The organism is Rhodovulum viride (assembly GCF_003265965.1).
Taxonomy (GTDB): Bacteria; Pseudomonadota; Alphaproteobacteria; order Rhodobacterales; family Rhodobacteraceae; genus Rhodovulum; species Rhodovulum kholense.
This window is the reverse complement of sequence record NZ_MUAV01000007.1, coordinates 111,441-166,504: the sequence shown is the minus strand read 5'-3', so window position 1 is coordinate 166,504 and position 55,064 is coordinate 111,441. Positions and strand designations below refer to the sequence as shown.

At 68.5% G+C, this 55,064-nt stretch carries 54 protein-coding genes, 1 tRNA gene and 1 other RNA gene (2 of these 56 cut by a window edge); 17 read left to right on the top strand and 39 right to left on the bottom strand.

The features are described from left to right. The 5 genes from BYZ73_RS08190 to BYZ73_RS08170 all read right to left on the bottom strand — a co-directional run. Positions 1 to 245 carry the 5' portion of a YbhB/YbcL family Raf kinase inhibitor-like protein gene (locus BYZ73_RS08190; protein WP_112315587.1) on the bottom strand. Its footprint begins 301 nt before the window's first position, so the window shows 245 of its 546 coding nt (coding positions 1-245); it begins with the start codon at positions 243 to 245; its stop codon lies off the left edge, out of view. A 281-nt stretch (positions 246 to 526) separates the two neighbouring features. After that, positions 527 to 1,951, bottom strand: a complete 1,425-nt coding sequence (locus BYZ73_RS08185) for an alpha/beta fold hydrolase (RefSeq protein WP_181497998.1) — start codon at positions 1,949 to 1,951, stop codon at positions 527 to 529. A 99-nt stretch (positions 1,952 to 2,050) separates the two neighbouring features. After that, positions 2,051 to 2,269 carry a hypothetical protein gene (locus BYZ73_RS08180; protein ID WP_146746271.1) on the bottom strand — a complete coding sequence of 73 codons (219 nt, stop codon included), beginning with the start codon at positions 2,267 to 2,269 and terminating at the stop codon, positions 2,051 to 2,053. A 264-nt stretch (positions 2,270 to 2,533) separates the two neighbouring features. Then, positions 2,534 to 3,673 carry a DegT/DnrJ/EryC1/StrS family aminotransferase gene (locus BYZ73_RS08175; protein ID WP_112315584.1) on the bottom strand — a complete coding sequence of 380 codons (1,140 nt, stop codon included), beginning with the start codon at positions 3,671 to 3,673 and terminating at the stop codon, positions 2,534 to 2,536. A gap of 189 nt (positions 3,674 to 3,862) precedes the next feature. Further along, positions 3,863 to 4,675 carry a Stf0 family sulfotransferase gene (locus BYZ73_RS08170; protein WP_181497997.1) on the bottom strand — a complete coding sequence of 271 codons (813 nt, stop codon included), beginning with the start codon at positions 4,673 to 4,675 and terminating at the stop codon, positions 3,863 to 3,865. A 124-nt stretch (positions 4,676 to 4,799) separates the two neighbouring features. Here BYZ73_RS08170 and rfbF point away from each other — a divergent pair, with 124 nt between their 5' ends. From rfbF to BYZ73_RS08145, 5 genes are all read left to right on the top strand, one after another. After that, positions 4,800 to 5,570, top strand: coding sequence for a glucose-1-phosphate cytidylyltransferase (rfbF, locus tag BYZ73_RS08165; protein WP_112315582.1), 771 nt, complete (start codon positions 4,800 to 4,802; stop codon positions 5,568 to 5,570). Further along, positions 5,567 to 6,619, top strand: coding sequence for a CDP-glucose 4,6-dehydratase (gene rfbG, locus BYZ73_RS08160; protein WP_220086807.1), 1,053 nt, complete (start codon positions 5,567 to 5,569; stop codon positions 6,617 to 6,619). The genes rfbF and rfbG overlap by 4 nt, the downstream gene beginning before the upstream one ends. Further along, positions 6,616 to 7,845, top strand: coding sequence for a class I SAM-dependent methyltransferase (locus tag BYZ73_RS08155; RefSeq protein ID WP_112315580.1), 1,230 nt, complete (start codon positions 6,616 to 6,618; stop codon positions 7,843 to 7,845). Before rfbG ends, BYZ73_RS08155 begins: the two co-directional genes overlap by 4 nt. Continuing rightward, positions 7,842 to 8,375, top strand: a complete 534-nt coding sequence (locus BYZ73_RS08150; RefSeq protein WP_112315579.1) for a dTDP-4-dehydrorhamnose 3,5-epimerase family protein — start codon at positions 7,842 to 7,844, stop codon at positions 8,373 to 8,375. Before BYZ73_RS08155 ends, BYZ73_RS08150 begins: the two co-directional genes overlap by 4 nt. 77 nt (positions 8,376 to 8,452) lie before the next feature. Next, positions 8,453 to 9,163, top strand: a complete 711-nt coding sequence (locus tag BYZ73_RS08145) for a glycosyltransferase family 25 protein (protein WP_181497996.1) — start codon at positions 8,453 to 8,455, stop codon at positions 9,161 to 9,163. Between the two features lie 10 nt (positions 9,164 to 9,173). On the opposite strand, the gene ccoS is transcribed toward BYZ73_RS08145, so the two are convergent. The 8 genes from ccoS to ccoN form a co-directional block, all read right to left on the bottom strand. Further along, the gene (gene ccoS / locus BYZ73_RS08140; RefSeq protein WP_112315577.1) at positions 9,174 to 9,332 is read right to left on the bottom strand and encodes a cbb3-type cytochrome oxidase assembly protein CcoS; all 159 of its coding nucleotides are present in this window, start codon (positions 9,330 to 9,332) and stop codon (positions 9,174 to 9,176) included. 5 nt (positions 9,333 to 9,337) lie between these two features. Then, complete coding sequence (locus BYZ73_RS08135; protein WP_112315576.1) at positions 9,338 to 11,527, bottom strand: heavy metal translocating P-type ATPase; 2,190 nt, start codon at positions 11,525 to 11,527, stop codon at positions 9,338 to 9,340. 3 nt (positions 11,528 to 11,530) lie between these two features. Further along, on the bottom strand, positions 11,531 to 11,992 hold the full coding sequence (locus BYZ73_RS08130) for a FixH family protein (RefSeq protein WP_112315575.1): 462 nt from the start codon (positions 11,990 to 11,992) through the stop codon (positions 11,531 to 11,533). Continuing rightward, the gene (gene ccoG, locus BYZ73_RS08125) at positions 11,992 to 13,425 is read right to left on the bottom strand and encodes a cytochrome c oxidase accessory protein CcoG (RefSeq protein ID WP_112315574.1); all 1,434 of its coding nucleotides are present in this window, start codon (positions 13,423 to 13,425) and stop codon (positions 11,992 to 11,994) included. The genes BYZ73_RS08130 and ccoG overlap by 1 nt, the downstream gene beginning before the upstream one ends. Positions 13,426 to 13,776: 351 nt before the next feature. Beyond that, entirely contained in the window at positions 13,777 to 14,664 is an 888-nt protein-coding gene (gene ccoP / locus BYZ73_RS08120) for a cytochrome-c oxidase, cbb3-type subunit III (RefSeq protein WP_108027360.1), read from the bottom strand. Then, the gene (locus tag BYZ73_RS08115) at positions 14,661 to 14,867 is read right to left on the bottom strand and encodes a cbb3-type cytochrome c oxidase subunit 3 (protein ID WP_108027361.1); all 207 of its coding nucleotides are present in this window, start codon (positions 14,865 to 14,867) and stop codon (positions 14,661 to 14,663) included. Before BYZ73_RS08115 ends, ccoP begins: the two co-directional genes overlap by 4 nt. A 10-nt stretch (positions 14,868 to 14,877) precedes the next feature. Continuing rightward, positions 14,878 to 15,606 (bottom strand): cytochrome-c oxidase, cbb3-type subunit II, encoded by a 729-nt coding sequence (ccoO, locus tag BYZ73_RS08110; RefSeq protein WP_108027362.1) that lies wholly within the window; start codon positions 15,604 to 15,606, stop codon positions 14,878 to 14,880. Between the two features lie 11 nt (positions 15,607 to 15,617). Beyond that, on the bottom strand, positions 15,618 to 17,219 hold the full coding sequence (gene ccoN / locus BYZ73_RS08105; RefSeq protein WP_112315573.1) for a cytochrome-c oxidase, cbb3-type subunit I: 1,602 nt from the start codon (positions 17,217 to 17,219) through the stop codon (positions 15,618 to 15,620). A gap of 212 nt (positions 17,220 to 17,431) precedes the next feature. Between ccoN and BYZ73_RS08100 the strand changes: the two genes are divergently transcribed. Beyond that, complete coding sequence (locus tag BYZ73_RS08100) at positions 17,432 to 18,271, top strand: universal stress protein (protein WP_108027364.1); 840 nt, start codon at positions 17,432 to 17,434, stop codon at positions 18,269 to 18,271. Between the two features lie 33 nt (positions 18,272 to 18,304). Here the strand turns inward: BYZ73_RS08100 and fnrL are convergent, their stop codons facing one another. Beyond that, on the bottom strand, positions 18,305 to 19,051 hold the full coding sequence (gene fnrL, locus BYZ73_RS08095; RefSeq protein WP_112315572.1) for a transcriptional regulator FnrL: 747 nt from the start codon (positions 19,049 to 19,051) through the stop codon (positions 18,305 to 18,307). A 62-nt stretch (positions 19,052 to 19,113) separates the two neighbouring features. Here fnrL and hemN point away from each other — a divergent pair, with 62 nt between their 5' ends. After that, positions 19,114 to 20,469, top strand: a complete 1,356-nt coding sequence (hemN, locus tag BYZ73_RS08090) for an oxygen-independent coproporphyrinogen III oxidase (RefSeq protein ID WP_112315571.1) — start codon at positions 19,114 to 19,116, stop codon at positions 20,467 to 20,469. A 5-nt stretch (positions 20,470 to 20,474) separates the two neighbouring features. Here hemN and BYZ73_RS08085 read toward each other — a convergent pair whose 3' ends face one another. The 9 genes from BYZ73_RS08085 to BYZ73_RS08045 form a co-directional block, all read right to left on the bottom strand. Further along, on the bottom strand, positions 20,475 to 22,085 hold the full coding sequence (locus BYZ73_RS08085; protein ID WP_112315570.1) for an ABC transporter ATP-binding protein: 1,611 nt from the start codon (positions 22,083 to 22,085) through the stop codon (positions 20,475 to 20,477). Then, on the bottom strand, positions 22,082 to 23,191 hold the full coding sequence (locus tag BYZ73_RS08080; protein WP_112315569.1) for an ABC transporter permease: 1,110 nt from the start codon (positions 23,189 to 23,191) through the stop codon (positions 22,082 to 22,084). The genes BYZ73_RS08085 and BYZ73_RS08080 overlap by 4 nt, the downstream gene beginning before the upstream one ends. Position 23,192: 1 nt before the next feature. Further along, a complete protein-coding gene (locus BYZ73_RS08075; protein ID WP_112315568.1) occupies positions 23,193 to 24,293 on the bottom strand; it encodes a microcin C ABC transporter permease YejB in 1,101 nt (366 codons plus the stop codon). 19 nt (positions 24,294 to 24,312) lie between these two features. Next, entirely contained in the window at positions 24,313 to 26,262 is a 1,950-nt protein-coding gene (locus BYZ73_RS08070; RefSeq protein WP_245943085.1) for an extracellular solute-binding protein, read from the bottom strand. 123 nt (positions 26,263 to 26,385) lie between these two features. Beyond that, the gene (gene recR, locus BYZ73_RS08065) at positions 26,386 to 26,985 is read right to left on the bottom strand and encodes a recombination mediator RecR (protein WP_112315566.1); all 600 of its coding nucleotides are present in this window, start codon (positions 26,983 to 26,985) and stop codon (positions 26,386 to 26,388) included. 16 nt (positions 26,986 to 27,001) lie between these two features. Further along, complete coding sequence (locus BYZ73_RS08060; RefSeq protein WP_112315565.1) at positions 27,002 to 27,346, bottom strand: YbaB/EbfC family nucleoid-associated protein; 345 nt, start codon at positions 27,344 to 27,346, stop codon at positions 27,002 to 27,004. 26 nt (positions 27,347 to 27,372) lie between these two features. After that, entirely contained in the window at positions 27,373 to 29,133 is a 1,761-nt protein-coding gene (locus tag BYZ73_RS08055; protein ID WP_112315564.1) for a DNA polymerase III subunit gamma/tau, read from the bottom strand. Positions 29,134 to 29,281: 148 nt separating this feature from the next. Then, positions 29,282 to 29,378, bottom strand: an RNA gene (gene ffs / locus BYZ73_RS08050) — signal recognition particle sRNA small type. Positions 29,379 to 29,454: 76 nt separating this feature from the next. Further along, complete coding sequence (locus BYZ73_RS08045) at positions 29,455 to 30,288, bottom strand: prephenate dehydratase (protein WP_112315563.1); 834 nt, start codon at positions 30,286 to 30,288, stop codon at positions 29,455 to 29,457. Positions 30,289 to 30,409: 121 nt separating this feature from the next. Between BYZ73_RS08045 and BYZ73_RS08040 the strand changes: the two genes are divergently transcribed. Further along, entirely contained in the window at positions 30,410 to 30,916 is a 507-nt protein-coding gene (locus BYZ73_RS08040; protein WP_158272344.1) for a c-type cytochrome, read from the top strand. A 110-nt stretch (positions 30,917 to 31,026) separates the two neighbouring features. Here the strand turns inward: BYZ73_RS08040 and BYZ73_RS08035 are convergent, their stop codons facing one another. Continuing rightward, on the bottom strand, positions 31,027 to 31,791 hold the full coding sequence (locus tag BYZ73_RS08035; protein WP_112315561.1) for a DUF1013 domain-containing protein: 765 nt from the start codon (positions 31,789 to 31,791) through the stop codon (positions 31,027 to 31,029). A 130-nt stretch (positions 31,792 to 31,921) separates the two neighbouring features. Here BYZ73_RS08035 and BYZ73_RS08030 point away from each other — a divergent pair, with 130 nt between their 5' ends. Then, positions 31,922 to 32,551 (top strand): ribonuclease T2 family protein, encoded by a 630-nt coding sequence (locus BYZ73_RS08030; RefSeq protein ID WP_112315560.1) that lies wholly within the window; start codon positions 31,922 to 31,924, stop codon positions 32,549 to 32,551. A 43-nt stretch (positions 32,552 to 32,594) separates the two neighbouring features. Here the strand turns inward: BYZ73_RS08030 and BYZ73_RS08025 are convergent, their stop codons facing one another. The 3 genes from BYZ73_RS08025 to BYZ73_RS08015 form a co-directional block, all read right to left on the bottom strand. Then, positions 32,595 to 33,260, bottom strand: coding sequence for a hypothetical protein (locus BYZ73_RS08025; RefSeq protein WP_112315559.1), 666 nt, complete (start codon positions 33,258 to 33,260; stop codon positions 32,595 to 32,597). A gap of 123 nt (positions 33,261 to 33,383) precedes the next feature. After that, a complete protein-coding gene (locus BYZ73_RS08020) occupies positions 33,384 to 34,373 on the bottom strand; it encodes an NAD(P)H-quinone oxidoreductase (protein WP_112315558.1) in 990 nt (329 codons plus the stop codon). Continuing rightward, complete coding sequence (locus BYZ73_RS08015; protein ID WP_112315557.1) at positions 34,370 to 35,086, bottom strand: COQ9 family protein; 717 nt, start codon at positions 35,084 to 35,086, stop codon at positions 34,370 to 34,372. Before BYZ73_RS08015 ends, BYZ73_RS08020 begins: the two co-directional genes overlap by 4 nt. A 110-nt stretch (positions 35,087 to 35,196) precedes the next feature. Between BYZ73_RS08015 and rpsU the strand changes: the two genes are divergently transcribed. Continuing rightward, positions 35,197 to 35,403, top strand: coding sequence for a 30S ribosomal protein S21 (rpsU, locus tag BYZ73_RS08010; RefSeq protein ID WP_042458983.1), 207 nt, complete (start codon positions 35,197 to 35,199; stop codon positions 35,401 to 35,403). Between the two features lie 113 nt (positions 35,404 to 35,516). On the opposite strand, the gene BYZ73_RS08005 is transcribed toward rpsU, so the two are convergent. Both BYZ73_RS08005 and nudC read right to left on the bottom strand, forming a co-directional pair. Then, entirely contained in the window at positions 35,517 to 35,984 is a 468-nt protein-coding gene (locus BYZ73_RS08005; RefSeq protein ID WP_112315556.1) for an SRPBCC family protein, read from the bottom strand. 34 nt (positions 35,985 to 36,018) lie between these two features. Then, positions 36,019 to 36,969 (bottom strand): NAD(+) diphosphatase, encoded by a 951-nt coding sequence (gene nudC, locus BYZ73_RS08000; protein WP_112315555.1) that lies wholly within the window; start codon positions 36,967 to 36,969, stop codon positions 36,019 to 36,021. A 249-nt stretch (positions 36,970 to 37,218) separates the two neighbouring features. Between nudC and BYZ73_RS07995 the strand changes: the two genes are divergently transcribed. The 3 genes from BYZ73_RS07995 (at position 37,219) to BYZ73_RS07985 (ending at position 43,565) form a co-directional block, all read left to right on the top strand. Continuing rightward, entirely contained in the window at positions 37,219 to 39,123 is a 1,905-nt protein-coding gene (locus BYZ73_RS07995) for a bifunctional 2',3'-cyclic-nucleotide 2'-phosphodiesterase/3'-nucleotidase (RefSeq protein WP_281269464.1), read from the top strand. 185 nt (positions 39,124 to 39,308) lie between these two features. Further along, positions 39,309 to 40,400: an efflux RND transporter periplasmic adaptor subunit gene (locus BYZ73_RS07990; protein WP_112315554.1), complete on the top strand. Its 1,092-nt coding sequence runs from the start codon at positions 39,309 to 39,311 to the stop codon at positions 40,398 to 40,400. A 3-nt stretch (positions 40,401 to 40,403) separates the two neighbouring features. Continuing rightward, positions 40,404 to 43,565, top strand: a complete 3,162-nt coding sequence (locus tag BYZ73_RS07985; protein ID WP_112315553.1) for an efflux RND transporter permease subunit — start codon at positions 40,404 to 40,406, stop codon at positions 43,563 to 43,565. Between the two features lie 73 nt (positions 43,566 to 43,638). Here the strand turns inward: BYZ73_RS07985 and BYZ73_RS07980 are convergent. Further along, positions 43,639 to 43,715 (bottom strand) — tRNA-His (locus BYZ73_RS07980). Positions 43,716 to 43,894: 179 nt separating this feature from the next. Between BYZ73_RS07980 and BYZ73_RS07975 the strand changes: the two genes are divergently transcribed. Continuing rightward, positions 43,895 to 44,113 (top strand): DUF6324 family protein, encoded by a 219-nt coding sequence (locus tag BYZ73_RS07975; protein WP_108027384.1) that lies wholly within the window; start codon positions 43,895 to 43,897, stop codon positions 44,111 to 44,113. Here BYZ73_RS07975 and BYZ73_RS07970 read toward each other — a convergent pair. The 8 genes from BYZ73_RS07970 to BYZ73_RS07935 form a co-directional block, all read right to left on the bottom strand. Further along, positions 44,088 to 44,552: an MmcB family DNA repair protein gene (locus BYZ73_RS07970; protein WP_108027385.1), complete on the bottom strand. Its 465-nt coding sequence runs from the start codon at positions 44,550 to 44,552 to the stop codon at positions 44,088 to 44,090. The genes BYZ73_RS07975 and BYZ73_RS07970 overlap by 26 nt on opposite strands. 443 nt (positions 44,553 to 44,995) lie before the next feature. Continuing rightward, a complete protein-coding gene (locus tag BYZ73_RS07965) occupies positions 44,996 to 45,325 on the bottom strand; it encodes a hypothetical protein (RefSeq protein ID WP_108027386.1) in 330 nt (109 codons plus the stop codon). 317 nt (positions 45,326 to 45,642) lie between these two features. Further along, positions 45,643 to 46,116 carry a transcription antitermination factor NusB gene (nusB, locus tag BYZ73_RS07960; protein ID WP_108027387.1) on the bottom strand — a complete coding sequence of 158 codons (474 nt, stop codon included), beginning with the start codon at positions 46,114 to 46,116 and terminating at the stop codon, positions 45,643 to 45,645. Next, on the bottom strand, positions 46,113 to 46,652 hold the full coding sequence (locus BYZ73_RS07955) for a 6,7-dimethyl-8-ribityllumazine synthase (RefSeq protein WP_112315552.1): 540 nt from the start codon (positions 46,650 to 46,652) through the stop codon (positions 46,113 to 46,115). The genes nusB and BYZ73_RS07955 overlap by 4 nt, the downstream gene beginning before the upstream one ends. A 3-nt stretch (positions 46,653 to 46,655) precedes the next feature. After that, positions 46,656 to 47,768, bottom strand: coding sequence for a 3,4-dihydroxy-2-butanone-4-phosphate synthase (gene ribB / locus BYZ73_RS07950; protein ID WP_108027389.1), 1,113 nt, complete (start codon positions 47,766 to 47,768; stop codon positions 46,656 to 46,658). A gap of 28 nt (positions 47,769 to 47,796) precedes the next feature. Next, positions 47,797 to 48,480 (bottom strand): hypothetical protein, encoded by a 684-nt coding sequence (locus BYZ73_RS07945; protein WP_112315551.1) that lies wholly within the window; start codon positions 48,478 to 48,480, stop codon positions 47,797 to 47,799. Next, positions 48,477 to 48,890 carry a hypothetical protein gene (locus tag BYZ73_RS07940; RefSeq protein ID WP_112315550.1) on the bottom strand — a complete coding sequence of 138 codons (414 nt, stop codon included), beginning with the start codon at positions 48,888 to 48,890 and terminating at the stop codon, positions 48,477 to 48,479. Before BYZ73_RS07940 ends, BYZ73_RS07945 begins: the two co-directional genes overlap by 4 nt. Before the next feature lie 370 nt (positions 48,891 to 49,260). Further along, complete coding sequence (locus BYZ73_RS07935; protein ID WP_112315549.1) at positions 49,261 to 49,866, bottom strand: riboflavin synthase; 606 nt, start codon at positions 49,864 to 49,866, stop codon at positions 49,261 to 49,263. Between the two features lie 108 nt (positions 49,867 to 49,974). Here BYZ73_RS07935 and BYZ73_RS07930 point away from each other — a divergent pair, with 108 nt between their 5' ends. Genes BYZ73_RS07930 through BYZ73_RS07920 form a run of 3 tightly spaced genes read left to right on the top strand, consistent with a single transcriptional unit; the run spans position 49,975 to position 54,660 of the window. Then, the gene (locus tag BYZ73_RS07930) at positions 49,975 to 51,450 is read left to right on the top strand and encodes a capsule biosynthesis protein (RefSeq protein ID WP_112315548.1); all 1,476 of its coding nucleotides are present in this window, start codon (positions 49,975 to 49,977) and stop codon (positions 51,448 to 51,450) included. A gap of 14 nt (positions 51,451 to 51,464) precedes the next feature. Further along, positions 51,465 to 52,598 (top strand): polysaccharide biosynthesis/export family protein, encoded by a 1,134-nt coding sequence (locus BYZ73_RS07925; protein ID WP_425451071.1) that lies wholly within the window; start codon positions 51,465 to 51,467, stop codon positions 52,596 to 52,598. Between the two features lie 7 nt (positions 52,599 to 52,605). Next, positions 52,606 to 54,660 carry a capsular polysaccharide biosynthesis protein gene (locus tag BYZ73_RS07920; RefSeq protein ID WP_112315547.1) on the top strand — a complete coding sequence of 685 codons (2,055 nt, stop codon included), beginning with the start codon at positions 52,606 to 52,608 and terminating at the stop codon, positions 54,658 to 54,660. 53 nt (positions 54,661 to 54,713) lie between these two features. Here the strand turns inward: BYZ73_RS07920 and ribD are convergent, their stop codons facing one another. Continuing rightward, a protein-coding gene (gene ribD / locus BYZ73_RS07915; RefSeq protein ID WP_281269463.1) for a bifunctional diaminohydroxyphosphoribosylaminopyrimidine deaminase/5-amino-6-(5-phosphoribosylamino)uracil reductase RibD crosses the window boundary here: on the bottom strand, positions 54,714 to 55,064 show its 3' portion. It continues 750 nt past the right edge of the window; 351 of the gene's 1,101 nt are visible here — the last part of the coding sequence; its start codon lies beyond the right edge, outside the window — the gene reads right to left on this strand; the stop codon is at positions 54,714 to 54,716.

The window sequence follows — 55,064 nt, the reverse complement described above, 5'->3', positions numbered from 1 at the left end:
CCCGATCCCGTCGGCGCATCCGGGTCGTAGACGGTCAGGATGAAGCTTCCGGTGCCCTCGGGCGCACCGGACCAGTTTAGCGCGGGCGACAGGTTCGGCCCGGAACAGCCGAAGCCGTCGAAGACGAACTCGGGCCCGATGGCCTCGCCCGGGGTCAGGTCGGGCGAACCAAGCGTCATCTCGGCGGCAAGCGGCGGCGCGGCAAGCAGCAGGGCCGCCAGCGGAAGCGGAAAACAGGTGGTCATCGTCTCTCTCTGTCTTTGGACTTGAAACGGGCCCCGGGGCGGGCCGGACGCGCCCCGAAGCGGCTTTGACGGAAGCGAGCCGGGACCGGCCGGGCTTCCCGGGCAAGGCGGTCGGCCGCGGGGCGGGGACGACGGCCTTGCGGCTTGCCCCCGACCGGACACCGACCGGATCCCGCCGCACATCCGGCGGTTGCCTTGCACGTTATGGGCCGCGCGCGGCCCGCGCAATTCCCCCGTTGGGGAATGGACGGTGCAGGACAGGACCGGCGATGATACCCGGATCAAGCCCCTGGGCCAGCGCGGCCGGGAAGGCTTTCGAGGGCGTGGAAAAGTCGCGGCCAATGGCTGAAGAAGATGAACTGCCCCGCATCGTCATGCAGTTCGAAGTCGATCCAGGGGTAGTCCTCGCGGAACTCCTGCACGGTTTCCGGCGGCGCAATGGGGTCGGTGGTGCCGTTGACGAAGCGCACCGGCAAGCGGCGGTTGCGGACGGCCTCGACCGCCTCGGTCCAGTCGCCCCGGGCGAATTCGCGCATCTCCTGGGCATAGGCCCGGTGGGCCAGATGGCGCGGCGACAGGGCGACCCGGGTGCCGGCCAGAATGACCTCGCGCGTGGCCGCGTCGGCCATCACCCGCAGGTCGGGCGGCGAGTCGCCATAGACCTGCCGCACGAAGTCCTCGCGCCCGATCCGGGCGGCGTAGTGAAACCCGGCCCGGGCGACCAGCGGGATCAGCGCGGGCGTGTAATGCGCCGTGCCGACCACGAAGCGATGCCACTTGTCCATGCGGCGGTACTGAACCTCGCGGGTCATCGGCAGCACCCCCGCGAAGGCGATCAGCGCGCGGACCCGGTCGGGGCAGCGGTTGGCGAAGGCAAAGCCCAGAAAGCTGTCGTTTTCCAGCGTCACCACCGAGGCGGCCCGCACGCCTTCGCGGTCGAGGATCTGGCGGATGTCGTCGAAGATCCGGGTCAGGACGCCGTCGCCCGGCGCGGTGCCAGTGGTGTTGCCATAGCCCGGCCGGATCGGGACGATCACCCGGTAGCCGCGCCGCGCCGCCTCGCGTTCGGCCTGCTCGGGCCAGAGGCAGAAGCCGTAGGTGCCGTGAAGGAAGAGAACCGGCTGACCCTCGGCATCGCCGAAGACGCGATAGGTCACGGTGCGGCGGCCGTCGCACAGCACCCGTTCGTCCGGAAAATAGGGCAAGGCGCAGGCGCGCAGGTCGGGGCGGCCGGGCCGGACCGGCGCCGCCGGGTCGCGATACATGGAGGCGCTGATCAGGGTCAGTTCCAGCTGCGACCGGGCGCCGGTCTTGGCGAAGATCCGTTCGGACTGTTTCTTGACCGTTTCGGGCGAGACCCCGCGCCGGGCGGCGATCTCCTTGCGGCTGAGGCATTGCAGCGACAGGCCGAGGACCTCGGTTTCAGCCTCGCTGAGATCGAAGGCAGCGGCGATGTCACGCGCCACCCGGGTATTCACGGCGCGGTCGAAGAGAATGACGAAATCGCAGGGCTGGGTGCCTTCGAGCGTGACCGGGATGCGGCGCACCAGCGACCCCGGAAGCCGCCCCTGCAGCAGCCGCTGCGCCTGCGCCTGGCGCCCGGGTCCGGCGGTCGCGCAGGCCGGACCCGAGGCACCGTCGCGGCCGGGACAGGCCGCATCGGCCCCCAGAAGGGCGTCGGCCTCGCCATTGGCGCGCAGCACCACGCCTTCGGCCGAGACCAGCAGGGCGGGCAGATGCGCATAAAGCGCGAAGAGCCGGTCGATGTCGGGAAAGGCCGTGCCGGTATCGAGGATCTGCAGGGCCTAGTCCACATGGCGCCGCGCCGCCTCGGGATCGAGAAGCGGCGCCGCCAGCGTCCCCGGCCGCGCCATGGCGCGATCCCAGGCATCGACCAGCCGTTCATAGGCCTCGGGCCGCAGCGCGGTTCCGTAGATTTCGCAGACCAGCGCACCGAGCGGATCGGCGGCGGCCTCGGGACGCGGCGCCTCGGGCATCGCGCGAACAGTCTTCGAGTCGGCCATCGTCCCCCCCCCCGGAAACCGGCGCCCCGGCCGGGCAGGGACCCGCGGCCCGCGCACCGCCCGTCCGAACGCCAACGACGGGCGCGACGATAGCCGCGGGGCCCCGGGCATCAAGCCGGAAAACCCTAGGACTGTCGTCGCCTTTGCCCGCACCGGCGGCACGGGCCGGGCTGCCGGGGACATGCCGCCGAATTGGACGGATTGAGGGATTATCGGGCACCGGCCGATCGCGGCGCCCGCGTCCTCCCGGCGTCTGCCGGGCCGCTAGAGGTCGAGACTGCGGATCAGCGCACCCGACACCCGGTCCACCAGGGCTTCGGTCATGTTGTAGCCCGAGGGCAGGTTGACGCCGTTGCGGGCCATCAACTCACCGCAGGGATGCTCTGGCAGGAACCGCGCGCAGTCGGCCCGGTCGCGATAGGCCTTCAGCGTCGTCAGCCTGGAAAAGAACGGCCGGCTGTCGATCGCCTGATCGGACAGCGCCGCCTGCAGCGCGAACTTGTTGGGACCCTCCGGGTCCTGCGGCACGACCGTCACCATCCAGTAGGAATTGCACACCGATTGCGGCTGGGCGTTCAACGCGATCCCGTCGAAACCGGCCAGCCGTTCGGCATACCACTGGAAGATCTGACGTTTCTGCGCGATCAGGTCGTCCAGCCGCTCCATCTGCGCGATGCCAAGCGCGGCCTGCACCCCGCTCATCTTGTACTTGAACGCGACCTCGTCGTTCTGGAAGAACCGGTCCCCCGGCGGACGGCCATGGTCGCGCAGTTTCTGGATGCGGGCGAACAGCGCGGCGTCATCGGTCACGATCATGCCGCCCTCGCCGGTGGTGATCGTCTTCGAGCCGTGGAACGAAAACACCGCCATGTCGCCGAAGGCCCCCGCCGCCCGGCCCTGAAAGGTCGAGCCCAGCGCCTCGGCCGCGTCCTCGATCAGCACCAGCCCATGACGGTCGGCGATGTCGCGCAGGCGCGTCCAGTCGCACATCGACCCGTACAGATCGACCCCGATGATCGCCCGGGTGCGCGGCGTGATCGCAGCCTCGACGGCGGCGGGGTCGAGACACCAGGTATCGGGCAGGATGTCGACGAAAACGGGCGTCGCGCCGACATAGCTGACCGGCGCCATCGAGGCGATCCAGGTCACGTCGGGACCGATCACCTCGTCGCCCGGCCCGATCCCGGCCGCGGCCAGCGCCAGATGCAGCCCCGAGGTCGCGTGCGGCAGGCTGGCGGCATGGGCCACGCCGACATGGCCGGCCATCATCGCCTCGAACCGCGCATTGTAGGCGTAATGCCCGGGGCCCCAGGCATTCATCGCCGCCTCTCGCGCCAGATCGCCTTCGCGCTCGGTGATCGAGGGGGCAGCGACAGGGATGCGGGGCAGGTCTTCGGTCGTCATGGGACTGTCCTCGTGGCGGCACAGCGTATGAAAGCCGCGCGCCCCACCTATCCGAAAGCGCGACCTGTCACAACGGGAGGTTCGCGCCGGGATCGACGCGCGCGCGACGCCGGGTGGGCGGAGGGCGTCCCCGCGCACGAGGGCGTCCGGCCGGGGTCCGGCGCGACCGGGACCAGCCCGGACAGGGGATCAGAACCGATAGAGATCGCGCCCGTAAGCGGGATCGCCCCGCAGCGCGCGGATCACCGCCTGGACCCGGCCCCGGCCCGGGCCGCAGACCCTGAGCGCCGGAGACCCGGCGCCGTCGGCATCGCGGTGAAACCGTGCGACCCAGTCCTCGGTCTCGGCATTGCGCTGGATCGCGTAGCGCGCATCGGGTGCTGCGTCGTAGCTGACCCCCAGGGCCACTGCCGCCCAGTCGAGATAGGGGGTCGGGTCCTCAAGCAGCGTCTCATAGACGAACGCCCTCGGCGCCAGCCCGGCGATCGTCTCATAGGCATTCCAGAAAGCATCGCTGCGTTCGACAAAGTGGATGGCCCGGGCAATCTCGGCCCGGTCGAAGACGGTGTGGCGGTCGTTGCCGCGCAGTTCGCTCGACCAGCGGCCGGTCTGGCGCGCCTTGACCAGCGAGATCGCCTGGCGCAGCCGGTCCTGCCGGGTGAGACGCGCCAGATGAATGTCATGCGTCCGGGCGCAGAGCGTCAGGAAATCGGCCCCGTAGGTTTCGCCGAACCACAGAAGGTGCCGCGGAAACACCTTGAGCGCGAAGCGCCCGTTGGCGCCGCTGGCCGCCGCGACGACCGCCGCGACATATCCTTCTGCATCTGTGCGGCGGGGATCGACGCCCAGAAGCTTCGGCTCGACCCATTCCGAGGACTGCCCCATCACACCGGTCGCATCGGTCAGCTGCCCGAGCCAGCTCGACCCGCTGCGGCCCTCGGCCAGAAGCACGATGCCGGTCTGGCGGCCGGAAACGGCACAATCGTCGGAGGGTGCGAACATCGAGTGGTCACTTTTCGACAAGCCGCCTGACGCGGCGCGGGGGGCTTCGGAATTGCACGCTACGCCTTGATAGGATACGGCGAAGGCCGAGGCAATGAACTGGCGACGGGGGCGCGGCAGCGGCATGCAGGCAGTCATTCTGGCCGGCGGCTTCGGGACACGGATCTCGGAGGAAAGCCATCTGCGGCCGAAACCCATGATCGAGATCGGCGGCCGCCCGATCCTGTGGCACATTCTCAAGATCTATGCCGCCCATGGCATCACCGATTTCGTGATCTGCTGCGGCTATCGCGGCTACATGATCAAGGAATATTTCGCCAATCTGGTGCTGCATTCCTCGGACATGACGGTCGACACCCGCACCGGCGAAATCACCTATCACAATTCGGTCGCGGAACCCTGGCGGGTGACCCTTGTCGATACCGGCGCCGACTCGATGACCGGCGGGCGGCTCAAGCGGGTCCGCCCCTATCTGGGTGAGCGGTTCTGCATGACCTATGGCGACGGGCTGGCCGATATCGACATCCGCGCCGAGATCGAGTTTCACATCCGCCACGGGCGCGAGGCGACGGTCGCTGCGGCGATCCCCCCGGGACGATATGGCGCGCTCGAGATGACCGCCGAGGCCGAGGTCCAGCGCTTTACCGAGAAACCGCCGGGCGACGAGGGCCGGATCAACGGGGGCTTCTTCGTGCTCGATCACAGTGTGCTCGACCGGATCGAGGGCGACCCGACCCCGTTCGAGGGAGCGCCGCTGGAAGGGCTCGCCCGCGACGGCCAGTTGATGGCCTGGCGCCATCCCGGCTTCTGGCACGCGATGGACACGCTGCGCGACCGCAACTACCTGGAAAGCCTCTGGGCCTCGGGCACGGCGCCCTGGAAGATCTGGGCGTGAGCTTCTGGGCCGGCAAACGGGTGCTGCTGACCGGGCATACCGGGTTCAAGGGCGCCTGGGCGGGCCGCTGGATGGCACGCCGCGGGGCCGAGGTCACCGGGATCGCGCTGCCGCCCGAGCCGGGACCTGCGCTTTACGACAGTCTCGGGCAGGACCACCTTGCGGCCTCGCACATGGCGGACCTGCGCGACGCCGGGTGGACCGCAGAGCTGGTGCGCGCGGCGCGGCCCGAGATCGTTCTGCATCTGGCTGCACAGCCGCTGGTGCGGTTGTCCTATGCCGACCCGGTGCTGACCTTCGGCAGCAACGTGATGGGCACCGTCCACCTGCTGGACGCGCTGCGCCGCGAGGCCCGGCCGGAGGCCGTGCTGGTAGTCACCTCGGACAAGGTCTACGAGAACGACAATTCCGGCCGCGCCTTCGCCGAGACCGACCGGCTGGGCGGCCATGATCCCTATTCCGCCTCGAAGGCCGCGACCGAGATCGCGGTCGCCTCGTTCCGCCGCGCCTTCTTCGCCGAAGCCGGCGTTCCGCTGGCGACCGCGCGGGGCGGCAACGTGATCGGCGGCGGCGATTTCTCGGCCGACCGGCTGGTGCCCGACATCGTGCGCGCGCTGATGGCCGGGACCCCGCCCGAGATCCGCAATCCCGGCGCCACCCGCCCCTGGCAGCATGTGCTGGACTGTCTCGACGGGTATCTGACCTTCGTGCAGGCGCTGGCCGAGGGCCGCGCCCTGCCCGAGGCGCTGAATTTCGGCCCCGCCCCCGATACGCCTGCCGTGACCGTCGCGGAGCTTGCCGAGGGGCTTTATGCGGCACTCGGGCGCAAGCCCATGCTGAGCACCCCGGCCGAACGCGGCCCGCACGAGATGGCCCATCTTGCCATCGACGCGGGGCTGGCCGCACGGACGCTGGGCTGGCGGCCCCGGCTATCGGGCGCCGAGACGCTCGATCTTACCGCCCGCTGGTATGCGGGCTTTCTGGCGGGCGAAGACGCGGCCCGCCTGACCGATCAGCAGATCGACCAGTATCAGGACAGGACGCCGTGACCCGCCATTGCCGCTTTTGCCAGGCCCCGCTGGAGCAGACCCTCGTCGATCTGGGCGAGACGCCGCTGGCCAACAGCTTCCTGCCCGACAGCCCCGAGTCCATCGCCGCGGAACGCCGCTTTCCGCTGCATGTGATGGTCTGCACGACCTGCTGGCTGGCCCAGACGACCGAGACGGTGCCGGCCGATGCGATCTTCGCCCATGACTATGCTTATCTCTCGTCCTATTCGGCCGGCTGGGTCGCCCATGCCCGCCGCTATGCCGAGGCCATGGCCGACCGCTTCGGTCTGGGGGCCGGGTCGCGGGTGGTCGAGATCGCCTCGAATGACGGCTACCTGCTGCAGCACTTCGTCGCCATGGGCGTGCCGGTTCTGGGGGTCGAGCCCGCGGGCCATGCCGCCGAGGTGGCCGAAAGCATCGGCGTGCCGACCCGGGTCATGTTCTTCGACGAAACGTCGGCGGCCGCGCTGCGCGACGAGGGCTTTGCCGCCGATCTGATGGCCGCCAACAACGTGCTGGCCCATGTGCCCGACATCCGCAGCTTTGCCGCCGGGTTCCGGGTCCTGCTGAAGCCCGAGGGCGTCGCGACCTTCGAGTTTCCGCATCTGGCCCGGCTGATCGAGCAGGTGCAGTTCGACACGATCTATCACGAGCATTATTCCTATCTGTCGCTGACCTTCGTCGAACGGCTGATGCGCGAGGTCGGGCTTTCGGTCTTCGATATCGAGCGGCTGCCGACCCATGGCGGCTCGCTTCGGGTCTTCGTGGGCCATCCGGGCGCCCATGCCGAAACCGAGGCGGTCGCGGCCCTGAGGGCCGAAGAGGCGGCGCTGCAGCTTGACCGGCCCGAGGGCTATGCGGGTCTTGCCGCCAGGGTCGCGCGGGTCGTGGCCGATTTCCGCGCCTTCGTCGCCCGCGCCCGGGCCGAGGGCAAGACGATCGCGGGCTATGGCGCGGCGGCCAAGGGCAACACCTTCCTGAACGTGGCGGGCATCGGGCGGGACGACATCGCCTTCGTCGTCGACCGCAACCCGCAGAAACAGAACCGCCTGCTGCCGGGCAGCCACATCCCGGTCCTGGCGCCCGAGGAAATCGCGCGGCAGAGGCCCGATTACCTCGTCATCCTGCCCTGGAACATCGCCGAGGAAGTGATGGACCAGCAGGCCGCGATCCGCGACTGGGGCGGGCGCTTCGTGACCGCCGTGCCGGAACTGATCGTCCGGTGAGGCTGACCGAGGGCGATCTTCCCGGCCTGTATCTGGTCGAAAGCCCGGTTCATGCCGATGCGCGCGGCAGCTTCGCGCGCGCCTGGTGCCGCGACACATTCCGCGCGGCGGGGCTCGACTTCGATCCGGTGCAGGCGAACCTGTCGACCAACACCGCGCGGCACACCCTGCGCGGGCTGCATTATCAGGACCCGCCTTATGCCGAGGCCAAGCTGGTGCGCTGCGTGGCCGGGCGGATCTGGGATGTCGCGGTCGATTTGCGCCCCGGCCCCGGCTACGGCCGCTGGCAGGCGGTCGAGCTGTCGGCCGGGCGCGCCAACGCGCTGTTCCTGCCCGAAGGTCTGGCGCACGGCTTTCTGACGCTGACACCGGGCGCGGTCGTTCTGTACCACATGGGCGCGCCCCATGTTCCGGGGCAGGCCCGGGGCATCCGCTGGGACGACCCGGATCTGGCCGTCGCCTGGCCCGCGCCCCCCGAGGTGATGTCCGAGGCCGACCGGACCTGGCCCGGACTGGCAGAGCGGACCTGACGCGAGGCCGCTCGCCTGTCCTTGTCGCCCGTGCTATGGCGTCCCGAACCGCACAGAAACACCCGTCCGGGGGGCACATGATCCTCGTCATCTCGCTTGACCGCTCGCACGAGCGGAGGCAGGCCGTCACCGCCGCCATGGATGCCCTCGGGCTGGCTTTCCGCTTCGTCGACGCGGTCGATGCGCGCCGCGATGCCCTGACGCCGGTCGCCCCGGCCGCCCGGATCCGCGCCGCGATGGAGCGCGACATGAGCGACGGGGAAAAGGCCTGCGCGCTCAGCCACCGCAAGGCCTACGAAACCTTTCTGGCCAGCGGGGACAGCCATGCGGTGATCCTGGAGGACGATGCGATCCCCTCGCCCGCCTTCGCCGCGTTCCTGGGCGCGGGCGGGCACCTCAAGCATCCGATGATCCTGTATTATCATTCGGGTGCCCGCGTCCTGCGGAAGCCGGGCGTGCCCGCGCTTGGCGACCATCGGCTGTTCCGGCTGGCGCTGCCCGCGAACGGGGCGGTGGCCTACAGTCTGGACCGCGCCGCGGCAAAGGCGCTTCTGGCGGCGCAGACGCCGGTGGTGCGCAAGGCCGACTGGCCGATGGACATCGCGACGCTGGGCGCCCTGGTCGTCGTGCCGCAACTGGTTGGCCATCCCGACCGGGCCGCGGACCCCGGCCAGTCGCTGCTGGCGGCGGGGCGGACGAACAGGCGGGGCCTGCGGCTGGGGCGGTATCTGCGGGCGGAGTATTACCGGCGCAAGTTTCTGAAGCTGACCACGCGGCGGGTCAGCTAGGCGCCCGGTTTCAGGGCTTGGGATGGTCGTCCCAGTCCTCGTTCAGGATCCGCCGGGCGTCGCCCTCGGGGTCCTCGAACTGGTGCGCGCGCAGCGCCCAGAAGAAGGCGCCAAGCCCCAGACCTCCGAGGAAAAGCGAAATCGGGATGAGATAGGCGATGATCTGCATGGGGCCTACCTTACCCTCAGCGCGTTCAGCGAGACGGTGATCGACGAGGCCGACATCGCCAGCGCGGCCGCCAGCGGCGTGGCCAGCCCGACCAGCGCGATCGGCACCGCGATCAGGTTGTAAAGCGCCGAGATCGCGAAGTTCTCGCGGATGCGCCGGGTGGCCTTGCGCGCCGTCGTCACGGCCCCCGACAACGCCGACAGGTCCTTGCCCAGCAGCACGATGTCCGAGGCCACCCGCGCCGCATCCAGCGCGCTGGCGGGCGAGATCGAGACATGCGCCGCGGCCAGCGCGGCGGTGTCGTTCAGCCCGTCGCCCACCATCAGCACGCGCCGACCCGCGCGGCTGAGCGCCTGCACGGTTGCGGCCTTGTCCTCGGGCAACGCCTCGGCCTGCCAGTCGGAGATCCCGAGCCGCGCGGCCAGATCCGCCACCGGACCGGGCGCGTCGCCCGATACCAGCCGCACCGACAGCCCCAGCGCCAAAAGCCCCGCCACCGCCTCTTCGGCCCCCGGGCGCAGCCGGTCGGCGAAGGTGAAGGCCACCGGCGCCCGCGCCCCCACCTGCAGCCAGGAGGCGGTCTCGGCCCCGGACTGCGCCCCGACCCAGGCGGCCCGGCCAAAGCGTACGCGCTCGCCGCCGAAGGCGCCCTCGATCCCGTAGCCCGGCACCTCGCGGATGTCGGCGACCCGGGCAGGGTGAAGCCCGGCCTTGCGCCCCGCCTCGGCCAGCGCGCGGGCCAGCGGATGGGCCGAGCCCTCGGCCAGCGCCAGCGCGATTTCCAGATCGCGGCGGGGATGATCGCCCAGATTGGTCGGCTCGGGCGCGCCGAGGGTCAGCGTGCCGGTCTTGTCGAAGACGACCGCATCGACCTCGGCCAGACGTTCGAGCGCGGTGCCGTCCTTGATCAAAAGCCCGCGCCGGAAGAGCCGCCCCGACGCGGCGGTGGTGACGGCGGGCACGGCCAGCCCCAGCGCACAGGGGCAGGTGATGATCAGCACGGCGACCGCGATGTTCAGCGCCAGCCGGATGTCGCCGCCGGAAATCCAGAGCCAGGCCAGAAACGCCGCCAGAGCCAGAAGATGCACGCCGGGGGCATAGATCCGCGCGGCCCGGTCGGCGAGCGAGGTGTAGCGGTTCTTCGAGCTTTCGGCGATGGCGACCAGATCGGCCATGCGGTGCAGCGAGCTGTCCTGCCCGGCCGCGGTCACGGTCATGGCCAGCGGCCCGGTCAGGTTCACCTCGCCCGCGCTCAGCGCCATGCCCGGTCCGGCAAAGGCGGGCAGGCTCTCGCCGGTCAGCAGCGAGCGGTCGATTTCCGACTGGCCCTCGGCCACGATCCCGTCGACCGGCACCCGGGCGCCGGGGCGCACCAGCACCACGTCGCCGACCGCGATCCCGGCAATCGGCACCGTCTCTTCGCCCGTTGCCGTTCGGCGCTGCGCGCGCGGCACCTCGAGCGCGGCCAGTTCCTCGGCGGCCGAACGCGCGACGGCGCGGGTGCGGTGGTCGAGATAGCGGCCCGCCAGCAGGAAGAAGGTCAGCGACAGCGCCGCGTCGAAATAGGCATGCGGCCCGTGCTGGGCGGTTTCATACAGTGACATGCCCGCGGCCAGCGCGATGGCCAGCGAAATCGGCACATCCATGTTGAGCCGCCCGTGCCGCAAGACCGCAAAGGCGTTCCGGAAGAAAGGCTGGGCGGCGAAGACGATGGTCGGCAGCGCGATCATCGCCGAGACCCAGTGGAAAAGGTCGCGCGTGGCATCCGCCGCGCCCGACCAGACCGCCACCGACAGCAGCATCACGTTCATCATCGCAAAGCCCGAGACGGCGATCCGCATCAGGATATCGCGCCCGGCCTTGTCGGTCGCGGTGGCCGCGATCACACCGGGGTCGAGTTCATGCGCCTCGTAGCCGATGGCCTCCAGCACCCCGACCAGCCGGTCGGCGGTGACGGCGGGCGCGGCCTCGATGGCGACGCGTTTCAGCGTCAGGTTCACCCGGGCGTTCCGGACGCCCTCGGTGCCGTTCAGCGCCCGTTCGACCGCCGAAATACAGGCCGCGCAATGGATCGTCGGCAGGGACAGGAACAGCCGCGCGTCCTTGGGGGCCTCGGCATCGGCCAGCGCTTCGGCCGAGGGCGCGACCGCGCAGGCCGGGCAGGCCGCCGGACGCATCTGCATCTCGGCGCCCATGGGTCAGCCGTCCACGTGAAGTTGCAGCCGTTGCCGGAACGGCGTGCCGTCCTCGGCCGCGGCCGTCACGCGGATCGTCCAGAAGCCCGGCCCCAGATCGAGTGGCGACGAGAAGGTGCCGTTGTAATACAGCATCGCCGGCCTCTTGTCGTCGCGCACGCTGGTCGCGCGGCCGACCAGAACGTCGAGGTCGCGCACCTCGACCGGCTTGCCGTCCGCCTCCTCGAAGCGCAGCGCCAGCACCCGTTCGGCCTCGTCATAGTCGATGCTGGTGGTCCAGCCCAGCGCCTGCTGTTCGTGCAGATGGGTGTTGAACTCCTGGCTCGCGACATAGGAATTGGCGACTTCCAGGCCGGGGAAGGTATGCACCGCCTGATAGGCCAGCGTCAGGTTGACGCCGACCACCACGGCGAAGGCCGAAACCGTGAAGATCAGGACCTTCCGGCCCGTCAGTTCGCTGCCCATCACTTCATCCCTTTCCCGTTGAAGACCGTGTCGTCATAGGTCCGCTCGGCGGCCGCGGGATCCTCGAGCCAGATCCGCACATCCGAGGTCGTCGCATTGGCCGGGGGGCTGCCCGCGGGCGCCACGATGTAGACCCGCTTGAGCAGGGTCGCATCGGGCGGCACCGTGAAGGTCCCGTCTTCCGAGCCTTCGACCGAAATGGCATAGGCCTCGTCCGGGGTCACGGTCAGGCGGAACGCCCGTTCGTCGCCATGCATGTTGCGCACCCGCACGTCATAGGTGTTGCGGATCGAGCCGTCCGACATGGTGACGAAGATCGGGTTGCGGACCGGCGCCACCGTCATGTCGATGTCAGACCGCACGAACAGCGCCACCAGAAGGCCGATGCCGACCGCCGACCAGAGCGCCGTGTAAAGGATGGTGCGGACCCGGAACACATGCTTCCAGATCGATTTCGGCCGGTTGCCCGCGCGTTCGCGCGCTTCGTCCGACAGCGCCATGTAGTCGACCAGACCGCGCGGCTTGCCGACCTTGTCCATCACCTCGTCGCAGGCGTCGATGCACAGCCCGCAGGTGATGCAGGCCAGCTGCTGGCCGTCGCGGATGTCGATGCCCATCGGGCAGACATTGACGCAGGCATTGCAGTCGATGCAGTCGCCCAGCCGCTCGGCGCCCTCGGCCTTGCGGTGCTTGCCGCGCGGTTCGCCGCGCCATTCGCGATAGCCGATGGTGATGGTGTCCTCGTCCATCATCGCGGCCTGGATGCGCGGCCAGGGGCACATGTAGACGCAGACCTGTTCGCGCATGAAGCCGCCCAGGATGAAGGTCGTCAGCGTCAGCACCAGGATCGTGGAATAGGCCACCGCATGGGCCTGGAAGGTGATCAGGTTCCACAGAAGCGTCGGCGCATCGGCGAAATAGAAGACCCAAGCGCCGCCCGTGGCCACCGCGATGGCAAGCCAGAGCCCCCATTTGGTCAGCCTGAGCCGCCATTTGGTGGCGCCCCAGCGCGCGTTCCACAGACGCACGCGCTTGTTGCGGTCGCCCTCGACCCAGCGCTCGACCAGAATGAAGAGATCGGTCCAGACCGTTTGCGGGCAGAAATAGCCGCACCAGACCCGGCCCAGCGCCGAGGTGAAGAGGAAAAGCCCCAGCCCGGCCATGATCAGCAGCCCGGCGACGAAGTAGAATTCGTGCGGCCAGATCTCGATCCAGAAAAAGAAGAAGCGCCGGTTGGCGAGGTCGATCAGGACCGCCTGATCGGGCAGGTTCGGTCCGCGATCCCAGCGGACCCAGGGCAGCAGGTAATAGATGCCGAGGCAGATCGCCAGCAGCCACCATTTCAGGCTGCGGAACTTGCCCGACACGCGCCGGGGAAAGATCGGTTCGCGGGCGGAATACAGGCGGTCGGGATTCTGGTCAGTCGAGCTCACACGCTCACTCCGTTCGGGCTGCGGGCCGGGTCCGGCGTGCCTTTGCGGTCGCGTCGCGACGTGGGCCCTCGTTCTTCGATAGCTAGAACCTGCATCCTCACAAGGAAAGCGACGAGGCGTTCACTTCTGAGGCGGATTGCGGAGTCTTTGACGACGAATCGCACAGGTCGCAGGGTGAGAACTGGAAAAACTCTAATTCTGCGCGCGGACGCACAGTGCTCTCTTAGATAGCGCGCTGGACGATTGGGGAGGTTTTGGGCGAGGATAGACACCGGCCCCCGTGGAAACGCGCGAACAGGATGGGGGCCGGTGCCATCGACCGGGGGCCATTGGCCCCCGGAAGTCGTTTGATCATTCGCCGCCACCCAACTGGTGGACATAGACCGCGACCGACTTGCGCTCCGCCTCGCTCAGACGGTCCTGCCAGGTCGGCATGACCCCGAAGCGCGCCTTCGTCACAGTCTCGGTCAGCGTCGCGACGTCCCCACCGTAAAGCCAGATCGCGTCCGTCAGATTGGGCGCGCCCACGGTGCGGTCGCCGCGGCCATCCTCGCCATGGCATGCAGCACAGTTATCAAGGAACACCGTTTCGCCCTGACTTGCCAATGCGGCATCGTGTTCCTGCCCGGAGATTTTCCGGACGTACTGGACCACCTGGTCGATCTCCTCGCCGGACAGAAGCCCGTCGGTACCGAAGGAGGGCATCTGCGACCAGCGCGCGTCGGGGTTGTCCTCGTTCCGCACGCCGTTGGTCACGGTGTAGTAGATGTCCTCGAGCTTGCCGCCCCAGAGCCAGTCGTCGTCCAGCAGGCTGGGATAGCCCTGCCCCTGCACGCCGGCCGCGCCCGACCCGTGGCACTGGGCGCAATAGGTGCGGAACACCGCGCCGCCGCCCTGAACCGCGTAGTTGTAAAGCGCGGGGTCTGCCTCGATCGCCGCCGGGTCCTCCATCGGCGCCGCCGCGACCCGGGCAATAAGCTCGGCATTGCGGTCCTCGTAGTCCTTGATCTCGGCCTCGACCGCGTGCCGGGTCGAATAGCCCAGAAGCCCCGGGGTCGCCCCGGTCACCAGCGGCCAGGCCGGATAGAGCATCGAGTAGATGAAGGCGAAGGCGATGCAGGCGTAGAAGGTCCAGAGCCACCAGCGCGGCAAGGGATTGTTCAGCTCTTCGATGCCGTCCCAGCTGTGACCGGTGGTGCCGACTTCGCCGGGCTTGGTGTTGTGATCGCTCGAACTCATGTCCGCGCCTCCTTTCGGCACGTCGCACCGTCCTCGGTGCCTGCAGGTTTGTCTTCATGCCGGAACGGGATGTTGGCCGTGTCCCGGTGGTCCTTGGCGCTGCCCGGGCGCAGGGCCCAGACGATCACGCCGACGAAGAACACCGTGAGTGCCAGCAACATCCAGCTGTCGGCGAACTCGCGCATGACGGAATAGGTATCCATGCCTCCGTCCTCAGCGGCTCGCATCCGGCTCGAAGGTCGAGAAGTCGACCAGCGTGCCCAGCATCTGCAGATAGGCGATCAGCGCATCCATTTCCGAGATGCCCTCATTGCCGTCGAAGTTGCGCACCTGCGCCCCCGGATAGCGTTCCAGAAGACCGTCCACGCCATCGGCATAGGGGTCGATCTGGGCGTTGAAATCCGCGACCGCGTTCTCGATCATCTCGTCCGTATAGGGCACGCCCACCGCGACATGGGTGCGCATCTTGTCGGCCATGTAGGTCGGGTCGACCATGCGCCGTTCGAGGAAGGCGTATTTGGGCATCACCGATTCCGGCACCACCGATTGCGGGTTGCGCAGGTGGTGGACATGCCAGGCGTCGGAATAGCGCCCGCCGACCCGCGCCAGGTCGGGCCCGGTCCGCTTGGACCCCCACTGGAACGGGTGGTCGTACATCGATTCGGCCGCCAGGCTGTAATGGCCGTAGCGTTCCACCTCATCGCGCATCGGGCGGATCATCTGGCTGTGGCAGACATAGCAGCCTTCGCGGATGTAGATGTCGCGCCCCGCCAGTTCCATCGGCGAGTAGGGGCGCATGCCCTCGACCTTCTCGATGGTGTTCTGAAGGTAGAACAGCGGGGCGATCTCGACCAGACCGCCGATGGTCACGACGAGGAAGCTGAACACCAGGAGCAGCGACGCGTTCTTCTCAAGGATCTTGTGTTTTTCGAGAATGGACATGGCTGCCGTCCTTATTCAGCGGGCGCCGCAACCGGCGTCGCCTGCTTGGCGGGCGCGGAGGTCGCGGTCTTCCAGATGTTGTAGCACATGATCAGGGCACCGGTGACGTACATGCCCCCGCCGAGCGCGCGGACGATATACATCGGGTGCTTGGCCGCGACGGTGTCCGCGAAGGAGTTCACCAGGAACCCTTGCGCGTCGACTTCGCGCCACATCAGGCCTTCCATGATCCCGGTAACCCACATCGAGGCGGCGTAAAGCACGATCCCGATGGTGGCGAGCCAGAAGTGCCAGGAGACGAGCGTGGTCGAATAGAGCCGCTCGCGGTTCCACAGCCGCGGCGCGAGGAAGTAGAGCGCGCCGAAGGTGATCATGCCGTTCCAGCCCAGAGCGCCGGAATGGACGTGGCCGATGGTCCAGTCGGTATAGTGCGACAGCGAGTTGACCGCGCGGATCGACATCATCGGGCCTTCGAAGGTCGACATGCCGTAGAAGCCGACGGCCACGACCATCATGCGGATGACCGGGTCGGTGCGGATCTTGTCCCAGGCGCCCGAGAGCGTCATCAGGCCGTTGATCATGCCGCCCCAGGAGGGCATCCACAGCATGACCGAGAAGACCATGCCCAGCGTGCCGGCCCAGTCGGGCAGAGCGGTATAGTGCAGGTGGTGGGGACCCGCCCAGATGTAGAGGAAGATCAGCGCCCAGAAGTGGATGATGCTGAGCTTGTAGCTGTAGACCGGGCGTTCGGCCTGTTTCGGCACGAAGTAGTACATCATCCCGAGGAAGCCCGCGGTCAGGAAGAAGCCCACCGCGTTATGGCCGTACCACCACTGGGTCATGGCGTCCTGCACGCCCGAGAAGACCTGAACCGATTTCGAGCCCCAGATCGAGATCGGCAGGCTGAGGTTGTTGATCAGGTGCAGCATCGCCACGGTGACGATGAAGCTGAGATAGAACCAGTTGGCGACGTAGATATGGGGTTCCTTGCGCTTGAAGATCGTGCCCAGGAAGATTGCCAGATAGGTCACCCAGAGGATCGTCAGCCAGATGTCGACATACCATTCGGGCTCGGCATATTCCTTGGACTGGGTCGCGCCCAGAAGGTAGCCGGTCGCCGCCAGCACGATGAAGAGCTGATAGCCCCAGAACACGAACCAGGCCAGGCTCCCCCCCCAGAGCCGGGCCGCGCTGGTGCGCTGGACCACGTAGAACGACGTCGCGATCAGGGCGTTGCCGCCAAAGGCGAAGATCACGGCCGAGGTGTGCAGCGGCCGCAGCCGGCCGAAGTTCATGTAGCCGCTGGCCCATTCGAAGTTCAGGCCGGGAAAGGCCAGCTGGCTGGCGATGAACGTGCCGGCGGCAAAGCCGACCACGCCCCAGAAGCAGGTCGCGATGACACCCGCCCGGATGACATCGTCCATGTAGCCGGTCTTGTCGATCACCGGTTTCGGTGCGCCGAGTCCCCGCACCGTCCAGGCGGCGAGACCGCCCGTGACCAGCAGGATGATCACCGCGTGCACCATGTATGCCATGTCGCGTGCCATGAACGCGGCGACCGCGGCGAACACCGCAATCACGCCCAGGACGGCGATCTTAACGTAGTCCCACATTGATAGTCCCTTCGTCTTTCACCGACCGAACCGCCTTCGGCCGACTCCCTCACGATGCCGTGACGTATTCTATGGTATGCACGGATATGCATTGATCCAAGTCAATCTCTCTTTAGCTTGTCCAATTCAAGCTTGATCTTGGTCAAAGCCTTGGAACATCGCGGTCATTTATGGTCTGCGCAACGTCACCAACGACGCGAAGGAGTATTGCGGTGGGCTACAAGACCATCCTCACCATCATCACCGACACGGATATCTCCGACTCGGCGCTCGAACCGGCGATCACCCTCGCCGCCCGCGAAGAGGGGCATCTGGACATCCTCTGCCTCGGCGTGGACCGGACCCAGACCGGGTATTACTACGCGGGCACCAACGCCTTCATCCAGCAGGAGACCCTGCACAAGGCCCAGGAAGATGCCGCCGCCATCGAGAGCGCCGTCAAGGCCCGCATGGGCCGTGAAACCGTCGCCTGGAGCAGCGAGGCCGCGGTGGCGCAGATCGCCGGGCTCAGCCATCTGGTCGCACAGCGGGCGCGGTTCTCGGATCTGGTGATCATGCCCCGCCCCTATGGCGAGGGCCGCGGCATCGAGGACGAGGCGGCGACCGAGGCGGTTCTGTTCGACGGGCATGCGCCGCTTCTGGTGGTGCCGGCCGGGGCCGACACCGCCCATATCGGGCGCAAGATCGTCATCGCCTGGAACCAGAGCGACGAGGCCATGGCCGCGCTGAAAGAGGCGATGCCGCTGATGCAGGCCGCCGAGGTGGTCAATATCGCGGTGGTCGATCCGCCGAAGCACGGCCCCGACCGGTCGGACCCCGGCGGCGCGCTGTCGCAGATGCTGTCGCGCCATGGCGTCAAGACCGAAATCTCGGTGCTGGCCAAGACCACGCCGCGGGTCTCGGACGTGCTGCAGCGCCATGCGATGGATATCGGCGCCGACATGATGATCATGGGGGCCTATGGCCATTCGCGCTTCCGCGAGGCGATCCTTGGCGGCGCGACCCGCAGCATGCTTGAAAAGACCACGATCCCGGTCCTGATGGCGCATTGACGCGCCGCGGACGGCCCGGCCTGGGGGACGCCCTCAGGCCGGCATGCCGCCGTCGCTGTCATCGCCGGTCTCGCCCAGCAACCGATCGAAATCCGGAACCGTCACATGGCGCTTGCCTTCCAGCACGATCACGCCGTCGCGCTTCAGCGCCGAGATCTGGCGGCTGACGGTTTCCAGCGTCAGGCCCAGATAGTCGGCCATCGCCTCGCGGGTCAGCGGCAGGTCGAACACGATCCGGCCGCGGGTCGGCCCGAGCTTCAGCGTGGCGTCGCGCCGGGCGATGATGGCCAGCAGGCTCGCGATCTTCTCGCGCGCGGTCTTGCGGCCCAGAAGCAGCATCCATTCCCGCGCCGCGTCCAGTTCGTCCAGCGTCATTTCCAGAAGCCGCTGGCCGATATGCGGCGTGCGGATCATCAGCTCTTCGAACGGCTTGCGCCGGAAGCAGCACATCGTGAGCTGAGTCGTCGCGGTCACGTCATAGGCCGCGCTCTCGCGCCCCGGGCGCCCCACGAAATCGGACGGCAGCAGCAACCCCACCATCTGGGTGCGGCCGTCCTCCATCGTCTGGCTGAGCGTGGCGATGCCTTCCATGACCGAGCCGACGAAATCCATCCGGTCGCCGGACCAGATCACGGTCTGACCGGCGTCGAAGGTGCGGTAGTACTTGATGGCCTCGAGCGCCTCCAGTTCGTCCGTCTCGCAGCGGGCACAGACCGCGCGGTGACGAATCGGACAATCGGAGCACTCGATATGAGCAACGGGCGTGTCGGTAACGGCCATTCCGTTTCCAATTTTGACTTCGATCAAGGAGAGGTTCCTTGGGTGGACCTAACGCTAGTCGAATGAGCACAGAATCGCAACTCACCCGTCTCGGTCTATTCGACGCCAAGGTGCCCCGGTACACCAGTTACCCGACGGCACCCCATTTCAATGCGTCGGTGGACGATGGAGACTTCGCCGGCTGGATCGGCCAGATCGAGCCCGGTTCGCAGATTTCCCTGTATATCCACGTGCCGTTCTGCCGCCGGCTGTGCTGGTTCTGCGCTTGCCGCACCCAGGGCACCCGGTCCGACGCGCCGGTCGAAGCGTATCTCGAGACGCTGAAGACCGAGATCGCGATGCTGGGCAAGCGGCTGCCCGAGGGCGTGACGCTGTCGCGCCTGCATTGGGGCGGGGGAACGCCGACGCTGATGTCGGCCGACATGATGAAACAGCTGACCGAGGCGATCTTCGCCGTCGCGCCGATGCACGAAAAGGGCGAGTTCTCGGTCGAGATCGACCCGAACGAGATCGACGAGGCCCGGCTGGACGTGCTGGCCCGGGCGGGCATGAACCGCGCCTCGATCGGCATCCAGGACTTCGACCCGCAGATCCAGTCGGTGATCGGGCGGATCCAGAGCTATGACATCACCCGCGACGCGGTCGATCTGATCCGGTCCAAGGGTATCACCTCGCTGAACGCCGACATCCTGTACGGCCTGCCGCACCAGTCGAACGAGCGGATCGCCGAATCGGTGCAGAAGCTGATGTCGCTGTCGCCCGACCGGGTCGCGCTTTACGGCTATGCCCACGTGCCGTGGATGGCCCGGCGCCAGTCGATGATCCCGGCCGAGGCGCTGCCGACCCCGGAAACCCGGCTGAAGCTTTACGAGACCGCCAAGGAACTGTTCCTGTGGGACGGCTACCGCGAAATCGGCATCGACCACTTCGCGCGGCCCGATGACGGGCTGGCCCGGGCGCTGGACGCGGGCAAGCTGCGCCGGAACTTCCAGGGCTATACCGACGACACCGCGGCCGCGCTGATCGGTCTGGGCGCCTCGTCGATCTCGCGCTTCCCGCAGGGCTATGCCCAGAACCTCTCGGGCACCTCGGACTATACCGCACGGATCCGCGACGGGCGCTTTGCGACCGGCCGGGGCCATGTCTTCAGCGACGAGGACAAGATGCGCTCGCGCATGATCGAGGCCTTGATGTGCGACTTCCACATCTCGACCGCCGAGATCACCGAAACCTTCGGCATCTCGAAATCCGACCTGAACGCGATGTTCCAGGAGGTCGCCGACCGCTTCGCCGGGTTCATCGATCTGAACAATGACGGGCTGACGGTGCCGGAACACGGCAAGCCGCTGACCCGGATGATCGCCCGCGGCTTCGACGCCTACGACCTGTCGAAAGCCGGCCACAGCTCGGCGATCTGACGCTTTCAGGCGGCGCCCGGGGTTTCCCCGGACGCCGCGAAAGCCGCCCGCATCAGGGTGCGGGTATAGTCCGTCTTCGGCGCCTCGAAGACCGCCTCGACCTCTCCCGCCTCGACAATCTGGCCCATCCGCATGACCACGACCTTGTGGGACATCGCCCGCACCACGCGCAAATCGTGGCTGATGAACAGATAGGCCAGGTCGTATTTCCGCTGCAGGCTGCGCAGCAGGTCGACGATCTGCACCTGCACCGTCATGTCCAGCGCCGAGGTCGGTTCGTCCAGCACCACCATGCGCGGCCGCAGGATCATCGCCCGAGCAATCGCGATCCGCTGGCGCTGTCCGCCGGAAAATTCATGCGGGTAGCGGTGCATCATCGCCGGATCGAGCCCGACCTCGGTCAGGATCTGCGCGACATCCTCGCGCGCCGTCCGCCCCGGCCGGACCCCGTGCACCCCGAGCCCCTCGGCCACGATCTGTTCGACCGTCATGCGCGGGCTGAGGCTGCCGAACGGGTCTTGAAAGACGATCTGCATGTCGCGCCTCAGTGGCCGGATCTGCCGAGATTTCAGCCCGTCGATGCCGCGCCCCTGAAAGACGATGCGCCCGTCCGAGGAAATCAGCCGCATGATCGCCAGCGCCAGCGTCGTCTTGCCGGACCCCGACTCGCCCACGACCCCCAGCGTCTCGCCGGCCCGGACCGAGATGTCGGCCCCGTCGACGGCCTTCACATGGCCCACCGTCTTGCGCATGAAGCCGCGCTGGATCGGGAACCAGACCTTCAGCGCATCGGTGCGCACGATCTCGGCCGCGTCGGGCTTGACCGGATCGGGCCCGCCCACGGCGGCGGCGGCCAGAAGCTTCTGGGTATAGGGGTGCTGCGGCGCGCGGAAGATCTGGGCCGTGGGGCCGGTCTCGACGATCTCGCCATCCTTCATCACGCAGACCCGGTCGGCGATCCGGCGCACCACGTTCAGATCGTGGGTGATGAAGAGAAGGCTCATGGTCTGTTCGCGCTTCAACTCGGCCAGCAGATCGAGGATCTGCGCCTCGATGGTCACGTCGAGCGCGGTGGTGGGCTCGTCCGCGATCAGCAGGTCGGGCCCGTTGGCCAGCGCCATGGCGATCATCACCCGTTGCCGCTGGCCGCCCGACAGCTGGTGCGGATAGGCGCCCAGACGGCTTTCGGGATCGCGGATGCCGACCCGGGTCAGAAGTTCCAGGATGCGCGTTCGCGCCGCCGCGCCGGTCAGCCCCTGATGCAGCGCCAGGCTTTCCGCGATCTGCTTTTCCAGCGTGTGCAGCGGGTTGAGCGAGGTCATCGGCTCCTGGAAGATGAAGCTGATATCGTTGCCCCGAACCTGCCTCAGCCGTTTTTCCGGCGCGCCCGCCAGATCCTCGCCCTCATAGACGATCGCGCCCGAGACCGTCGCCGACCCGGGCAAGAGCCCGACCGTCGACAGCGCCGTCACCGACTTGCCCGACCCGGATTCGCCCACCAGCGCCACGGTCTCGCCGCGCCCGATCTCGAAGCTGACGCCCCGGACGGCTGGCGCCTGCCGGCCGTCCTGCTGGAAGGACACATGCAGGTTCTCGACCTTCAGGACCGGGCTCATTGGAACGTCTTTCTCGGGTCGAAGGCATCGCGGACGCCCTCGAAGATGAACACCAGCAGCGACAGCATGATCGCGAAGGTGAAGAAGGCGGTGAAGCCCAGCCAGGGCGCCTGCAGGTTCTGTTTGGCCTGCAGGGTCAGCTCGCCCAGCGAGGGCGCCGAGGACGGCAGCCCGAAGCCCAGGAAGTCCAGAGAGGCCAGCGTGCCGATGGTGCCGGTGATGATGAAGGGCAGCATGGTCAGCGTGGCGACCATGGCGTTGGGCAGCATGTGGCGGAACATGATCGTCCAGTTCGACACGCCCAGCGCCTTGGCGGCGCGAACATATTCGAAGTTCCGCGCGCGCAGGAACTCGGCCCGGACGACACCCACCAGCGCGGGCCAGCCGAAGAGCGCGGTCAGGAACACCAGCAGCCAGAAGCTGCGCCCCAGCACGGCAAAGAGGATGATGATGATGTAAAGCTGGGGCGTCGACGTCCAGATCTCGATCACCCGCTGGAAGATCAGGTCGGTCAGCCCGCCGAAGAAGCCCTGAACCGCGCCCGCGACGATGCCGATGACCGAGGCGATGCCGGTCACCATCAGCGTGAAGAGGATCGACAGCCGGAACCCGTAGATCACCCGCGCCAGCACGTCGCGGGCGGTATCGTCGGTGCCCAGCCAGTGTTGGGCGTCGGGCGCCGAGGGCGCGGTGCCCTGGATGTCGTTGACGGTGTTGTAGCTGTAGCGGATCGGCGGCCAGATCATCTGACCCTTCGCGATGGGCTCGCCCGCGACCATGCCGTCGGCGGCATCGGCGATCAGCCCCTCGGGATCGTCCCAGCAGGCGTCGAGCCCGCCGGTCAGGATCAGGCATTGCACCTCGATGTCGCGATAGACCGCCTCGGTCCGCAGATCGCCTCCGAAGGCGGTTTCGGGGTAGAACCGGTAGATCGGAAAGAAGCTCTCGCCGCGATAGCTGACATAGATCGGCTTGTCGTTGGCCAGCAGTTCGGCAAAGAGCGACAGGCCGAACAGCACGCCGAAGATGGCCAGCGACCAGAGCGCCCGGCGGTTGCGCTTGAAGTTGCGCCAGCGCCGCTGATTGAGGGGTGACAGCCAGGCCATGTCAGGTCTCCCGGCTTTCGAAGTCGATCCGGGGATCGACCAGCACATAGGTCAGGTCCGACAGGATGCCGACCAGAAGCCCGATCAGCCCGAAGACGTAGAGCGTCGCGAAGATCACCGGATAGTCGCGCGCGACCGCCGCCTCGAAGCCGAGCCGCCCGAGCCCGTCGAGCGAGAAGATCGTCTCGATGATGATCGAGGCGCCGAAGAAGACGCCGATGAACATGCCCGGAAAACCCGCGATCACGATCAGCATGGCGTTGCGGAAGACGTGCCCGTACAGCACCCGCGCCTCGGACAGGCCCTTGGCCTTGGCGGTCACCACGTATTGCTTCTTGATCTCGTCGAGGAAGGAATTCTTGGTCAAGAGCGTCAGCGTGGCAAAGCTGGAAATCGTCGTGGCGATCACCGGCAGGGCGATGTGCCAGAAATAATCGAGGATCCTGGCGGGCCAGCTGAGATCGGCCCAGTTGTCCGATACAAGCCCCCTCAGCGGGAACCATTGCAGGTAAGACCCGCCCGCGAAGACCACCAGAAGCAGCACCGCGAACAGGAACCCGGGGATCGCATAGCCCACGATGATGACGGCCGAGGTCCAGGTGTCGAAGCCCGACCCGTCGCGGACCGCCTTGCGGATGCCCAGCGGGATCGAGACCATGTAGGCGATCAGGGTGGACCAGAGCCCGAGGCTGATCGAGACCGGCATCTTTTCCAGCACCAGATCGACGACCGACACCGACCGGAAGTAGCTTTCGCCGAAATCGAACCGGGCATAGTTCCACATCATCGTCAGGAACCGTTCCAAGGGCGGCTTGTCGAAGCCGAACTCCTTTTCAAGTTCCTCGATAAATTCGGGCGGCAGGCCGCGGGCGCCGACATATTTGTCGCTGCCGCCACCCGCCGCGGTGCTCATCTGCTGGTTCTGGGCGTCGGCTCCGCCCCCGGCAAAGCCCTGAAACACGTCGCCGCCGCCCTCGATCTGGGCGATGATCTGTTCGATCGGTCCCCCCGGCACGAATTGCGTCAGGGTGAAGTTGATGATCATGATGCCGATCAGCGTGGGCACGATCAGCAGCAGCCGGCGGAGGATATAGGCGCCCATCTGGTCCGGTCTGTCCCTGTCAGCGCAGCGCGCCCGCCGCGCGCAGCTCGGCCGCGCGGTCGGCGTCGTACCACCAGAAATCGAGATAGCCCAGATCGTAGGGCGGCAGCGCGTCGGGATGGCGGTACATGTCGAAATAGGCCACCCAGTGGACGTCCTTGTACCAGGTCGGCACCACGAAATACGCGTGCCGGAAGATCCGGTCGAGCGCCCGGGTCGCGGCGCGGAACTCGTCCTCGGATTTGGCCGAGACGAGGTGCCGCATCAGGATATCGGCGCCTTCATTGGCAAAGCCCGCCGGGTTGAAGAGGCTGTATTCGGCATCGGCCGACCCGAACCGCTGCTGCATGCCCAGCCCCGGCACCAGGTTGGTCTGGTAGCTTGCAAGGATCATGTCGTAGTCGCGTGCGCGCCTGCGGTTGGTGAATTGCGAGGGATCGACCCGCGAAAAGCTGGCATCGACGCCCAGCGCGCGCAGGTTGTCGACGAAGGGCAGCGCGATCCGTTCGGTCACCGGGCTGTCGTCGAGGATCTCCAGCCTCAGCATCTGGCCATCGGCGTTGCGGCGCATCCCGTCATCGCCCGCGACCCATCCCGCCTCGTCCAGCAGTTGCGAAGCCTTCCGCAGGTTCCGCCGGTCGAGCTGACGGTCGCCCGAGGTATGGGCCTTCATCGGCGGCTCGGTCAGGATCGCAGGGTCGATATGATCCGCGACCTCCTGCAACAGTTCAAGCTCGCGGCCCTCGGGAGGCGCATCGGGTGCGCCGAGATCGCTGTTTTCCCAGAACGAGCTGCGCTGCTTGAAGAGGCCGAATTGCAGCGTCTCGTTGGTCCATTCGAAATTGTACATGAGCCCGATGGCGCGGCGCACCCGCAGGTCCTGGAATTGCGGCCGGGCGAGGTTGAAGATCCAGCCGCTGTCGGGCGGCAGGTTGCCGTCATGGGGTTCGTCCTTCTTCACCCAGCCCTCGGCCACCGCCGGGAAATCGTAGCCCGTCGCCCATGTCTTCGAGCTGTCCTCTTCGCGGAAGGTGTAGGCACCCGACTTGAAGCCCTCGAGCGCGGCGATGGAATCGGCGAAATACTCGACCCGTTTCCGGTCGAAATTGTAGCGCCCGATATTGATCGGCAGGTCCTTGCCCCAGTAGTCGGGGTCGCGCTTGTAGACGATCCGGCGGTTGATGTCGTAGCTGTCCAGCACGTAAGGCCCGGTCCCCATGATCGGGGTCAGGCTGCTTTCATCAAGACGCGCGCCGGTCTTTTCGAACCAGGCCTTCGACATCACCGGGTTCGACCCCATCTGGCTGATCAGCCCGTCGCGCGGCACGTCCGGCTTGAAGGTGAACTTGATCCGGTAGGTATCCAGCACCTCGGGCGAATAGACCAGCTTCTTGATCGCCTCGCGGTACGAGGGCAGCGCCTGTTCCATCAGCAGATCGAAGGTGAATTTCACGTCTTCGGCGGTCACGGGCGTGCCATCGGTGAAATGCGCCTCGGGCCGCAGGTTGAAGATCACCCAGTCCTCGCTTTCGGGATATTCGAGGCTTTCGGCGATCAGACCGTACGAGGTTCCAGGCTCGTCGGCGACATCTGTCATCAGGCGTTCGATATTGATCGTCGCCAGCGCCCCGGCCCGGCCCTTGCGGGTGAAGGGGTTGAAGCTGTCGAAGGTGCCCGGCGCCCAGATCGAGATCTCGCCGCCCTTGGGCGCGTCCGGATTGACGTAATCGAGCCGCTGGAAATCGGCCGGATATTTGGGCTGGCCCAGTTCCGAAAAGGCATGGGTCTTGATCACGGTTTCGGTGCCGTCAGCCGCCGGGGTCGAAGGCGGCGCATCCTGCGCCAGAGCCGGAACCGCGCCCAGCATCAGCGCAAGCATCAGCGCAAGCGTCCTGACCGCAAGGCGAGGCGAAGGTCTGGCCGGAACCGGCAGAACGGCACGGTGCGGATGGCGGCGGGGGGTGGGCATCGGCAAACTCCCTGTCTTCTGCGGTCGGACGGACCCGAGACCTGCCCTAGCTAATGGCCCGGGCGGCACCGGTTCAAGTTGAGATTCCGTGAGACTTCCGCAATCGACGGGGTAATCCCGGGCTCAGAGCCCCCGGCGCGCCTTCAACGCCGCGCTGATCGTGCCGTCGTCGAGATAATCGAGCTCGCCCCCGATCGGCACCCCTTGGGCCAGCGAACTCAGCCGCACGCCGGTCTCGGCCAGTTCCTCGGCGATGTAATGGGCGGTGGTCTGGCCGTCGACGGTCGCGTTCAGCGCCAGGATTACCTCGGAGATCCCCTCGCGCCCGATCCGTTCGACCAGATCGGGAATGCGCAGATCCTCGGGCCCGACCGAATCGAGCGCCGACAGCGTGCCGCCCAGCACGTGATAACGCCCGCCGAAGGCACCGCCGCGTTCCATCGCCCAAAGATCGGCCACGTCCTCGACGACGCAGATCTCGCCGTTCGACCGGGCCGGATCGGCGCAGATCTCGCAGGTATCGGCGGTGGTGATGTTGCCGCAGACGGCGCAATCATGCACCGCCTCGCCGACCTTGCGCATGGTCTCGGCCAGCGGCAGCAAGAGGACCGCGCGCTTCCTGACCAGATGCAGCACGGCACGGCGGGCCGACCGGGGCCCAAGCCCCGGCAGCCGTGCCATCATGTCGATCAGCGCGTCGATCTCGTGCGGGCGGTCGGCCATCGGCCGGACCCCGGGATCAGACCGGCAGGCCGAGCCCCGGAGGCAAACCCATTTCCTCGGTCAGCTTGCGGGTCTCTTCCTTGGTCTTTTCCATGGCCTTTTCCTGGGCATCCTTGATGGCCGCCAGAATCAGGTCCTCGACCACTTCCTTTTCATCGGGATTGAAGATCGACGGGTCGATCGACAGCGCGGTCAGCGTGCCCTTGGCGGTCGCCGTGGCCTTGACCAGCCCCGCGCCGCTTTCGCCCTCGACCAGAGTGGTGGCCAGCGTTTCCTGAAGCTGGGCCATCTTGCCCTGCATCTCGGTCGCGGCTTTCATCATCTTGGCCATGTCGCCAAGGCCGCCCATTCCCTTGAACATGCGTGTCTCCTTCGCCTGTTATGCGTTCAGTCGTCGTCCTCGAACGGGTCCCATTCCTCCTCGACCTCGGGCAGAGCCTCGGCGGCCGCCTCGGCCGCCAGGACCTCGGGCGGCTTTATGTCGATGATTTCGGCCTTGGGGAAGGCGGCAAAAACGGCGCGGACCAGTGGATGTTCGGCGGCCTCGGCCTTGCGTGCGGCCTCGGCGGCGTTGCGGGTCTCGTCGATGGTCGGGCCACCGCCCTTGCCCACGACCGAAACCGCCCAGCGCGCGCCGGTCCAGCTTTGCAGCCGCTGGCCCAGCCGCTGGGCCAGATCGGCGGGCGCGCCGGGCGCGGGTTCGAATTCGATCCGGCCGGGGGAATAGCTGACAAGCCGGACGCCGGCCTCGACCTCGACCAGCAGCACCATGTCGCGATTGGCGCGGATCAGATCGACCACCGCCTCGAAGCTTGGGTAATGGGCCAGCGTCTGCTCGGGCGCGCGGGCCAGCGCGGTGACGGCACCGCCGCCCGAGGGCGCGGCATGAACCGGGACGCCCCGGGCCTGCGCCTGCATCCCGCCGCCGCCCGAGGGCGCGGGACCGGAGGGCGCGGGGCCGGAAGGCATAGGACCGGAGGGCGGGTTGTCCTGCAGCTTGCGCACCAGATCCTCGGGCGCGGGCAGGGTAGAGACATGGGTCAGCCGGATCACCGCCATCTCGGCCGCCATCATCGCATTGGGCGCCATCGAGACCTCTTCCAGCGCCTTCAGCAGCATCTGCCACATCCGCGCCAGCACCCGCATCGACAGCCGCTCGGCCATGGTGCGGCCGCGGGCGCGTTCGTCGGGGCCGACGGTCGGGTCGTCGGCGGCCTCGGGCGCGATCTTGATGACGCTGAGCCAGTGGGTGATCTCGGCCAGATCGCGCAGCACCGCCAGCGGATCGGCGCCGTCGGCATATTGCGCGGCCAGCTCGCCCAGCGCGCCTGCGGCGTCGCCCGCCATGATCATGTCGAAAAGATCGAGCACGCGGCCCCGGTCGGCGAGGCCCAGCATGGCGCGGACCTGATCGACCGTGGTTTCGCCCGCGCCATGCGCAATCGCCTGATCGAGAAGGCTCATCGCGTCGCGCACGGACCCTTCGGCGGCCCGGGTGATCAGCCCCAGCGCCTCGTCCGAAATGGGCGCGTTCTCGAGCCCCGCGATCTTTTTCAGATGGGCGATCATCACCTCGGGCTCGATCCGGCGCAGATCGAAGCGCTGGCAGCGCGACAGCACCGTGACCGGCACCTTTCGGATCTCGGTGGTGGCGAAGATGAACTTCACATGGGCGGGCGGTTCCTCCAGCGTCTTCAGCAGCGCGTTGAACGCGCTGGTCGACAGCATGTGAACCTCGTCGATGATGTAGATCTTGTAGCGCGCCGAGGCCGCCCGGTAGGCCACGCTGTCGATGATCTCGCGGATGTCGTTCACGCCGGTGCGCGAGGCGGCGTCCATCTCCATCACATCGACATGGCGGCCCTCGGCGATGGCGCGGCAATGCTCGCATTGCCCGCAGGGCTCGGTCGTCGGGCCGCCCTGCCCGTCCGGGCCGATGCAGTTCATGCCCTTGGCGATGATCCGGGCGGTCGTCGTCTTGCCGGTGCCGCGGATGCCGGTCATGATGAAGGCCTGCGCGATCCGGTCGGCGGCAAAGGCGTTCTTGAGGGTGCGCACCATCGCATCCTGCCCGATCAGATCGGCGAATGTGGCGGGACGGTACTTGCGCGCCAGCACCTGATAGGCGGTGCCCTTGGGGTCTGCCATGGGTCCTCTCGAAATCGCGGGTCCGGGCGACAGGGTAGGCCCTGACCCGGGCGGCGTCCAGCGGATCGCGGACAGTCCCCGGCAGAGACCGCCGGACAGAAGCGCCCGCCGTCGGACTGCAAAACGCCTGTACGCCTGTCGGGGAGAAGGTGAGAGGCTGGACAGCGACCCGAACGGGGCTCGTTACGGCTGCTTCCTTCCGGACCTGACCGGGTTGGCGAGGCGCTCGCCCGCGCCAACCTCTCGAGGCGTTACATAGACGTCACGCGGCGGATTCGCAAGGGTCGGGGTCCGGTCCGGCCCCGGCGCCGCAGCCGCGGCTCAGCTGCGTTTGCGGTCAGCCGGGTAGACCCCGAGAATGTCGAGATGCGAGGTGAAGTAGTCGAGTTCCTCCAGCGCGCGGGCGACATGGGGGTCGTCGGGATGGCCCTCGATATCGGCGTAGAACTGGGTCGCGGTGAAGGACCCGTCGACCATGTAGCTTTCCAGCTTGGTCATGTTGACGCCATTGGTCGCGAAGCCGCCCATCGCCTTGTAAAGCGCCGCCGGAATGTTGCGGACCCGGAAGACGAAGGTGGTCATCATGCCCAGATCGCCCCGCCGCGTGCGGTCGGGTTCGCGCGACATCAGCAGAAAGCGGGTGGTGTTCTTGTCGTGATCCTCGATATGGCGGGCCAGAACCTCGAGCCCGTAGATCTCGGCCGCCAGATCGCCCGCGAGCGCGGCCAATTCCGGGTCGCCGATCTCGGCCACCTGCCGGGCCGAGCCCGCGGTATCGGCCCCGGTCACCCGGTGGATGTCATGCGTATGCAGGAAGTCCCGGCATTGCCCCAGCAGGACGGTATGGCTCATCGCGCGGCGGATGCCCGAAAGCGGCGCGCCCGGAACTGCCAACAGGTTGATATGCACCCTGACGAAGGCCTCGCCCACGATATGCAGCCCGGAATCCGGCAAAAGCTGGTGGATGTCGGCCACCCGCCCGTAGGTCGAATTCTCGACCGGCAGCATCGCCAGGTCCGCCTCGCCGCTGCGCACGGCCTCGATCACGTCCTCGAAGGTCCGGCAGGGCAGCGCCTCCATCTCGGGACGGGCGTCGTGGCAGGCCTGGTGCGAATAGGCGCCGGGTTCTCCCTGAAAGGCGATAAGGCTGGTCATGTGGGGACTTTAATCCTGTGGCTGGCCGCAACCGGCCGGGTCAATGGTCAAACTGAATACTGCTTGCCAAGCCGAAGGGGAAGCACATAGGAAGTTCGCGGGAAAACATGGGATCGAATTTATGCTGAAGAAGGTGAGCTTCACCAAGCTTCTGGGCGCGGGCTCGGGGGCGCTTTTGCTGTTTGTGCTGGTCGATCGGGCGGGAGGGTTCTACTTTACGCCGCCCGAGCTTGAAAAACCCGCCTATGTGGTCATCGAGGAAGAGCCCGAGACCCCGGCAGAACCGGAACAGGAGCTGACCTTCGAAGAGCGCATGGCCCAGGCCGATGCGGCCGCGGGCGAGCGGGTCTTCAATCAGTGCAAGTCCTGCCACCGGGCCGAGGAAGGCGTGAACGCGGTCGGGCCGTCGCTTTACGGCGTGGTCGGGCGGCCGGTGCATGCGGTGGCCGACTTTTCCTATTCCGACGCGATGGCGGGGCTCGAGGGCGAGTGGACGGCCGAGCGGATCTACGAGTTCATCGCGGCCCCGCGCGACGTCGTTCCGGGCACGGCGATGACCTTTGCCGGGCTCAAGGACCCGCAGGACCGCGCCAACGTCATCGCCTATCTCGACTCGCTCGACGACTGAGCGCCGCCCGGCCACGCGCCGCGCAAGCGAGCCCTGGAAAGGCGAACGGGCGGCCCGCCGAAGCGCGCCGCCCGTTTCCGTCCGTCCGGACCGGATCGCCCGGCCGCGGATCAGCGGCGGGGATCGTCGTCGTCCTCGTCTTCATCGTCACCGTTATCGGGCAGGTTGAAGAAGCTGTCGGCATCCGGCACCGACCGGTCCTCTTCCTCGTCGTCGTCCGGGCGCGTCAGGGTGAAGGTTTCGAGCCCCGAAATGGCGGTGGGCAGGCGCGGCTCGGTGCCCATTTCCAGCGACTGTTCGGTCGAGACCAGCTTGCGGCGTTCGTCATCGGTCATCAGCCCGCCTTCCGCGGCGCGCTTGCGGGCGGCCTTCTGCACGGCGGAATCAAGCTCGGACTGCTTGCAGAGCCCCAGCGCCACCGGGTCGATCGGCTGGATGTTCGAGATGTTCCAGTGGGTGCGTTCGCGGATCGACTGGATCGTCGGCTTGGTGGTGCCGACCAGCTTGGCGATCTGGCCGTCGCTGAGTTCGGGGTGGAACTTGACCAGCCACAGGATCGAGGCGGGCCGGTCCTGCCGCTTGGACAGCGGCGTATAGCGCGGGCCGCGGCGCTTTTCCTCGCCCAGCGCGGCCGGATTGAACTTGAGCCGCAGCTTGTAAAGCGGGTCCTTCTCGGCCTTGTCGATTTCCGACTGGTCGAGCTGGTTGTTCGCGACCGGATCGAAGCCGCGCACGCCGCCCGCCACGTCGCCATCGGCAATGCCCTGCACTTCCAACTCGTGCAGGCCGCAGAAATCGGCGATCTGCCGGAAGCTCAGCGTCGTGTTGTCGACCAGCCAGACGGCGGTGGCCTTGGCCATGATGGGTTTGTTCATCGGCCTACTCCTCTCGTGCGACCATAGCGCTCCCCGGGCCGGGAAACGGCTGCGCCGGATTGGCGCGGTTCCTCGTTTTCGGGGAAGTTCCCGTGTATATAGTCGGCGAAACGCCCGGAGAAAAGAGAAAATGCGCTGGCTGGCCGTGCTGCTGCTGTCTGCGACCCTGGCCCGCGCCGATGGCGAGCCCGCCGGGGACTTCGCGTATTACCTGCTGGCGCTGAGCTGGGCGCCAAGCTGGTGCGCGCTGGAAGGCGAGGCCCGGCAAAGCCCGCATTGCGCGCCGGGCGGGGGCGCGGGATGGGTTCTGCACGGGCTCTGGCCGCAATACGAACAGGGCTGGCCCAGCCATTGCCGCGGCGCGAAACCCGACCCCTCGCGCGCCCAGACCGCGCGGATGGCCGCTCTGATGGGCAGCGCGGGCGCGGCCTGGTATCAGTGGAAGAAACACGGGCGCTGTTCCGGCCTGTCGGCGGGCGACTATTTTGCCGCGGCACGCCGGGCCTATGGCGCGGTGGTGCGGCCGCCCGCCTTCCGCAAGCTGACGGCGCCGGTCCGGCTGCCCGCGGGCGTGGTCGAAGAGGCCTTCCTGCAGGCCAATCCCGGCCTCTTGCCCGACATGCTGACGGTGACCTGCAAGGCCGGCCGCATCCAGGAGGTGCGGATCTGCCTGACCAGGGATCTGAGACCCCGCCCCTGCGCCGCCGACACGGTCGAGGATTGCACGCTGCGCGACGCGGCGATGCCCCCGATCCGCTGACCGTCAGCCGGACCGGGGGCCGCATGGTGTCGAACGGAGGCGCTCAGGCGGCCTTGCGGCGCCGGGACAGGCCCAGCAGAGCCAGCAGCCCCGAGCCCAGCATCAGGACCGGGGCCGGAAGCGGCACCGGCGCCGGATCGGGCGTGGCGACCGCGGTCACAAGGCTCTGGCTCGGCCGCCACCACGAGGTCGATTTCAGGAAGTCCAGCTGATAGCCGCCGGTCTCGTCGGTCAGCGCAAGGAAATCGGCGGCCTTGCGCTCGACCCGGTTGTCGGTCCAGCCGCTCAGGCGGAAAGCGCCGCGCCCGAGGTTGAGGCTGTCGCTGTCATAGACGACCTCCCAGATTGCGACCTGGAACGCGGCCGAACTGACCGCATCGACCACATCGGCGTAATGCTGGGTGAAGAGGCGGTCGAGATTGGTCAGGACGGTGCTGCCGAAGAGCGACGCGCCGGTCGTGTAGCCGGTCGCGGTCTGGCTCAGCGCATGGGTCAGGTCCACGCACCAGGCCAGAAGCGGGTCGCTTTGCCCCGCGACATCGAAGGCGAACTGTCCGGCGCTGGCCGAGTCCGACCGGCCGTAGAAGGAATAATAGACCGTCTTCGCGCCGGGGGTCTGCCCGGTATAGTCCAGCGTCAGCGTGCTGGCCTGCGCCGTGCCCAGTCCGGCGGCCAGCGCCAGCCCTGCGAGAGAGAAAATGCCTTTCATCGAAATCACCCCTTCAAAACCCGGCAGCAGCCTGCCGCCGGGATCGGGATTGTGATGATTTCATGGCTTTTGCAAGGCCTTACGCGCCTCGGAAACGGTGAGTTTCCGGGGCGCGAGGCAGTCTCAGGCGATCTTCAGGACAATCTTCCCGACATGGGCGCTTTGTTCCATCCTTGCATGGGCCAGCGCCGCCTGGGTCAGGTCGAATTCGCTGTCCACCACCGGCGCGATGCGTCCCGAGGCCAGCAGCGGCCAGACCCTCTCGCGCAGTTCGTCCGCGATCCGCGCCTTCGCCAGATCCGATTGCGGCCGCAGCGTCGATCCGGTGATGGTCAGCCGCCGCATCATCACCTGCGCGAAGTTCAGCGCCACCTTGGGCCCCTGCAGGAAGGCAATCTGCACCAGCCTCCCGTCATCGGCCAGCGCCCGCACGTTGCGCGGAAGATAGTCGCCGCCCACCATGTCGAGGATCAGGTCGGCCCCGCCCTCGGCCCGCAAAATCTCGACGAAATCCTCGCTGGAATAGTCGATCGCCCGCTCGGCCCCCAGATCGCGGCAGGCCGCGCATTTGGTCGGGTTGCCGGCGGTGGCGAAGACCCGCGCCCCGAAGACCGAGGCCAGCTGGATCGCGGTGGTGCCAATCCCGGAGGACCCGCCATGCACCAGGAACCGTTCGCCCGCCGTGAGGCCACCGCGCATGAAGACGTTGGACCAGACGGTGAAGAAGGTCTCGGGCAGGCAGGCGGCCTCTTTCAGCCCCAGCCCGTCCGGCACCGGCAGCGCATGGGCCGCGGGGGTCGCGACATAGTCGGCATAGCCGCCGCCCGGCAGCAGCGCGCAGACCCGGTCGCCGACACGCAGTCCCGACACGCCCTCGCCCAGCGCCGCAACTTCGCCCGCGCCTTCCAGCCCGGGCAGGTCCGAGGCCTGCGGCGGCGGCGCGTAGGATCCCGCGCGCTGCAGCGCGTCGGGCCGGTTCACCCCGGCATAGGCCAGCCGGATCAGAACCTCGCCCGCCCGCGGCACCGGCACCGGGCGTTCGGTCGGACGCAGGACTTCGGGGCCGCCGGGTTCGGAAATCTCGACCGCCCGCATCGTCGCCGGGAGCGTCATGTGCGCTCCGGCAGGCCGGGACGGACCGATCCGGGCAGGCGCCGGTCGGGCTGCCGGTGCGGCGGACGGATCTGCCGGGCAAGCCAGTTCGGCCCCAGCATCAGCGGCTTGAGAACCCAGGCCTTGTTGACCTGCGCCTTGACCTTTTCGACCTGCATCACATCACCGATCCGGCGGTCGAGGAAGGCGGTGGTCTCGGCATGGTCGGGGCTTTCGTCGCCCAGCCAGTAAAGCACGGTCGAGCCGTAGACCGCCGCCAGCGAGGCGCGCTTGGTGTACCAGTTCACGTCGTCCGAGCTGTCGCCGAGCGCGGTCCAGATCCGGTCGGCGGTGCCCCAGACGAGCCGCGAGCCTTCGGCGGCGTAAGGCGGCAGCGCAAACAGAGTGGCGCCCCGGCGCACGGCCTCCTTGTCTTCGGCCGCGTCCAGCCGGTAGCGCACGGCCAGCGCCACCCTGTCGCGAAAGCGCATCGCCGAGAGGTCGGTTTCGGTCAGGCGGCGCACCATCTCGTCGTCGCCGCGCAAATGATAGGCCACCGCCAGATCGACCGCACCGCGCGGGCAGGCGGCGCGGGCCATGGCGGCATCGACGCCGGAATCGGCGATGGCGGCGCGGAAGGCGGCCTCGCTCCATCCGTCGAACGGGACGTGGATCAGGGCCGCGTCCAGAAGCTCTTGCTTGATGGCATCCAGGCCTTGGGGCGTGTCGGTCATGCGGGGGCCTCCTTTCGACGGCCCCCTCTATAGACAAGTTCGCGCGGCTTTGCTATACGGCCACCTCCTGCGAAATTCGAAACTCCAGCAAGAAAGGTGGTGACAACCACATGCAGGTCAGCGTTCGCGACAACAATGTCGACCAGGCGCTTCGGGCTCTGAAGAAGAAACTTCAGCGCGAAGGCGTGTTCCGCGAAATGAAGCTCAAGCAACATTTCGAGAAACCGTCCGAGAAGAAAGCGCGCGAGAAGGCGGAAGCCGTCCGCCGTGCGCGCAAACTGGCGCGGAAGAAAGCCCAGCGCGAAGGTCTTCTGTAAGACCGTCGGCATGCGAACCGGAGCAGCAATGCTCCAGCGAGACGACCCCCGAGGCCCTGCCCGGGGGTTTGTCGATTCCGGGACCCTGAAAATCTTTGCCTTACGCCCGAGGCTCAGCCCTGGCGGAAGCGGCCCGCCTCGATCTCGCGGGCCAGCCGGGAGACCGATGTTTCAAGCTGCTCGGCCAGCCGGTGATGGGCAAGCCGCAGCGTCTGCAGCAGCACCCGCGCGCCGATGGTCTTCGAGGCGAGCTCGATCGAGATGGCCAGCCGGGTCAGGCGCGGCGCCAGAAGCTGCAGCTCGATGGCGCTGGCGGCCTGCAGCCCGCCCGAGCGCGACTGCAGCCGGATCTGTTGCGGCGGTTCGAAGGCGACCAGTTCGGTCTCGACCGCGCGCCGGGCGCCCTGCAGCGTGAATTCGGCAGCCCAGGCCATGCCCGGCCCGGGTTCGCTGCGGTCGTCGAGCCGGCGCAAGTCTGCCCCGCGGCGACCGGCCGCGGCCTCGACGCGCGGAAAGTCCGACAGCACGGCAAAGACCTCCTCGATCGGCGCGGCGATGTCTTCGCGGGCGGTAAGCTGCATGTCTGGCTCCGGGCTGGCTCTGTCCGTTCTGGCCTCAATCCAGCCGGTCCGCAAGCCATCTGCGGATCAGGTAGCCGGCAATCGCCCCCGGGCGCGGCGGCCGGATGTCGGCGGATTCGCCCGCGACGACCGCCAGCATCTCTTCGCGCGGCATCCAGCGCGCCTCGGCGATCTCGGCCGGATCGACGGTGATCTCGCGGGACAGGGCCTCGCCCCGGCAGCCCAGCATCAGCGAGGCCGGAAACGGCCAGGGCTGGCTGGCCAGATAGCCGACCCGGCCCACGCGGATGCCGGTTTCCTCGGCGACCTCGCGCCGCACCGCGGCCTCGACCGACTCGCCCGGCTCGATGAAGCCCGCCAGGAGCGAGAACATCCCCTCGGGCCAGCCCGGCGAGCGCCCCAGCAGGACCGAGTTGCCCTGCAGGATCAGCATGATGACGCAAGGATCGGTGCGCGGGAAATGCGGCGTGCTGCAGGCCTCGCAGACCCGGCGCCAGCCCGCATCGACCATCCGGCTGGGCTGGCCGCAACGCGAACAGAACCGGTGGGTGCGGTGCCATTCGCAGATCCCCTTGGCGGTCGCCGCCAGTTCGGCCTGAAGCGGGTCGAGCCCCGGCATCACCCGGCGCAGTTCGCGGAACAGGTGATCTTCCGGCAGATCGGGATGGCGCTGTTCGGACGGATCGAGAAACAGCCCCAGCGTGTCGGGGATCTCGTCCGGGCGCCAGTCCGAGATGTCGACGGCGAAATGCGGCGCGCCATCGGCCAGCCCGAGGAAGATCGCCCGCGCGCGCCGCTCGGCCGGAACCGGGTTCGCGCAGGGCACCCAGCCAAGCCCGTCCTCGCAGCACAGCGGCTTGCCGCGCCAGAGCGGCAGGACCCGTCCCTTACCCCAGGCATCGTCCAGCCAGACGGCATCGCCGCGCCGCAACGCGGCCCGGTCCAGACCGCCGCCTCCGAAAGTCACCTGCTCGGCCAGTTGCATGGCGGCTCCTTTTCCTGCAATGACGCAAGGCGGGCGTCAGTTTGGGGCGAATGCAAACAATCCCACATTCGCCTGACGCGAATTGGCTCTCGCCATCCGCTTGCGAACCCTTTACTCTCGCAGGCCGGTGATGGTCGCATTCCGCCCCCAAGTCAAAGCCATTTCCCCGGCAGGCTGCGGACGCGGCCAGAGTAGTTTGGTATCGGCCAGCCGCGCCCCTTGTCGGGCGGCATCCAGGCGGGGGCATCCTTGAACGCGCTGCACCCATTTTCCGCTTCGCCCGCCGCCGACCGCGTGCATCTTCGGCTGATGGAAACCTCGGACCTGCATGTGCATGTCTTTCCCTATGACTATTATTCCGACCGCCCCATCGACTCGGCCGGGCTGGCGCGCACCGCCGCGCTGATCGCGACGCTCAGGGCCGAGGCGGCGAATACGCTATTGTTCGACAATGGCGATTTCCTGCAGGGCAACCCGATGGGCGATTACATCGCCCATGAACGCGGCCTGCGCCCGGGCGAAATGCATCCGATGATCGCCGCGATGAATGCGGTCGGCTATGACGCGGCGACGCTGGGCAATCACGATTTCAACTACGGGCTCGACTTTTTGCTGACTGCGCTCGATGGCGCGCGGTTCCCGGTCGTGTCGGCCAATCTGCTGCCCGGCCCGCTGGCCCCGCCCGGGCTGGCCGCGCTGCCGCGCTATACGCTGCTGGACCGGACGGTGCGCGACGGCGCGGGACAGCCCCATCCGCTGAGGATCGGAGTGATCGGCTTCCTGCCGCCGCCCATTGCGATCTGGGACCGCCGGCATCTGCACGGCCGGGCCGAGGGCGGCGACATCGTCGCGGCCGCCCGGGCGCTGGTGCCGCGGATGCGCGCCGACGGCGCCGATCTGGTCGTGGCGCTGGCCCATTCCGGCATCGGCGAGCCCGACCATGTCGACCGGCAGGAGAATGCCTGCCTGCCGCTGGCCGGGATCGAGGGAATCGACGCTATCCTGTCGGGACATCAGCACATGACCCTGCCCGGTCCCGATTTCGCGGGCATCCCCGGGGTCGATGCCGAGGCGGGCACGATCTGCGGCAAGCCCGCCGTCATGCCCGGCTTCTGGGGATCGCATCTTGGCGTGGTCGACCTGCTGCTCGAGCGTGGCACGGCCGGGTGGCGGGTGGCTGAACACCGCAGCGCGGTGCACCCGATCGCGCACCGAAAGCCCGGCCGCGGGGTGGTGCCGCTGGTGTCCAGCAATCCCGAGGTGATAACGGCCGCGGCGCCCGCCCATGCCGAGACGCTGGCCTATACCCGCCGCGCCGTCGGCCGCACCGAAGTGCCGCTGCACAGCTATTTCTCGCTGGTGACCAACGATGCCTCGGTCAAGATCGTCGCCGATGCCCAGCGCTGGTACCTGGCCGAGATGCTGAAGGGCACCCGCCACGAGGGCCTGCCGCTGCTGTCGGCCGCGGCGCCGTTCAAGGCGGGCGGGCATGGCGGACCCGATTACTACACCGACGTCCCCGTGGGCGACATCGCGATCCGCAACGTCGCCGATCTTTACCTTTACCCCAACACGGTGCGCGCGGTGCGGGTGACCGGCGCCCGGCTGCGCGGCTGGCTCGAACGCTCGGCCGCGCTCTTCAACCGGATCGAGCCGGGCCAACCCGACCAGATCCTGCTGAATCCCGAGGCCCCGTGCTATAATTTCGACGTGATCTGCGGGGTCGAATATCGGATCGACCTCAGCCGGCCGCCGCGCTTCGGGCCGGGGGGCCGGCTGCTGGACCCGACCGCGGGACGCATCTCGGGGCTGAGCTGGCAGGGGCAGCCGGTGACCGACGACATGGAATTCGTGGTCGCGACCAACAGTTTCCGGGCCAGCGGCGGCGGCGGTTTTCCCGGCACCGGTGTCGACACCGTGGCGTTCGAGGCGCCCGATGCCAACCGCGACGTGCTGCTGCGCTATATCGCCGAACACGGCACCGTCGCGCCGCGGGCCGATGCCACCTGGCGCTTCGAGGATCTGCCCGGCACCACCGTCCTGTTCGACACCAGCCCGGCCGCGCTCGATCATCTCGACGAGCTGCGCGACCTCGCTCTCGAGCCCGCAGAAAACGGCCCCGACGGCTTCCTGCGTCTTCGCATCGCGCTTTAGCGCCGCCCCCGCTGCGCCGGGCAGCGGCATGGGACCGGTCCGGAAACGGCCCCGAACGGCCCCGACCTGGCCCGGAACGGGTCCGCCCACCCGTCCGGACCGAAAATTTCACATTGGAATGACTAAACGATGTAAACTTTCCCGGAGCCCGCCCCGATGCGGGCCCTTGGGGGAGGGACTTCACCGTGACCGGAATCCGCCTGTTTCTCGGGACGATCTGTCTTGGCTGCGCGGCCCATGCGCAGCAGACGCCGCCGCCATCGGTTGTCGCCGTGCCCGCCACGACGATGGAGCTGACCCGGACCGCCACCTTCAACGGCCGCCTCGACGCCGACCGCACCGTCGCGCTGGTCGCGCGCGTGGGCGGGATGCTTGAGGAAATCCGCTTCGAACCCGGGGAGTTGGTCGCCGAGGGCCAGGTTCTGTTCCGGATCGAGAAGGACCTGTTTCAGACCGCCGTCAAGGAGGCCGAAGGCGCGCTGCGCGCGGCCGAGGCCGCCCGCGACCGCGCCCGGCTGGAACGGGACCGGCAGGCGGAACTGGTCGCGCGGAATGCCGCCGCGCAGGCCATCCTCGACACGGCCGAGGCCGATCTTGCCAGCCGGGAGGGCGACGTGATTCGCCTGTCGGCGGCGCTCGACCGCGCCCGGCTGAACCTGTCCTATACCGAGATCGCGGCCCCCTTCGCCGGCCGCATCGGGCCGCCCGAGGTCGATGCCGGGGCGATGATCGCGGCCGGAGCGGGGCCACTGGCGGTGCTGATCCGGCTGGACCCGATGCATGCGGAATTTCAGGTGCCGACCGCCGTGCTGCGCAGCTATCTGGAACGGGTCGCGGCCGGAGCGGCCAGCGACATCGACGCGGTGACGCTGACTCTGGCCAATGGCACGGTCTACGACCGGCCCGGCGATGTCGATTTCGTCGACAGCGCGGTCACCGGAGGCACCGACAGCGTCACCCTGCGCGCCCGCTTCGACAATCCCGAGGGGCTGTTGCTGGATGGCGAGCTGGTCCGGGTGCAGCTGACCGCACAGCAACCGGCGCCGGAACTGGCGGTGCCGCAGCAGGCGGTGCAGCGCGACGTGCAGGGCGCCTTCGTGCTGGTGGTGGGCGATGGCGACAGGGCCGAGCTGCGCCGGGTCACGGTCAGGCGCACCGCCCGGGGATTTGCGGTGATCGCGGACGGTCTTGCCGAGGGCGAGAGGGTGATCACCGAAGGTCTGAACAAGGTCCGGCCCGGCCAGCCCGTGGACGCGGCCGCCCCGGTGGACGGCTAGACCATGCTGGCCCGGACCTTCATCCGCCGCCCCCGCCTGGCCGGGGTGATCTCGATCGTGCTGTTCATCGCCGGGCTGATCGCCCTGACCAAGATGCCGGTCGAACAGTTTCCCGATATCGTGCCGCCGCAGGTCTCGGTCACCGCAAGCTATCCCGGCGCCGGGGCCCAAGTGGTCGAAGAGACCGTGGCCCAGGTCATCGAGGACCAAGTGACCGGGGTCGACGACATGATCTACATGTCCTCGACCTCGGGGGCGGACGGCACCTACATCCTGACGATCAGCTTCGAGGTTGGCACCGATCCCGACATCGCCACGGTGAACGTGCAGAACCGCGTGGCCCTGGCCGAGCCGCTGCTGCCGCCCGAGGTCAGACAGACCGGGGTGAAGGTCGCCAAGAAATCCTCGTCGCTGCTGATGGGCGTCGCGCTTTACGCGACCGACGGCCGCGTCACCGGGGGCGATCTGACCAACTATGCCCGCATCAACCTGCTGGATGCGCTGAAACGGGTCGAGGGCGTCGGCGATGCCTCGATGTTCGGCGCGAACCAGTTCGCGATGCTCGTCGATCTGGACGTGGACCGGCTGGCCGCGCTGAACCTGACGCCCTCGGATGTCGCCGCCGCGCTGAAAAGCCAGAACCTGCAGGCGGCGATCGGCCGGGTCGGCGGGCAGCCGGTCACCGCCGATCCGGGGATGCAGCTGAACATCTCGACCAGGGGGCGGCTGGAAAGCCCCGAGGAATTCGCCCGCATCATCGTGCGCGCCGCCCCTGACGGCAGCGTGGTGCGGGTGGGCGATGTGGCCGATGTCCGGCTGGGCGACCGCAGTTCGGATGTGACGACCAGCTTCGACGGCGCGCCTGCGACGCTGATCGGGCTGTATCTCGCGCCCGGCGGCAATGCCATCGCGGCGGCCGACGGGGTCAAGGCGGTGATGGCCCGCGCGGCCGAGCGCTTTCCCGAAGGCATGGCCTACGCGGCCGTCTCGGACAGCTCGGTCTTCGTCAAGGAAAGCATCTCGGCGGTCGAGCATACGCTGATCGAGGCCTTCGTTCTGGTCGTGCTGGTGGTCTTCGTCTTCCTCGGGTCGCTCAGGGCCACAATCGTGCCGCTGATCGCGGTGCCGGTGGCTCTGGTCGGGACCTTCGCGGTGATGCTGGCGATGGGCTTCACGCTGAACACCGTGTCGCTGCTGGCGCTGGTGCTGGCCATCGGCATCGTCGTCGACGACGCCATCGTCGTGGTCGAGGCGGTCGAGGCCAAGATGGAAGAGGACCACGCGCTTGACCCCGCGCAGGCCGCCGAGGCGGCGATGGGCGAGATCACCGGCGCCATCGTCGCAATCACGCTGGTTCTGCTATCGGTCTTCGTGCCGGTCGCCTTCATTCCCGGCATTTCGGGTCAGCTCTTCCAGCAATTCGCGGTGGCGGTCTCGGTCTCGATGGTGATCTCGGCGATCAACGCGCTGACCCTGTCGCCCGCGCTCTGCGCCATCGTGCTGAGGCCCCATCACGGCCCCCGCAAGGGGATCATGGGCCGGATCTCGACCGGCATCGACGCCGCGCGCGACCGCTATGCGGCGGCGGCGGGCGCGCTGGTGAGGCGGTCGGTTCTGGGGCTCGTGCTGCTCGCGGGCGCCATGGTTCTGACGGGCGGGCTTTTCCGCGCGGTGCCCTCGGGGTTTCTGCCGGCCGAGGATCAGGGATCCTTCATCGTCGAGACCCGCCTGCCCGAGGCCGCCTCGGTCAACCGCACCGCCGCCGCGCAGCGCGAGGTTGAACGGATCCTGCTGGGCCTGCCCGGCGTGGCCAGCGTCACCTCGGTCACCGGCTTCTCGATCCTCGACGGGATCACCCGCTCGAACGCGGCCTTCGCGCTGGTGTCGATGGCTCCGTTCGAGGAAAGAACCTCCGAAGAAACCTCGGTCTTTGTCGCGATCCGACAGGCCATGGTGCAGGGTGCCGCGATCCGCGAGGCGCAGGTGATCGCCTTCAACCTGCCGCCCATCGCCGGGCTCGGAAGCGGGTCGGGGTTCGAGCTGCAACTGCTCGACACCCAGGGCCGGCCCGCGGCCGACCTGGCCGCGACCGCCCGGGGGCTTGCCTTCGCCGCGAACGGAGACCCGCGACTGTCCGGCGTCTACACGACCTTCTCGGCCGACAGCCCGCAGCTTTTCCTCGATATCGACCGCGAGCGGCTTTATGCGCTGGGCATCCCGGTCTCGGACGTCTTCGCCGCGCTGCAACCCACGCTGGGGTCGGCCTATGTCAACGACTTCAATCTCTTCGGCCGGTCCTGGCAGGTCCGGATGACGGCCCTGCCCGGCGACCGCGACGACGTGGGCGACATCGCGCGCATTCATGTCCGCACCGCCAGCGGCGAGATGGTGCCGGTCGGCGCCTTCGCCACCGCCGATTACACCACCGGGCCGCTGTCGCTGCAGCGCTACAACAACCAGCGCGCCGCCAGGATCACCGGCGATCCGGCGCCCGGCACCGCCTCGGGCGCGGCGCTGGCCGCGATGGAAGAGGTCGCCTCGGCCAGCCTGCCGCCGGGCTATGACGTCGAATGGACGGGCACCGCGCTGCAGGAAAAGCAGGCCGCCGGGCAGACCGCGGCGATCCTCGCGCTGGCGGTGCTGTTTGCCTATCTCTTCCTCGTGGCTCTTTACGAAAGCTGGACGATCCCGGTGCCGGTGCTGCTGTCGGTCAGCTTCGGCGTCGCGGGGGCGATGCTGGCGCTGCTGGCGACCGGGCTGCCGTTCAACCTCTATGCCCAGATCGGGCTGGTGGTCCTGTTGGCGCTGGCCGCAAAGAACGCGATCCTGATCGTCGAATTCGCCAAGGCGCGGCGCGAGGCCGGGGCAAGCATCGCCGGGGCCGCCATCGAGGGCGCCCATGCCCGGTTCCGCGCGGTGATGATGACCAGCTTCGCCTTCATCGCCGGGTTGATCCCACTGGTCACCGCCGAGGGCGCCTCGATGCTGTCGCGCCGGGCGGTCGGCACCGGGGTCGCGGGCGGGATGCTGGCCGCGGCGGTCGTGGGCATCTTCGTGATCCCCGCGCTGTACGTGGTCTTCCAGACCCTGCGCGAAAGGATCAGGGGCGGCGCGGGCGACCGGACGGATCAGGCAAGGGAGGCGGTGGCAAATCCCGGGGAATGACGCAAGGCGCGGGCCTGCCGAATCGAGGATCCGACACGTGACGGGCTGTTCGACTTCTTTGGCGAAGGGGGAGTGGTACCGCCTCCCCGGCTCGAACGGGGGACCCCCAGATCCACAATCTGGTGCTCTAACCAACTGAGCTAAGGCGGCACTGTCCGCGCGATTTAGCGCCCCCCCGACGCGATTGCAAGACCCGTTCTCGACCGCAGGCACGTCATCGCAGGACAGCCGCCCCCCAGAAAGACAGACCCGCGTTGCCCTCGCCGCCCTTGCCAGACCCGGGCCAACGCGCTAACCCGGCGGCTTCATCACCCCGGGGAACCTGCGCCATGGGCATCGACAAGCAAAGCGACTTCGCCGCCAACCTGCAGATCGGACCGACCAGTCTTGGCATGGTGCGGATCTATGTCGAAGGCGAGGGGCTGGAGATCCCGATGGATTTCGACCCCGAGGAAGCCGAGGAAATCGCGGACGAACTGCGCGCCGCCGCCGCTCAGGCGCGGGCCATGACCGAGAAGAAGGTCAAGGCCCCCAAGCCGAAGGGCTGAGGCCGGGATCGCGGAGCGCCTGCAGCCGCAGCGCGGCATGGCGGGCGAATCTGTGGATCAGCGCCTTGCGCCGCGCCGGCGCCAGACGGGATTCGGGAGCCTCGCGCACCAGGTCGGCGCCATAGGCATCGGCAAGGATCAGCCCGGTGTCCGGCGGCAGCAGCTCGGACGGGAAATCGGCGTCCACCGCCCAGAAGAACCGGTCGCACCAGTCGAGATACCCGGTCCATTTCCGGTCCGAGGTGAAATCGGCGCGGCTCGACTTGCACTCGATCACCCAGATCTCGTCCTTCGGGCCCAGCGCCATGACATCGACCCGCAGCCCCGCCGCGGGCGCCAGTTCCTCGACCGTGGCAAAGCCCAGATCGCGCAGGTGGCGGCAGACGCCGCGGGCCAGAAGCTGGCCGGGGGCAAGCGGGATCGGGCCGGGATCGGACATGGCGCGACCATGATCCACGCGCCGCCGCTCGACAAGCCTTGTCGGCACGGCACCGGCATCCTATCTATCGCCGAGGCGGGGTCTGCCCTTCCCGTGCAGAGGTCAAATTCCGGTGGCCTTAAGCAAATCCGAGGGAGCTGGCTCTGTCCGGATCCTGGTCCGGTTACCCGGCGCCCACCTGTAGTAACAGGTCCTCGGGAATTGCAATGCCTCCACGTTTGCGGTGGTCCCGCCCCTTCCGCGCCCTGACGAAACCTGACGAATTCGTCCGCCACGTGGGCGTCAGGCGCCCGTTCGTCTGCGGCCCGTTCGACCGCCGCATGGCCCTGCGGCCCGCGTGGCCGCCTGCGCCGCGGCCAGTCCCATCCCGTTGCCGACGCATGAAAAAGGCGGCCGAAGGGCCGCCGTTACAGTCGTGCATCTGAAACGAGGGGAAGGCCGGGTCAGCGCCGCATCCTGCGCTCGTCCTTCACCGGCACCGGGATCGGCACCAGAACCTCGGCCAGGCCGCGCACCGGTTCCCGGCGGCGGCGTCCGTTATCGGCGTCGTCGTCCCGGGCCATCGCCATGACCGCGATGCCGAACTGCACCCCGGCAAAGACGATCCCGTTGAACAGGAACAGAAGCGCCCCGGCAAGCCAGCCGCCCGAGACGTTGGTCACGAGGTGCCAGAGATTGGCGACGTCGAAATACATCAGAAGGCCGACGAAAAGACCCGACAGGACGAACCCGATGGCGGTCTGGCGGATGTAGAGGGTCACGAGCTTGGGCATCGGTGTCTCCGTTCCTTGCTCCAATTAGGTAGCCATTCCGAGAAGGATTCCAAGAGGAAACTTGGGGCACCTGTCGATCGGCCCGGCCCGGCGCAGCGTCCGGCAGCCGGTTTCCGTAACGTCATCATGGGGCTGGAACGGTTAAGAGAGGGTTACCAAAGCCGACTCGGGCGTATCACCCCCGCCGGGGCCGCCGAAGCAGCCCCGCACAATCGGCAGATTCGCGAAGGTTCCAGAGGAAATCGGAAACGGCGCGGCCGCTCAGGATGCCGCGATCAGAACGCCAGGCCCGGAACGCCAGACTCACAACGCCAGACTCAGAAGGCTTCGGGGCGCGCCTCGCGGGCCATGTGATCGAGCACGGCATTGACGAATTTGGGCTCGCGGCCTTCGGGGAAGAACGCCTTGGCCACGTCAACATATTCGGTGATCACGACCTTCGGCGGCGCCTTGGCCTCGACCAGTTCGGCCCCGGCGGCGCGAAACAGCGCCCTCAGCGTCGGGTCGATCCGGGCAATGGGCCATTTCGCCACCAGCGCCCGGTCGGTCATCTGGTCGATCTTCGCCTGCCAGCTGACGGCGCCTTCAAGGGTCGCGCGGAACAGGTCGACATCGCCCTCGGCCAGCTCTTCGCCGTCCTCGTAGCCGACCCCGAAGCGCCAGGTCTCGAATTCGCGCCGGACGGTGTCGACGCCCTGCCCCGACTGTTCCATCTGGAACAGCGCCTGGACCGCATAAAGCCGGGCGGCGGACCGCATCTGGTTGCGGTTGGGTTTGCGAGGCTCGGTCATGTGCGGTCGGTCCCCTCGGCGACCTGGAACCCGCCCGAGGGACGGAAGCCCACGCCCTTGGTCTCGCCGCTCCAGCGCCGGCCCAGCGCGATCAGATGCAGCGCCGCCGCCGCCGCGCCTCCGCCCTTGTCCATGTCGGCCGGATCGGCCCGGCGCAGCGCCTGGTCGCGGTTTTCGACCGTCAGGATGCCGTTGCCGATCAGCGCGCCCTGCAGCCCCAGCAGCGTCAGCCCGCGCGAGCTGTCGTTGCAGACGGTCTCGTAATGGGTGGTTTCGCCCCGGATCACGCAGCCCAGCGCGACATAGCCGTCGAAGTTCGACAGCCGGTGGGCCAGCGCGATGGCGGTCGGGATCTCGAGCGCGCCGGGCACCTCGATCAGCTCATGCGCGACACCGGCGGCGTCAAGCGTGGCGACCGCCCCGGCGATCAGCTTGTCGGCGATGTCGCGATAGAAGGGCGCAACGACGATCAGCAGTTTCGCGGGCCTATCGAAGGCCGGAAGCGCCAGCGTGTGATGGGGGTCCTGTTCGGCCATGGCTCAAGCCTTCCTTTCGATGGTCCGGGTGCCCTCGATCGAGAGCCCGTAGGCGTCGAGCCCCACCACCCGGGGCAGCGGCGAATTGGTCAGAAGCACCAGCCGGTGCAGACCCAGCGCGGCCAGGATCTGCGCGCCCAGCCCGTACTGGCGAAGCGTCTGCGGCGAGGCCGCGCCGTCCAGCACCAGCTTCATCGTGGTGTCGCGCAGCAGCACGACGACGCCGCGGCCCTCCTCGGCGATGATCTCCATCGCGGCGGACAGTTCGCCTGCCGGATGCGGGCCGAGGCCCAGCACGTCCTGCAGCGGGTCGAGCGCGTGCATCCGCACCAGCACCGGCGCGTCGGTGGTGGTGATGTCGCCCTTGGTCAGCACCACATGTTCGGCGCCTTGGGTTTCATCGGTGAAGATGCGCATCACCCAGTCGCCGCCATGGGCCGAGGTGACATGGCGCACGGCGCGTTCGTTCACCAGATTGTCGTGGCGGCGGCGATAGGCGATCAGGTCCGAGATGGTGCCGATCTTCAGCCCGTGCCGCTGGGCGAAGGCCACCAGATCGGGCAGCCGCGCCATGGTGCCGTCCTCGTTCATGATCTCGCAGATCACGCCCGCCGGGATCAGCCCGGCCAGCCGCGAGACGTCGATCGACGCCTCGGTATGGCCCGCGCGGACCAACACGCCGCCGTCGCGGGCGCGCAGCGGGAAGATATGGCCGGGCGTCGCGATGTCGCTCGCGCCCTTGCTGGCGTCGATGGCGACCGCCACGGTGCGGGCGCGGTCATGGGCGGAAATTCCGGTGGTCACGCCCTCGCGCGCCTCAATCGAGGTGGTGAAGGCGGTCTCGTGCCGCGACGAGTTCTGCGAGGCCATCAGCGGCAGGCCCAGCGCATCGACCCGCTCGCCGGTCAGGGTCAGGCAGATCAGGCCCCGGCCATGGGTCGCCATGAAGTTGATCGCCTCGGGGGTGGCCATCTGCGCCGGGATCACCAGGTCGCCCTCGTTCTCCCGGTCCTCGTGATCGACCAGAATGAACATGCGCCCGTTGCGGGCATCCTCGATGATCTCCTCGATCGAGGAGATCGCGTCCTGATAGCTGGGATCGCCGATGTCTTCCATGTCGTCCACCTGTTCCGAAGCCCGCCTATTAGCGCGGTCGGGACAGATTGGAAAGAACCCGCATGCCCGGCGGCCCGGAAATCGGGGCCGCCGGGCGGGGCAGAGAACGCGACGGCCTTGCAACGAAACGGTCGAGCCCCGGGCGATGGCGGCAGGGCCCGGGGCCGCTGTTTCGACCCCGGAACCGGTGTTTACGGGCTTGGGCGTTCGTCGCCGGGCCGAGGATGCCGCGACCCGGCCGGACCGCCCCACACGGACGCGGCCTCCACCGCCGGGGCGGAGACCGGCCTCTCGTCAGGGGATCAGGCGCGGGGGGGGGGCCCGGCCCGCGGCGGCGGAAGGCGGCCAGTCCCGCGTTCGAGGTCAGCCCGAAGATCACCCCGGCCGGAAGCGGCCCCGGAGCGATCTCGACCGGGACCGGCTCGCCATGGAGGAAGTCGTCCCTCACCGGTTCGTCCTCGGGATCGAGCAGCGCGGTACCGACCGACACCCTGGCGACCTGCGGATCGTCGAACACCACGCCCAGGAAGGACAGCTTCGCGGCACCGCTGGGCGGCATGTAGTCCTCGACCAGCAGATCGCCATGGATGTCGTGGAAGGACAGCACGACCTGGCCTTCGTCTTCCAGACCGGTGAAGACCGCGCAGAGACCGCGCGTGTTGGCCCGCGTGGTCTGGTCGACGGGATCGAAGAACAGGATGTCGAAGGTCACCCCGTCATCGGGCCGGAAGATCCGCTCGGGGCTGAAGAAGGTATACTCGTCCGGCTGATCGGCACCCCCGAGGCCGAGGAGGACGACACCTCGACCCCCTCGGTGCTGCCGGTCGCGACAAACTCGATCCCGCGGGCGCGGCTTGGCGTCGAGCCGTTCAAGAAATCGCCCGGGAAGTCGTTCGGGTCGGCAAAGGCATCAGGCACGCCGTCCCAGTTGATTTCCCGCCGCCCGTCCGGGTCTTCATTGGTGGGCGTAAAGCCGGTCAGCCCGGAAAACTCGGCGCGAACGGCATCGACGGTATCCTGGATGTCCGCCGCAGTCAGGCCCGCGCCGGAAAAGACCGTGGCCGCAGATCCGGGCAGGGCGGACAGCGACAGGGCAAGAATGAATGGAGACAGGGAGCGCATTCCTCCGCCTTGATGAAATGGACCGAATGGGACGCCCAGGGCGCCACGTCGGATGGCGCGACATCCGCAAGCCGCACATCGCGGGGGTAACGCGCCAGCGGTGTCGCCAGCGTTGGACTCCGCATCCTGAGCGAGATTTCGGGGCGTCGCGCCGCCCGTCGCCTGTCTTTTCGGCGGGGACCCGCGACCGGGGACGGTGCCGCCGGTCCTTGCGGGCGCAAGACCCCGTTGGCGCGCCGGGCGGTCTTCAACGCGGCCCGGCGTCATCCGGGATGGCCCGGCGTCCCCATCCCCGCCAAGGGGCCCGGACGATGGCATCCGCCCGGGCCTCGGGAAACGCCCCGGGAGCCCTATGGCGTTCGGGGCGCGCTCAGGCCGCGTCGTACTCCTGCAGCCGCGCGACATAGCGCGCCAGCGTGTCGATCTCGAGGTTCACCTTGTCCCCGACCCGGGCCAGCCCCCAGGTGGTGGCCTCCTTGGTATGGGGGATGAAGTTGATCCCGAACGTCGCGCCCTCGACCTCGTTCACCGTCAGCGAGGTGCCGTTCAGCGCCACCGACCCTTTCGGCGCGATGAACTTCGCCAGCGCGTCGGGCGCGCGGAAGGTCATGCGGGTGCTGTCGCCCTCCTCGGCCATGGCCACGATCTCGGCCACCCCGTCGACATGGCCCGAGACGATATGCCCGCCAAGCTCGTCGCCCACCTTCAGCGCACGTTCGAGGTTGATCCGGCCGCCCTCGGCCCAGTCGCCGATATTGGTCTTCGACACCGTCTCGGCCGAGATCGACACGGCGAACCAGCCCCCCTCGCCGTCGGTGCCTCGGTCGGTCACGGTCAGGCAGACGCCGTTGCAGGCGATCGAGGCGCCGATATCGATGCTGTCGGGTGCGTAGCGGCAGCCGATCCGGGCGGTGAGGTCGCCCTTCATCGAAAGCGCGCGAATGGTGCCGATATCGGTGATGATGCCGGTGAACATGCTGGGGCTCCTTGCGGCGCGGGTCACGACCTGACCTATCGCCTGCGGCGGCGGGGGGCAAGCGGCACGCATGGTTCGGCTTTCCAGAAGCGGACACATCGGGCACAGATGGAAGACAAGGGGGAAAAGGCGATGGAACGGGCACGCGGCGCCGGTCGCCGGTTTCTGATGCTGCAAGGGCCGCACGGCCCCTTTTTCGACCGGCTGGCGCGGGGGCTGCGCGGCACCGGCGCCGAGGTCTGGCGCGCGGGCTTCAACCGGGGCGATGCGGCCTTCTGGAGCGATCCCGCAAGCTACATCGCCGTCACCGACCCGCCCGAGGCCTGGCCCGCGACCCTGGCCGGGCTGCTCGACCGGCTGGCGATCACCGACCTTGCCGTCTATGGCGACACCCGCCCCTGCCATGCCGCAGCGATCGCCGCGGCCCGGGCGCGCGGCCTCGCGGTGCATGTCTTCGAAGAGGGCTATCTGCGGCCCGCCTGGATCACCTGCGAACGCGATGGCGCCAACGGCAACTCGCCGCTGATGCGGCTGTCGCTCGGGGACATGGCGGCGGGGATGCCGGAGGGCGCGCCGCTGCCGGGACCGCTGAGCGACCGCTGGGGCAACTTGCGCGCCCATATCGGCTATGGCGCGCTTTACCACGGGCTGGTGCTGCTGCCCTCGCGCCGCTACTGCAGCTTCCGGCCGCATCGCGGCCTGCCGGTGGGCCGGGAATTCGCGCTGCACCTTCGGCGCCTGGCCGCGCTGCCCCTGCTGGCGCCGCGCCGGATGCTGACCACGCGCAAGATCCGCCGTGGCGGGTTTCGTTACTACGTGGTGCTGCTGCAGCTGGCCCATGACGCCAATTTCCTGCATCACGGCCCCTTCGCCACCATGACCGGTTTCCTCGAACAGGTGATCGCCGCCTTCGCGGAGGGCGCGCCACGCGGCCATCATCTGGTGTTCAAGGCGCATCCGCTCGAGGATGCGCGCATCCCGCTGGGTCCCGAGATCGCACGGATCGCCGGGGCGGCGGGGCTGGCGGATCGCGTGCATCTGGTGGATGGCGGCCGGCTTGCGCGGCTGCTGGCCGGGGCGACCGGGGCGGTCACGGTGAACTCGACCGCCGGGCCCTATGCGATCTGGCGCGGGCTGCCGCTGTGCGCCCTGGGGGCGGCGGTCTACGGCAAGCCCGGGCTCGTTTCGGACCGGCCGCTGGCCGCCTTCTTCGCCGCGCCCGATCCGCCCGACCGCGCCGCCTTCGAGCTTTTCCGCCGCTATCTGCTGGCAACCAGCCAGATCCCGGGCGACTACTACACGCGCGAGGGCCGCGAGCACGCGATCGGCCCCACGGTCGAGCGCCTGCTGTCGGCCCCGGTTCCGGCTTTGGCCCAGAGTTCGACACCGAGTTCGACACCGGCTTCGACACCGCAGGCCGGGCAAGCCGCCGCGGCCGACCCGTCGGCGGCCGCGCCACCCGGGGAGGCCGAGCGGCAACACCTGCGGGCGATTGCGGGACAGGGCCGCTCGCCCGTCTGGTCTTTCGGGCGAGAGTTCTTTAGCGTCGCCGCAAAGGCGGGAGTGAAACGCCGCGGCAGGTAACAAGGGACACCTACGTGAAGAGACTGCCAGCCCGGGGGGTACGACTCCTCGTTCTTTTCGGACTGCTCGCCGCGACGGCCGCCTGCGGCCTGCCCCGGCCGGGCCCCAACAAGCCCGAGATTTTCGACGGGTCCACATTGCGCGACGGCGACGCCTTCATCGTCGAGGTGAACGACCGGGTGAACCGGGCCACTGCGGTGGTGCCCGCCAGCGGCTTTCCGGCCTCCTTCCTGAACGCGGCACCGATCGGGTCGGACACGATCCGGGCTGGCGACACGCTGGGCCTAACCGTGTTCGAGAACGTCGACGACGGCCTGCTGGCGCCGCGCGAAAGCAATGCCGCCACGCTGAACGAGGTGCAGGTCGACAGCTCGGGCTATATCTTCATTCCCTATGCCGGACGCATCCAGGCCGCGGGCAGCACGCCCGAGGGCCTGCGCGAGAAGATCACCGAAAAGCTCGACGCCCAGACCCCCGACCCGCAGGTGATGGTGACGCGGCTCGCTGGCGACGGCGCGACCGTTTCGGTCGCGGGCGGCGTCGGCAAGCAGGGCGTGTTCCCCATCGAACGGCCGAACCGCACCCTGTCGGGAATGCTGGCCTCGGCGGGCGGCATCGTGATCCCGCCCGAGATCGCCCAGATCACCGTGATCCGCGGCAAGACCCGCGGCCAGATCTGGTTCGAGGATCTCTATGCCGATCCGTCCCTGGACATCGCGCTGCGCAACGGCGACCGGATTCTGGTCGAGGAAGACACCCGCGATTTCACGGCGCTTGGCGCGACCGGCAACCAGCGCAACGTGCGCTTCATCACCCAGAGCATGTCGGCGGTCGAGGCGCTGGCCCAGGTCGGCGGCCTCAGCTCGGCCCTGGCCGACCCGACCGGCATCTTCGTGCTGCGCAACGAGCCCGAGGAGATCGCCCGTCAGGTGCTGGCCCGCGACGATCTGGTCGGCGAACAGCGCGTGGCCTATGTGCTGAACCTGACCGAGCCCGCCGGGCTGTTCCTGGCCCGCGATTTCGCCATCCGCGACGGCGACACGGTCTATGTGACGGAAGCGCCCTATGTCCGCTGGATCAAGCTGCTGAGCGTGATCACCGGCACCGCGGGTGCCGCCCGCAACGTCTCGGCCACGGTCGAAAACTGATCGGGTCATGACCGGCCCCGCGCCGACCGACACCGCCGCCCCGGCCCCTGGCCGCGGGCGGCTTTTCGTCTCTTCGGCCGGGTTTCTGACCCATGCCCGGGTCCGGCGTATCCTCGAGCTGGCGGGCCACCCGGTCGCGCTTGGCCTGCCGGGGCCGGGCGATCTGGTCGCGGTCTGGGGGATGGGGCGGACCGCCGCGCGCGGCCGGCGTCTGGCCCGGAGGCGCGGTGCCGGGCTGCTGTGGGTCGAGGACGCGCCGCTCCGCTCGGTCCTGCCCGGGCGGGCGCGCGGGGCCGGGCCGCCGCTCGGGCTGATGCTGGACCGGGGCGGCCCCCATTTCGACCCGTCCCGGCCGTCGGATCTCGAGACCCTGCTGGCGAGCCACCCGCTGGACGATCCCGACCTGATCGGGCGGGCCCGGGCCGCGATGGCGCGACTCCGCGCCGGGCATCTGACCAAGTATACCGGTTTCGACCCCGGGGCGCCGGTGCCCGACCCGGGCTATGTGCTGGTCATCGACCAGGGGGCGGAGGACGCGGCGGTGCGCGCCTCGGGCGCCGATGCCACCACCTTCGCCGCGATGCTGGCCGCGGCCGAGCTGGAAAACCCCGGCGCGCCGGTGCTGATCAAGGCCCATCCCGAGGCCGCGCAGGGGTTGCGCGCCGGGCATCTCGGCACCGAGCAGGCGCAAGGCCGGGTGCGGGTGCTGACCGAGCCGGTTTCGCCCTGGGCGCTGCTGGAGGGCGCGGTCGCGGTCTATACCGTCTCGTCGCAGATGGGGTTCGAGGCGATCCTGGCCGGGCACCGGCCGCGGGTCTTCGGCCAGCCCTTCTATGCCGGCTGGGGCCTGACCGAGGATGACCGGCCGTTGGCCCGGCGTGCCCGGCCGCTGAGCCCGGCGCAACTTTTCGCGGCGGCGATGATCCTCGCGCCCCGCTGGTACGACCCGTTCCACGACCGGCTGTGTCCGCTGGAGGACGCGCTGGCGATCTTCGAGGCCGAGACCCGGGCCTGGCGCGAGGACCGCGCGGGCTGGGTCGCCTCGGGCATGCGGCTCTGGAAACGCCCGACGCTGCAGCGGTTCTTCGGCACCGTCCGGCCAATGCGCTTTGCCGCCGATCCGGCCGAGGCCGGGCGCCTTGCGCGCGCCAGCGGGCGTCGGGCCATGGCCTGGGCAGGCGGGAGCGCGCCGCTGCCCCCCGGAACGGTGCGGGTCGAGGACGGGGTCCTGCGGTCCTGCGGGCTGGGCGCGGCGCTGGTGCCGCCACTGTCGCTGGTGCTTGACGATCTTGGCATCCATTACGACCCGGGCCAGGAAAGCAGGATCGAGCGGCTGATCGCCGGGCGGCCCGGTCTGGACCCGGTGGAGGCGGCGCGTACCGCGCGGCTGGTGGCATTGCTCATCGCATCCGGGCTGTCGAAATACAATTCCGGCGGGTGCGCGCTGCCCGCCCTTCCCCACGGGCACCGTATCCTGGTGCCAGGACAGGTCGAGGACGATGCCTCGATCCGCTTCGGCTGTCCGGCCGAGCGCGATAACATCGCCCTGCTGGCCCGCTGCCGCGCCGAAAACCCCGGGGCCGTGCTGATCTATGCGCCGCATCCCGATGTCGCGGCCGGGCTGCGCCCCGGCGCGCTCGCCCCCGCCGCGGCGCGGGCGCATGCCGATCTGGTGCTGCCCGGGGCCGTCGATCCGGCGGCGGCGCTGGCCGCGGTCGACGAGGTCTGGACGCTGTGCTCGGGGCTGGGCTTCGAGGCGCTGCTGCGCGGGGTGCCGGTCACCTGCCTGGGGCTGCCCTTCTATGCCGGCTGGGGCCTCACCCGCGATCTGGCCGCGCCGCCCGCGCGCCGCCGGGCGCGGCCCGACCTGCTGGCGCTGGCCCATGCCGCGCTGATCGCCTATCCGCGCTATCTCGACCCGGTCACGGGCCGCCCCTGCCCCGCCGAGATCGCGGCCGAGCGGCTGGCCGCCGGACAGGCGCCGCGGCGCGGTGCGCGGTTGCGGGCATTGGCGCGGGTGCAGGGGGCGCTGGCCGGGCAGGCCTGGCTCTGGCGCCGGTAGCGGCCTTCGGCCGCGCGCTCCGCGGGGGTATTTTCGCCAAGAAGAAGACGCGTTCAGAGCCGGGTCCAGACATGGAGGAGATCGGGGCCAAGCGGGCGCGTCTCGGCCAGCGCAAAGCGCGGCGCGTCGGCAAGATGCGCCAGCGCCATCGGTCCGACCGCCGGGCGCCCCTCGGCGCCAAGCGCGAGCCCGGCGGTAAAGCCGATCAGCTCATCGACCAGGTCGGCACCGAGCAGCGCGGCGGCCAGCGCGCCGCCGCCCTCGCAGAAGACCCGGGTCAGGCCCGCTGTCCCGAGCGCCGCAAGCAGTGCCCCCGGGTCGAGCCGCCCATCGGGGCCGGTCGCGATTCCGATGCAGCGGGCGCCGCGCGCCTCCCAGGCGGCGCGGCGCGCCGGGTCGGCATC

What these genes read in the sequence shown, in the direction of transcription:
- BYZ73_RS07920 (WP_112315547.1), top strand. Translation starts at nt 52,606, where the DNA reads ATGACCGGCCCCGCGCCGACCGACACCGCCGCCCCGGCCCCTGGCCGC.
- BYZ73_RS08045 (WP_112315563.1), bottom strand. Translation starts at nt 30,288, where the DNA reads ATGACCAGCCTTATCGCCTTTCAGGGAGAACCCGGCGCCTATTCGCAC.
- BYZ73_RS08170 (WP_181497997.1), bottom strand. Translation starts at nt 4,675, where the DNA reads ATGTTCGCACCCTCCGACGATTGTGCCGTTTCCGGCCGCCAGACCGGC.
- BYZ73_RS08135 (WP_112315576.1), bottom strand. Translation starts at nt 11,527, where the DNA reads ATGGGCGCCGAGATGCAGATGCGTCCGGCGGCCTGCCCGGCCTGCGCG.
- recR (WP_112315566.1), bottom strand. Translation starts at nt 26,985, where the DNA reads ATGGCCGACCGCCCGCACGAGATCGACGCGCTGATCGACATGATGGCA.
- BYZ73_RS07975 (WP_108027384.1), top strand. Translation starts at nt 43,895, where the DNA reads ATGGGCATCGACAAGCAAAGCGACTTCGCCGCCAACCTGCAGATCGGA.
- BYZ73_RS08130 (WP_112315575.1), bottom strand. Translation starts at nt 11,992, where the DNA reads ATGGGCAGCGAACTGACGGGCCGGAAGGTCCTGATCTTCACGGTTTCG.
- rfbF (WP_112315582.1), top strand. Translation starts at nt 4,800, where the DNA reads ATGCAGGCAGTCATTCTGGCCGGCGGCTTCGGGACACGGATCTCGGAG.
- fnrL (WP_112315572.1), bottom strand. Translation starts at nt 19,051, where the DNA reads ATGGCCGTTACCGACACGCCCGTTGCTCATATCGAGTGCTCCGATTGT.
- BYZ73_RS08085 (WP_112315570.1), bottom strand. Translation starts at nt 22,085, where the DNA reads ATGAGCCCGGTCCTGAAGGTCGAGAACCTGCATGTGTCCTTCCAGCAG.
- BYZ73_RS08020 (WP_112315558.1), bottom strand. Translation starts at nt 34,373, where the DNA reads ATGACGCTCCCGGCGACGATGCGGGCGGTCGAGATTTCCGAACCCGGC.
- BYZ73_RS07970 (WP_108027385.1), bottom strand. Translation starts at nt 44,552, where the DNA reads ATGTCCGATCCCGGCCCGATCCCGCTTGCCCCCGGCCAGCTTCTGGCC.
- BYZ73_RS08060 (WP_112315565.1), bottom strand. Translation starts at nt 27,346, where the DNA reads ATGTTCAAGGGAATGGGCGGCCTTGGCGACATGGCCAAGATGATGAAA.
- BYZ73_RS07930 (WP_112315548.1), top strand. Translation starts at nt 49,975, where the DNA reads ATGGAAGACAAGGGGGAAAAGGCGATGGAACGGGCACGCGGCGCCGGT.
- BYZ73_RS08080 (WP_112315569.1), bottom strand. Translation starts at nt 23,191, where the DNA reads ATGGCCTGGCTGTCACCCCTCAATCAGCGGCGCTGGCGCAACTTCAAG.
- BYZ73_RS08030 (WP_112315560.1), top strand. Translation starts at nt 31,922, where the DNA reads ATGCGCTGGCTGGCCGTGCTGCTGCTGTCTGCGACCCTGGCCCGCGCC.
- BYZ73_RS08005 (WP_112315556.1), bottom strand. Translation starts at nt 35,984, where the DNA reads ATGCAGCTTACCGCCCGCGAAGACATCGCCGCGCCGATCGAGGAGGTC.
- BYZ73_RS08075 (WP_112315568.1), bottom strand. Translation starts at nt 24,293, where the DNA reads ATGGGCGCCTATATCCTCCGCCGGCTGCTGCTGATCGTGCCCACGCTG.
- ribB (WP_108027389.1), bottom strand. Translation starts at nt 47,768, where the DNA reads ATGGAAGACATCGGCGATCCCAGCTATCAGGACGCGATCTCCTCGATC.
- BYZ73_RS08145 (WP_181497996.1), top strand. Translation starts at nt 8,453, where the DNA reads ATGATCCTCGTCATCTCGCTTGACCGCTCGCACGAGCGGAGGCAGGCC.
- nusB (WP_108027387.1), bottom strand. Translation starts at nt 46,116, where the DNA reads ATGACCGAGCCTCGCAAACCCAACCGCAACCAGATGCGGTCCGCCGCC.
- nudC (WP_112315555.1), bottom strand. Translation starts at nt 36,969, where the DNA reads ATGCAACTGGCCGAGCAGGTGACTTTCGGAGGCGGCGGTCTGGACCGG.
- BYZ73_RS07935 (WP_112315549.1), bottom strand. Translation starts at nt 49,866, where the DNA reads ATGTTCACCGGCATCATCACCGATATCGGCACCATTCGCGCGCTTTCG.
- BYZ73_RS08015 (WP_112315557.1), bottom strand. Translation starts at nt 35,086, where the DNA reads ATGACCGACACGCCCCAAGGCCTGGATGCCATCAAGCAAGAGCTTCTG.
- BYZ73_RS07965 (WP_108027386.1), bottom strand. Translation starts at nt 45,325, where the DNA reads ATGCCCAAGCTCGTGACCCTCTACATCCGCCAGACCGCCATCGGGTTC.
- hemN (WP_112315571.1), top strand. Translation starts at nt 19,114, where the DNA reads ATGAGCACAGAATCGCAACTCACCCGTCTCGGTCTATTCGACGCCAAG.
- ccoO (WP_108027362.1), bottom strand. Translation starts at nt 15,606, where the DNA reads ATGTCCATTCTCGAAAAACACAAGATCCTTGAGAAGAACGCGTCGCTG.
- ccoN (WP_112315573.1), bottom strand. Translation starts at nt 17,219, where the DNA reads ATGTGGGACTACGTTAAGATCGCCGTCCTGGGCGTGATTGCGGTGTTC.
- BYZ73_RS07955 (WP_112315552.1), bottom strand. Translation starts at nt 46,652, where the DNA reads ATGGCCGAACAGGACCCCCATCACACGCTGGCGCTTCCGGCCTTCGAT.
- rpsU (WP_042458983.1), top strand. Translation starts at nt 35,197, where the DNA reads ATGCAGGTCAGCGTTCGCGACAACAATGTCGACCAGGCGCTTCGGGCT.
- BYZ73_RS08055 (WP_112315564.1), bottom strand. Translation starts at nt 29,133, where the DNA reads ATGGCAGACCCCAAGGGCACCGCCTATCAGGTGCTGGCGCGCAAGTAC.
- BYZ73_RS07940 (WP_112315550.1), bottom strand. Translation starts at nt 48,890, where the DNA reads ATGCGCTCCCTGTCTCCATTCATTCTTGCCCTGTCGCTGTCCGCCCTG.
- ccoS (WP_112315577.1), bottom strand. Translation starts at nt 9,332, where the DNA reads ATGCAGATCATCGCCTATCTCATCCCGATTTCGCTTTTCCTCGGAGGT.
- BYZ73_RS08040 (WP_158272344.1), top strand. Translation starts at nt 30,410, where the DNA reads ATGCTGAAGAAGGTGAGCTTCACCAAGCTTCTGGGCGCGGGCTCGGGG.
- BYZ73_RS08175 (WP_112315584.1), bottom strand. Translation starts at nt 3,673, where the DNA reads ATGACGACCGAAGACCTGCCCCGCATCCCTGTCGCTGCCCCCTCGATC.
- BYZ73_RS08070 (WP_245943085.1), bottom strand. Translation starts at nt 26,262, where the DNA reads ATGCCCACCCCCCGCCGCCATCCGCACCGTGCCGTTCTGCCGGTTCCG.
- BYZ73_RS07985 (WP_112315553.1), top strand. Translation starts at nt 40,404, where the DNA reads ATGCTGGCCCGGACCTTCATCCGCCGCCCCCGCCTGGCCGGGGTGATC.
- BYZ73_RS08025 (WP_112315559.1), bottom strand. Translation starts at nt 33,260, where the DNA reads ATGAAAGGCATTTTCTCTCTCGCAGGGCTGGCGCTGGCCGCCGGACTG.
- ccoP (WP_108027360.1), bottom strand. Translation starts at nt 14,664, where the DNA reads ATGAGTTCGAGCGATCACAACACCAAGCCCGGCGAAGTCGGCACCACC.
- BYZ73_RS08115 (WP_108027361.1), bottom strand. Translation starts at nt 14,867, where the DNA reads ATGGATACCTATTCCGTCATGCGCGAGTTCGCCGACAGCTGGATGTTG.
- BYZ73_RS08035 (WP_112315561.1), bottom strand. Translation starts at nt 31,791, where the DNA reads ATGAACAAACCCATCATGGCCAAGGCCACCGCCGTCTGGCTGGTCGAC.
- BYZ73_RS08180 (WP_146746271.1), bottom strand. Translation starts at nt 2,269, where the DNA reads ATGGCCGACTCGAAGACTGTTCGCGCGATGCCCGAGGCGCCGCGTCCC.